Source organism: Microbacterium sp. C448 (assembly GCF_000582705.2).
Classification (GTDB): Bacteria; Actinomycetota; Actinomycetes; order Actinomycetales; family Microbacteriaceae; genus Microbacterium; species Microbacterium lacus_A.
Genome location: NZ_HG779661.1, coordinates 1 through 46,917 on the forward strand (window position 1 = coordinate 1; position 46,917 = coordinate 46,917).

The 46,917-nt window shown below is 67.8% G+C and carries 45 protein-coding genes and 2 tRNA genes; 25 read left to right on the forward strand and 22 right to left on the reverse strand.

Going from position 1 to position 46,917, the window contains the following annotated elements; translation table 11 throughout:
• Positions 1–28: 28 nt before the first annotated feature.
• Together MIC448_RS07010 and recR are read left to right on the forward strand one after the other, a co-directional pair.
• Positions 29–2,242: a DNA polymerase III subunit gamma and tau gene (locus MIC448_RS07010; protein ID WP_036297769.1), complete on the forward strand. Its 2,214-nt coding sequence runs from the start codon at positions 29–31 to the stop codon at positions 2,240–2,242.
• Positions 2,242–2,835, forward strand: coding sequence for a recombination mediator RecR (gene recR / locus MIC448_RS07015; protein ID WP_036297771.1), 594 nt, complete (start codon positions 2,242–2,244; stop codon positions 2,833–2,835). The genes MIC448_RS07010 and recR overlap by 1 nt, the downstream gene beginning before the upstream one ends.
• Before the next feature lie 40 nt (positions 2,836–2,875).
• Here the strand turns inward: recR and MIC448_RS07020 are convergent, their stop codons facing one another.
• Positions 2,876–3,367, reverse strand: coding sequence for a hypothetical protein (locus MIC448_RS07020; RefSeq protein WP_036297773.1), 492 nt, complete (start codon positions 3,365–3,367; stop codon positions 2,876–2,878).
• Positions 3,368–3,460: 93 nt separating this feature from the next.
• Between MIC448_RS07020 and MIC448_RS07025 the strand changes: the two genes are divergently transcribed.
• The 5 genes from MIC448_RS07025 to galE all read left to right on the forward strand — a co-directional run bounded on the left by MIC448_RS07025 (position 3,461) and on the right by galE (position 9,253).
• On the forward strand, positions 3,461–4,747 hold the full coding sequence (locus MIC448_RS07025) for an aspartate kinase (protein ID WP_036297775.1): 1,287 nt from the start codon (positions 3,461–3,463) through the stop codon (positions 4,745–4,747).
• A 158-nt stretch (positions 4,748–4,905) separates the two neighbouring features.
• The gene (locus MIC448_RS07030; protein ID WP_036297777.1) at positions 4,906–5,976 is read left to right on the forward strand and encodes an aspartate-semialdehyde dehydrogenase; all 1,071 of its coding nucleotides are present in this window, start codon (positions 4,906–4,908) and stop codon (positions 5,974–5,976) included.
• Positions 5,977–6,066: 90 nt separating this feature from the next.
• Positions 6,067–7,545, forward strand: coding sequence for a malate:quinone oxidoreductase (locus MIC448_RS07035; RefSeq protein ID WP_036297779.1), 1,479 nt, complete (start codon positions 6,067–6,069; stop codon positions 7,543–7,545).
• A 25-nt stretch (positions 7,546–7,570) separates the two neighbouring features.
• The gene (locus tag MIC448_RS07040) at positions 7,571–8,197 is read left to right on the forward strand and encodes a thymidine kinase (protein ID WP_036297780.1); all 627 of its coding nucleotides are present in this window, start codon (positions 7,571–7,573) and stop codon (positions 8,195–8,197) included.
• Between the two features lie 39 nt (positions 8,198–8,236).
• Entirely contained in the window at positions 8,237–9,253 is a 1,017-nt protein-coding gene (gene galE / locus MIC448_RS07045) for a UDP-glucose 4-epimerase GalE (protein ID WP_036297782.1), read from the forward strand.
• Positions 9,254–9,257: 4 nt separating this feature from the next.
• Here galE and MIC448_RS07050 read toward each other — a convergent pair whose 3' ends face one another.
• The 5 genes from MIC448_RS07050 to MIC448_RS07070 form a co-directional block, all read right to left on the reverse strand.
• Positions 9,258–10,109 (reverse strand): DUF1295 domain-containing protein, encoded by an 852-nt coding sequence (locus MIC448_RS07050; RefSeq protein WP_036297784.1) that lies wholly within the window; start codon positions 10,107–10,109, stop codon positions 9,258–9,260.
• Positions 10,110–10,128: 19 nt separating this feature from the next.
• On the reverse strand, positions 10,129–10,905 hold the full coding sequence (locus tag MIC448_RS07055; protein WP_036297786.1) for an HAD-IIB family hydrolase: 777 nt from the start codon (positions 10,903–10,905) through the stop codon (positions 10,129–10,131).
• A 70-nt stretch (positions 10,906–10,975) separates the two neighbouring features.
• A tRNA-Pro gene (locus MIC448_RS07060) sits at positions 10,976–11,049 on the reverse strand.
• Positions 11,050–11,097: 48 nt separating this feature from the next.
• Positions 11,098–12,033 carry a metallophosphoesterase gene (locus MIC448_RS07065; RefSeq protein WP_036297788.1) on the reverse strand — a complete coding sequence of 312 codons (936 nt, stop codon included), beginning with the start codon at positions 12,031–12,033 and terminating at the stop codon, positions 11,098–11,100.
• Positions 12,030–14,606: a transglycosylase domain-containing protein gene (locus tag MIC448_RS07070; protein WP_036297790.1), complete on the reverse strand. Its 2,577-nt coding sequence runs from the start codon at positions 14,604–14,606 to the stop codon at positions 12,030–12,032. Before MIC448_RS07070 ends, MIC448_RS07065 begins: the two co-directional genes overlap by 4 nt.
• A 99-nt stretch (positions 14,607–14,705) precedes the next feature.
• On the opposite strand from MIC448_RS07070, the gene MIC448_RS07075 reads away from it, so the two are divergent.
• On the forward strand, positions 14,706–14,927 hold the full coding sequence (locus MIC448_RS07075) for a hypothetical protein (protein WP_036297850.1): 222 nt from the start codon (positions 14,706–14,708) through the stop codon (positions 14,925–14,927).
• Positions 14,928–14,931: 4 nt separating this feature from the next.
• Positions 14,932–15,399 carry a RidA family protein gene (locus MIC448_RS07080; protein ID WP_036297792.1) on the forward strand — a complete coding sequence of 156 codons (468 nt, stop codon included), beginning with the start codon at positions 14,932–14,934 and terminating at the stop codon, positions 15,397–15,399.
• Positions 15,400–15,419: 20 nt separating this feature from the next.
• On the opposite strand, the gene MIC448_RS07085 is transcribed toward MIC448_RS07080, so the two are convergent.
• The 5 genes from MIC448_RS07085 to MIC448_RS07105 form a co-directional block, all read right to left on the reverse strand.
• Entirely contained in the window at positions 15,420–16,154 is a 735-nt protein-coding gene (locus MIC448_RS07085; protein ID WP_036297794.1) for an amino acid ABC transporter ATP-binding protein, read from the reverse strand.
• A complete protein-coding gene (locus tag MIC448_RS07090) occupies positions 16,151–16,996 on the reverse strand; it encodes an amino acid ABC transporter permease (RefSeq protein WP_036297796.1) in 846 nt (281 codons plus the stop codon). Before MIC448_RS07090 ends, MIC448_RS07085 begins: the two co-directional genes overlap by 4 nt.
• A 43-nt stretch (positions 16,997–17,039) precedes the next feature.
• The gene (locus MIC448_RS07095) at positions 17,040–17,882 is read right to left on the reverse strand and encodes an ABC transporter substrate-binding protein (protein WP_036297798.1); all 843 of its coding nucleotides are present in this window, start codon (positions 17,880–17,882) and stop codon (positions 17,040–17,042) included.
• 128 nt (positions 17,883–18,010) lie between these two features.
• A tRNA-Lys gene (locus tag MIC448_RS07100) sits at positions 18,011–18,083 on the reverse strand.
• 142 nt (positions 18,084–18,225) lie between these two features.
• On the reverse strand, positions 18,226–18,885 hold the full coding sequence (locus MIC448_RS07105; protein WP_036297800.1) for a fasciclin domain-containing protein: 660 nt from the start codon (positions 18,883–18,885) through the stop codon (positions 18,226–18,228).
• A 190-nt stretch (positions 18,886–19,075) separates the two neighbouring features.
• On the opposite strand from MIC448_RS07105, the gene sigK reads away from it, so the two are divergent.
• The 4 genes from sigK (at position 19,076) to MIC448_RS07125 (ending at position 22,222) form a co-directional block, all read left to right on the forward strand.
• Positions 19,076–19,678 (forward strand): ECF RNA polymerase sigma factor SigK, encoded by a 603-nt coding sequence (sigK, locus tag MIC448_RS07110; protein WP_036297801.1) that lies wholly within the window; start codon positions 19,076–19,078, stop codon positions 19,676–19,678.
• Positions 19,675–20,445 (forward strand): anti-sigma factor domain-containing protein, encoded by a 771-nt coding sequence (locus MIC448_RS07115; protein WP_036297803.1) that lies wholly within the window; start codon positions 19,675–19,677, stop codon positions 20,443–20,445. The genes sigK and MIC448_RS07115 overlap by 4 nt, the downstream gene beginning before the upstream one ends.
• An 84-nt stretch (positions 20,446–20,529) precedes the next feature.
• Positions 20,530–21,171: a hypothetical protein gene (locus MIC448_RS07120; protein ID WP_036297805.1), complete on the forward strand. Its 642-nt coding sequence runs from the start codon at positions 20,530–20,532 to the stop codon at positions 21,169–21,171.
• A gap of 166 nt (positions 21,172–21,337) precedes the next feature.
• Positions 21,338–22,222 carry an aminotransferase class IV gene (locus MIC448_RS07125; protein WP_036297807.1) on the forward strand — a complete coding sequence of 295 codons (885 nt, stop codon included), beginning with the start codon at positions 21,338–21,340 and terminating at the stop codon, positions 22,220–22,222.
• A gap of 59 nt (positions 22,223–22,281) precedes the next feature.
• Here the strand turns inward: MIC448_RS07125 and pstB are convergent, their stop codons facing one another.
• The 4 genes from pstB to pstS all read right to left on the reverse strand — a co-directional run bounded on the left by pstB (position 22,282) and on the right by pstS (position 26,314).
• A complete protein-coding gene (pstB, locus tag MIC448_RS07130; protein WP_036297809.1) occupies positions 22,282–23,061 on the reverse strand; it encodes a phosphate ABC transporter ATP-binding protein PstB in 780 nt (259 codons plus the stop codon).
• A 38-nt stretch (positions 23,062–23,099) separates the two neighbouring features.
• Positions 23,100–24,194 carry a phosphate ABC transporter permease PstA gene (gene pstA / locus MIC448_RS07135; RefSeq protein ID WP_036297811.1) on the reverse strand — a complete coding sequence of 365 codons (1,095 nt, stop codon included), beginning with the start codon at positions 24,192–24,194 and terminating at the stop codon, positions 23,100–23,102.
• A 1-nt stretch (position 24,195) separates the two neighbouring features.
• Positions 24,196–25,137, reverse strand: a complete 942-nt coding sequence (gene pstC, locus MIC448_RS07140; RefSeq protein WP_036297813.1) for a phosphate ABC transporter permease subunit PstC — start codon at positions 25,135–25,137, stop codon at positions 24,196–24,198.
• A gap of 76 nt (positions 25,138–25,213) precedes the next feature.
• Entirely contained in the window at positions 25,214–26,314 is a 1,101-nt protein-coding gene (pstS, locus tag MIC448_RS07145; protein WP_036297815.1) for a phosphate ABC transporter substrate-binding protein PstS, read from the reverse strand.
• A 159-nt stretch (positions 26,315–26,473) separates the two neighbouring features.
• Here pstS and MIC448_RS07150 point away from each other — a divergent pair, with 159 nt between their 5' ends.
• From MIC448_RS07150 to MIC448_RS07160, 3 genes are read left to right on the forward strand one after another with little or no spacing between them, the layout of a single operon-like run.
• A complete protein-coding gene (locus MIC448_RS07150) occupies positions 26,474–27,115 on the forward strand; it encodes a hypothetical protein (protein ID WP_232711543.1) in 642 nt (213 codons plus the stop codon).
• A gap of 1 nt (position 27,116) precedes the next feature.
• Complete coding sequence (locus tag MIC448_RS07155) at positions 27,117–31,076, forward strand: Pls/PosA family non-ribosomal peptide synthetase (protein ID WP_036297817.1); 3,960 nt, start codon at positions 27,117–27,119, stop codon at positions 31,074–31,076.
• Between the two features lie 10 nt (positions 31,077–31,086).
• A complete protein-coding gene (locus MIC448_RS07160; RefSeq protein WP_036297819.1) occupies positions 31,087–32,403 on the forward strand; it encodes a M1 family metallopeptidase in 1,317 nt (438 codons plus the stop codon).
• On the opposite strand, the gene MIC448_RS07165 is transcribed toward MIC448_RS07160, so the two are convergent.
• From MIC448_RS07165 to MIC448_RS07180, 4 genes are read right to left on the reverse strand one after another with little or no spacing between them, the layout of a single operon-like run.
• Complete coding sequence (locus tag MIC448_RS07165; protein WP_051513297.1) at positions 32,395–32,991, reverse strand: hypothetical protein; 597 nt, start codon at positions 32,989–32,991, stop codon at positions 32,395–32,397. The two genes, MIC448_RS07160 and MIC448_RS07165, sit on opposite strands and share 9 nt — an antisense overlap.
• Entirely contained in the window at positions 32,988–33,926 is a 939-nt protein-coding gene (locus MIC448_RS07170; protein ID WP_036297821.1) for an NUDIX domain-containing protein, read from the reverse strand. The genes MIC448_RS07165 and MIC448_RS07170 overlap by 4 nt, the downstream gene beginning before the upstream one ends.
• Entirely contained in the window at positions 33,923–36,097 is a 2,175-nt protein-coding gene (locus tag MIC448_RS07175) for an RNA degradosome polyphosphate kinase (RefSeq protein ID WP_036297823.1), read from the reverse strand. The genes MIC448_RS07170 and MIC448_RS07175 overlap by 4 nt, the downstream gene beginning before the upstream one ends.
• A gap of 55 nt (positions 36,098–36,152) precedes the next feature.
• Positions 36,153–36,848: a winged helix-turn-helix domain-containing protein gene (locus MIC448_RS07180; protein ID WP_036297825.1), complete on the reverse strand. Its 696-nt coding sequence runs from the start codon at positions 36,846–36,848 to the stop codon at positions 36,153–36,155.
• A gap of 126 nt (positions 36,849–36,974) precedes the next feature.
• Here MIC448_RS07180 and MIC448_RS07185 point away from each other — a divergent pair, with 126 nt between their 5' ends.
• The 4 genes from MIC448_RS07185 to MIC448_RS07200 all read left to right on the forward strand — a co-directional run bounded on the left by MIC448_RS07185 (position 36,975) and on the right by MIC448_RS07200 (position 40,324).
• Positions 36,975–37,265 carry a hypothetical protein gene (locus MIC448_RS07185; protein ID WP_036297857.1) on the forward strand — a complete coding sequence of 97 codons (291 nt, stop codon included), beginning with the start codon at positions 36,975–36,977 and terminating at the stop codon, positions 37,263–37,265.
• 175 nt (positions 37,266–37,440) lie between these two features.
• Positions 37,441–38,043: an FABP family protein gene (locus tag MIC448_RS07190; RefSeq protein WP_036297829.1), complete on the forward strand. Its 603-nt coding sequence runs from the start codon at positions 37,441–37,443 to the stop codon at positions 38,041–38,043.
• Positions 38,043–39,176: a folate-binding protein YgfZ gene (locus MIC448_RS07195; protein WP_036297831.1), complete on the forward strand. Its 1,134-nt coding sequence runs from the start codon at positions 38,043–38,045 to the stop codon at positions 39,174–39,176. The genes MIC448_RS07190 and MIC448_RS07195 overlap by 1 nt, the downstream gene beginning before the upstream one ends.
• Complete coding sequence (locus tag MIC448_RS07200) at positions 39,173–40,324, forward strand: aromatic acid exporter family protein (protein ID WP_243419919.1); 1,152 nt, start codon at positions 39,173–39,175, stop codon at positions 40,322–40,324. Before MIC448_RS07195 ends, MIC448_RS07200 begins: the two co-directional genes overlap by 4 nt.
• Positions 40,325–40,361: 37 nt before the next feature.
• Here MIC448_RS07200 and MIC448_RS07205 read toward each other — a convergent pair whose 3' ends face one another.
• Positions 40,362–41,216 (reverse strand): class I SAM-dependent methyltransferase, encoded by an 855-nt coding sequence (locus MIC448_RS07205; RefSeq protein ID WP_036297833.1) that lies wholly within the window; start codon positions 41,214–41,216, stop codon positions 40,362–40,364.
• 91 nt (positions 41,217–41,307) lie between these two features.
• On the opposite strand from MIC448_RS07205, the gene MIC448_RS07210 reads away from it, so the two are divergent.
• Positions 41,308–42,057: a phosphoglyceromutase gene (locus MIC448_RS07210; protein ID WP_036297836.1), complete on the forward strand. Its 750-nt coding sequence runs from the start codon at positions 41,308–41,310 to the stop codon at positions 42,055–42,057.
• A 65-nt stretch (positions 42,058–42,122) separates the two neighbouring features.
• On the opposite strand, the gene phoU is transcribed toward MIC448_RS07210, so the two are convergent.
• Positions 42,123–42,788, reverse strand: coding sequence for a phosphate signaling complex protein PhoU (gene phoU / locus MIC448_RS07215; protein WP_036297838.1), 666 nt, complete (start codon positions 42,786–42,788; stop codon positions 42,123–42,125).
• A 168-nt stretch (positions 42,789–42,956) separates the two neighbouring features.
• Here phoU and MIC448_RS07220 point away from each other — a divergent pair, with 168 nt between their 5' ends.
• Positions 42,957–44,231 carry a cell wall metabolism sensor histidine kinase WalK gene (locus MIC448_RS07220; RefSeq protein WP_036297840.1) on the forward strand — a complete coding sequence of 425 codons (1,275 nt, stop codon included), beginning with the start codon at positions 42,957–42,959 and terminating at the stop codon, positions 44,229–44,231.
• Positions 44,228–44,914, forward strand: coding sequence for a response regulator transcription factor (locus MIC448_RS07225; protein ID WP_036297842.1), 687 nt, complete (start codon positions 44,228–44,230; stop codon positions 44,912–44,914). The genes MIC448_RS07220 and MIC448_RS07225 overlap by 4 nt, the downstream gene beginning before the upstream one ends.
• Positions 44,915–44,951: 37 nt before the next feature.
• Here the strand turns inward: MIC448_RS07225 and MIC448_RS07230 are convergent, their stop codons facing one another.
• On the reverse strand, positions 44,952–45,422 hold the full coding sequence (locus tag MIC448_RS07230) for a hypothetical protein (RefSeq protein WP_036297844.1): 471 nt from the start codon (positions 45,420–45,422) through the stop codon (positions 44,952–44,954).
• Positions 45,423–45,559: 137 nt separating this feature from the next.
• On the opposite strand from MIC448_RS07230, the gene MIC448_RS07235 reads away from it, so the two are divergent.
• Positions 45,560–46,042, forward strand: a complete 483-nt coding sequence (locus MIC448_RS07235) for a CarD family transcriptional regulator (RefSeq protein ID WP_036297846.1) — start codon at positions 45,560–45,562, stop codon at positions 46,040–46,042.
• 9 nt (positions 46,043–46,051) lie between these two features.
• Positions 46,052–46,917: 2-C-methyl-D-erythritol 4-phosphate cytidylyltransferase (gene ispD / locus MIC448_RS07240; RefSeq protein ID WP_036297848.1), on the forward strand; the 866-nt coding region annotated here is incomplete at its 3' end.

Consider the following 46,917-nt stretch of genomic DNA (forward strand, 5'->3'; position numbering starts at 1 on the left):
TGTCACACCCACGCCGTAGGCTGGGGGCGTGACCGCCGCCCTGTACCGCCGCTATCGACCCGAGACGTTCGGGCAGATGATCGGTCAGGCGCAGGTCACCGATCCGCTCATGACGGCGCTGCGCAACGACCGGGTCGGCCACGCGTACCTGTTCTCGGGTCCCCGCGGCTGCGGCAAGACGACATCGGCCCGCGTTCTCGCGCGCTGCCTCAACTGCGCCGAGGGGCCGACCGATACGCCGTGCGGCGTCTGCCCGAGCTGCGTCGAACTCTCCCGTGCCGGCGGTGGTTCCCTCGATGTCGTCGAGATCGACGCGGCATCCCACAATGGTGTCGACGATGCGCGCGACCTGCGCGAGCGGGCGATCTTCGCGCCGGCCCGCGACCGCTTCAAGATCTTCATCCTCGACGAGGCGCACATGGTCACGCAGCAGGGCTTCAACGCGCTGCTGAAGCTGGTCGAAGAGCCGCCCGACCACGTCAAGTTCATCTTCGCCACGACCGAGCCCGACAAGGTGCTCGGGACCATCCGCTCGCGCACCCATCACTATCCGTTCCGGCTCGTGCCGCCCGGGCCGATGCTCGAGTACGTCCAAGAACTTTCGGCGCAAGAGGGTGTGCAGGTCGAGCCGGGTGTGCTTCCCCTCGTCGTCCGGGCCGGCGGCGGGTCGCCGCGTGACACCCTGTCGCTGCTCGATCAGCTGATCGCGGGTTCGGACATCTCGACAGAGTCCGGCTCCGCAACCGTCCGGTACGAACGCGCCGTTTCGTTGCTCGGCTACACCCATGCAGAGCTGTTGGACGAAGTCGTCGAGGCCCTCGCCGACCCCGATCCCGCGGCGGCATTCGGCGCCGTCGACCGCGTCGTGCAGACCGGACAGGATCCGCGGCGCTTCGTCGATGATCTGCTCGAGCGTCTGCGCGACCTGATCGTGGTCGAGGCGACGGGTCCCGCGGCCTCAGCCGTGCTGCGCGGTGTCCCGGTGGACGAACTCGAACGGATGGGTCGACAGGCCCGCATCTTCGGCGGCGAACGTCTGTCCCGCGTTGCCGACCTGGTGAGCCGCACGCTCGACGACATGACCGGTGCGACATCGCCCCGTCTGCAGCTCGAACTCATGATCGCGCGCGTGCTCGCATCCGAGGCCACACCTGCGGCCGGCGCGTCGCCTGCGGCCGGTGCGCCGCCTGTCACCAGCGCGCCGCCGGTAGCAGCGCCCGCAAAAGCGCCGGCAGCTGAAGCCCCGGTCAGACCGGCTGCGTCGACCCCCGGAGCGATAACGCCGGCTGCGCCTGCTCCGTCGGTGGCGCCTGCGACGGCACCCGCTGCTGCAGCACAGGCAGATCCTGCGCCGGCTGCAGATCCTGCGCCGACAGAACCAGAACCGCCCGTCGACGAACCGGCGCGGCCTCGCCCGACCGGCCCCGTGACGGTGGCGATGCTCCGCGACGCGTGGCCTGAGGTCCTGTCGACACTCGAGGACATCAGTCGAACCTCGTGGCTCGTGGCGAGCAACGCCCGCGTGTACGCGTACGAGGGTGACGTGCTCACGGTGACCTTCCAGAGCCAGAGCGATGTGCAGAAGTTCCGTCAACGCGGTGTCGCCGCCAACGCCAGCGAAGACCTGCGGACCGCGATCGACCGTGTCTTGGGCGTGCGGGTCAAGTTCCTCGCCCGGCTCGACGGTCCCGATCCTGCCCCGCCCGCGGACGAACCGCCGCCGCCGGATGACGGTCCCCCCGATGACGCGCCGCCGCACGACCAGCCGCCGTCAGGATGGGTCACCCGCGCCCCTGGGTCGGGCGCCGCACGTCCCGAAGCGGCAGCTTCGACGCCCGTTTCGACGTCTCGCTTGGCTCCGGCACCGGTGACGGAGTGGGCGGTCGCGGCGATCCCGCGAACAGCGGATGAGCCGCCCGTCGCGCTCGGCACGCTGCGCGCCCCCGCGCAGCTCGCCGTCGATGACGAGCCCGATGAGGTGGCTGCGTCTCCGGCGCTCGCTCGCCCGACCGTGCCCGAGCGCGAGGGCCAGGTGCTGAGCGTCGACGAGCCGCCGGTTCCCGACGAGCCCGATGTCGATGTGCTCGGCCCGGGCTCGATGACGACCGCGCCCGCCCCCGCACGCACTCCTGCACCCGCAAAGCGGGTCACCGACCGTTACGGTGAGGCGGTCGTCCGCCAGGTGCTCGGCGCCACCTTCGTGCGCGAGGAACGCTTCGAACAGCCCACGAGGTTCAGCTGATGTACGACGGAATCGTTCAAGATCTGATCGACGAGTTCGGTCGGCTGCCGGGCATCGGGCCGAAGTCGGCTCAGCGCATCGCCTTCCACATCCTGCAGACCCCGTCGTTCGATGTGAAGCGGCTCGCGACGCTGTTGGCCGATGTGCGCGAGCGGGTTCGTTTCTGCGAGGTCTGCGGCAACGTGTCCGAGCAGGACCGCTGCAGCATCTGTCGTGATCCGCGGCGCAACCCCCAGGTCATCTGTGTCGTCGAAGACGCGAAGGATGTCGCGGCCATCGAGCGCACGCGCGAGTTCCGCGGGCTGTACCACGTCCTCGGTGGGGCGATCAGCCCGATCGATGGTGTGGGTCCCGACGATCTGCGAGTCACCGAGCTGATGACCCGCCTCGCCGACGGCACCGTGCAGGAAGTCATCCTCGCGACGAACCCGAACCTGGAGGGTGAAGCGACGGCGACCTACCTGAGTCGACTCCTGCTGACCCTCCAGCTGCGCGTCTCGCGCCTCGCGTCCGGCCTGCCGGTGGGTGGGGACCTCGAGTACGCCGACGAGGTCACCCTCGGTCGTGCGTTCGAGGGTCGCAGGACGCTCTAGGGCGAGACAGCTCGCGGCGCGATGCTCCGGCCACTCCGGCTCAGCGGAGCACTTCGACGAGCACGATCCACGAGATCATGAGCGCGACCGGTATCGCGACGATGGCCCCGACAGCGACCACGACCAGGCCGGCGGGCTCTCCCGCGATCAGCATCGCCGAACCCGCGGCGTAGATCGCCGCGGGCAGGAAGTTGACCGCGGCTCGCGGCCCCTTGTAGCGGTTCTCTGGGTTGGTGTTCTGGGCGATCGCCCGCGCCGCATGTGCGTTGAACACCATCGTGATCAGCGCCGATGCGAGAACGGCGGCGCCGTAGGCGACGAAGGTAATCCCGGGGAACAGGGCGAGCGCGGAAGCCGTGATCGCGAGGACGAGCGTTGCGATTCCCGCGCCCAGGCGCGCGGTCAGCGAGCGTGACTTCACGATCTCGGCGATGTTGACGCTCGCCGCGACGATGACGAGGCCCGCCAAGGCGGCTGTCGCGCCGAGGATGCCGAGGTTGAACTCGTTCCAGCCGAGGTCATCGAGAGTCATGCCCGCACCCTAGCGCCTACATGGGCGTGACGGCATATGGGGGTTCCGTAGAATGGGCTCGGCGTTTCCGCCGCTCACCCCTGGAGAAACATCGTGGCGCTGATCGTGCAGAAGTACGGCGGCTCGTCGGTCGCAGATGCCGAGAGCATCAAGCGTGTTGCCAAACGCATCGTCGATGCGCGGCGCGCGGGCGACGACGTGGTCGTCGCCGTGAGTGCCATGGGCGACACCACGGACGAACTGCTCGACCTCGCATCGCAGGTGGCGCCGATCCCCGCGCCGCGCGAGCTCGACATGCTGCTCTCGAGCGGTGAGCGTATTTCGATGGCCCTGCTCGCCATGGCGATCCATTCGATGGGATTCGAGGCGCGCTCGTTCACGGGCAGCCAAGCGGGGATGATCACGGATGCCACGCACGGCGCGGCCCGCATCGTCGACGTGACCCCGGTGCGTCTGCGCGAAGCCCTCGACGAGGGTGCGATCGTCATCGTCGCCGGCTTCCAGGGCTTCAACCGCGACACCCGCGACATTACGACCCTCGGTCGCGGGGGATCCGACACCACCGCCGTCGCCCTCGCTGCGGCGCTGAAGGCCGACGTGTGCGAGATCTACAGCGACGTCGACGGCATCTTCACCGCGGACCCCCGCATCGTTCCCCGCGCCCGCAAGCTCAACACCGTCACGACGGAAGAGATGCTGGAGCTCGCGGCAAACGGCGCGAAGGTGCTCTACATCCGTGCCGTCGAGTACGCCCGCCGGCACGGCGTACTCATCCACGCACGTTCCACGTTCTCATCGTCCGAGGGCACCTACGTGCTCGACGAGAAGCGCCACGCGGCGCTGCAGCAGCAAGGAGATGGCATGGAAGAACCCATCGTCGCGGGTGTCGCGACCGACCTCGGCCAGGCCAAGATCACGGTCATCGGCGTTCCCGATGTGCCCGGCAAGGCCGCGGAGATCTTCAAGATCGTCGCCAAGTCCGGTGCGAACGTCGACATGATTGTGCAGAACGTTTCGGCCGCCGCGACCGGTCGCGCTGATATCTCGTTCACGCTGCCCAAAGCGGATGCGCCGCTGGCCCTCAAGGCCCTCTCGGGCGAGCAGGGCTCGGTCGGTTTCGAGAGCCTCGTGCACGACGACCAGATCGGCAAGCTCTCGGTCGTCGGTGCCGGCATGCGCACGCACTCGGGTGTTTCGGCGACGCTGTTCGAGGCGCTCAGTGTGCTCGGGGTGAACATCGAGATGATCTCGACGTCCGAGATCCGCATCTCGGTCGTGGTCCGGGCGGACGACCTCGCCGAGGCGGCGCGTGTCGTGCACAGCGCGTACGGGCTCGACGGCGAGACCGACGCGACGGTCCACGCCGGCTCCGGCCGCTGACCCTCACCCTCACCCCCGGCATCCGTCCGAGCTTCGCTCGAACGCAGGAGATCGGCCGAAAACAGGAGGTTTTCGGCAGAATCATCCTGTTTTCGCGTGATCTCCTGTATTCGTGCGGCCGTAGAATCGTCGAACCCGCCAAACCAGAAGGCTTCACCATGACCCGCATCTCAGATTCCGGACTATCCGTTGCCGTTGTCGGCGCCACGGGCCAGGTGGGCACGGTGATGCTCGAGATCCTCATCGAGCGTTCGTTCCCGATTCGCGAGCTGCGCCTGTTCGCCACCGCACGCTCGGCGGGCACGTCGCTCGAGTTCGGGGGACACAGCGTCGTCGTCGAGGATGTCGCGACCGCTGACCCCGCGGGCATCGACATCGCGCTGTTCTCGGCCGGTGCGACCGGCAGCCGCGCGCACGCACCCCGCTTCGCCGAGGCTGGCGCCGTCGTGATCGACAACTCCAGCGCCTGGCGTATGGACCCCGAGGTGCCGCTCGTCGTGAGCGAGGTCAACCCGCACGCGATCGCCGAGGCGCACAAGGGCATCATCGCGAACCCCAACTGCACCACGATGGCCGCCATGCCCGTGCTGAAGGCGCTGGACGCCGTCGCTGGACTAGAGCGCCTGATCGTCAGCACCTACCAGGCCGTCAGTGGCTCCGGTATTGCGGGCGCGGAGGAGCTGCTCGGACAGGTCGAGGGTGTCCTCGCCCAGGGCGACACCCTGCGACTTGTGCGCGACGGATCCGCCGTGGACTTCCCGCAGCCGGAGAAGTACATCGCCCCCATCGCGTTCGACGTCATCCCCTTCGCGGGCAACCTGGTCGACGATGGCGATAACGAGACCGACGAAGAGAAGAAGCTCCGCAACGAGAGCCGCAAGATCCTCGAACTGCCCGGGCTGCGCGTCTCGGGAACCTGCGTGCGAGTTCCCGTCTTCACGGGTCACTCGCTGAGCATCAATGTCGAGTTCGCGAACGAGATCACCCCCGCGCGCGCCCGCGAGGTGCTCTCGGGTGCCCCGGGCGTTCAGCTCGAAGAGGTTCCGACGCCCCTCCAGGCCGCGGGCAAGGACCCCAGCTTCGTTGGACGCATCCGTGCCGATCAGTCGGCTCCCGAGGGCCGCGGGCTCGCATTGTTCATCAGCAACGACAACCTGCGCAAGGGCGCCGCGCTGAACGCCGTGCAGATCGCCGAGCTCGTCGCCGCCGGACTGAGCGTCGACGCCTGAGTTTGTTCGGCGCGTAAAAACCGCCGACTTTTCGCTGTCGGCGGTGCACTGGCGTCCTCGTGCCCCGAACCGCAGAACTAGACTTGTCCAGTGAGCGAAACCGTCGACGTCGTGCTCATCGGTGGCGGGATCATGAGCGCCACCCTGGGTACCCTCCTGCATCAACTCGAACCCGACTGGAAGATCGTCCTCGTCGAACGACTTTCGGATGTCGCGCTCGAGAGTTCGAATGCCTGGAACAACGCGGGCACGGGCCATGCGGCCCTCTGCGAGCTCAACTACATGCCGCAGGCACCCGACGGATCCGTAGACCCGGCCAAGGCCGTCTCGATCAACGAGCAGTTTCAGCAGAGCCGTCAATTCTGGGCAAACCTCGTCAAGCGTGGCGTGCTGAGCGAGCCGAAGACGTTCATCAACGCCACACCGCACATGACGTTCGTGCGTGGCGAGAAGGACGTCGAGTACCTGCGTCGCCGGTACGAGGCTCTGAAGACGCAGCCCCTGTTCGCGGGCATCGAGTACAGCGAAGACTCCCGCGTGATCAACAAGTGGGCGCCGCTGTTGATGCAGAAGCGGTTGAAGAGCGATGAGCCGTTCGCGGCGACGCGCGTTCCCGCGGGCACGGACGTCGACTTCGGTGCGCTCACCCACCAGCTGATCGATCACCTGCGGGACGACGGCGTGGAGGTCATGACCGACCGCGAAGTCCGCAATCTGAAGCGGCAGAAGGACGGAACGTGGCTCGTCAAGACCCGTAACCGGCTGGGGCGAACGCCCGGCGAGATCAACGCCAAGTTCGTCTTCGTGGGTGCGGGCGGGTGGGCGCTCAAGCTTCTGCAGCGTTCGGGCATCCCCGAGATCTCGGGCTACGGTGTCTTCCCGATCGGTGGGCAGTGGCTCAAGACCTCCAACCCCGAGCTGATCGCGCAGCACCGCGCCAAGGTGTACTCGCAGGCGTCCGTCGGCGCACCGCCGATGTCGGTTCCGCACCTCGACACGCGCGTCGTGGACGGTGAAGCATCCCTGATGTTCGGCCCGTTCGCGACATTCAGCCCGAAGTTCCTCAAGAACGGATCCGTGTTCGATCTGGTGACGCAGATCCGGCCGGGCAACCTGCTGCCGATGCTGAAGGTCGCCGTCGACAACCCGGGCCTGCTCAAGTACCTGATCGCCGAGCTGCTGAAGAACCACGGCAAGAAGATGGATTCGTTGCGCGAGTTCGTGCCGACGGCGAAGGACGTGGACTGGCAGTTGCTGAACGCCGGCCAGCGCGCTCAGGTCATGAAGAAGGACCCGAAGAAGATCGGCGTACTGCAGTTCGGTACCGAGGTCGTCGCGGCGAAGGATGGCTCGATCGCCGGTCTACTCGGCGCATCGCCCGGCGCCTCCACGGCCGTATCGATCATGCTCGGGCTGTTGCAGACCTGCTTTCCCGACCGAGTCGACGCGTGGACGCCTGAGCTGCGCGAACTGATCCCCAGTTATGGCGAGACGCTCAACACGCAGCCCGACGTCGCTCGGGTCACGATCGAAGAGACCGCGGCGGCACTCGCCATCACGGCCGTCTGACCCGGTTCCTCCGTAGACTCTGCGCGTGGCAAAACTGTACTTCCGCTACGGCGCGATGAACTCTGGAAAGTCGACCGCGCTGCTGCAAGCCGCGTACAACTACGAGGAGCGCGGCCAGAGAGCGCTGCTCGCCAAGCCCGCGATCGACACGAAAGCGGACGACCAGATCGCGTCCCGACTCGGCGTTTCGCGAACCGTCGACTTCCTCATCGAGCCCGAAGCCGATGCTGGCGCGCTGTTTCGCGAGCAGCGGGATCGATCGCGCGCCGCGACGGGGGTGGATATCTCGTGCCTCCTCGTCGACGAGGCCCAGTTCCTGACGCCTCGCCAGGTCGACGACCTGTTCCGCATCGCGATCCACGACAACATCCCCGTTCTCGCCTACGGCATCCGTTCCGACTTCCTGACGGCCGCTTTTCCGGGCTCGAGGCGACTGCTCGAGACCGCACACACCCTCGAAGAGTTGAAGACGATCTGCCGGTGCGGTCGCAAGGCGGTTTTCAACGGGCGCGTCATCGACGGGCGGTTCGTGTTCGACGGCGACCAAGTCGCGATCGATGAGACAGGCGAACGCACGGAGCATGTCGTGACGTATGAGTCGCTCTGCGGTGCCTGCTACCTGGAAGAGTCGGGCGACCGCCTCAGCCGATAGCGGGAACGCACGAGGCGCCGCCCGGTTTAGGCTGAGATCATGCGCGTTCTTCTTGCCGGCGGTGCCGGTTACATCGGTGCTCACACGGCTGTCGCCCTGCTCGACGGCGGCCACGAGGTCGTGTTGCTGGACGATCTTTCGGGTACCCACGCCGAGGCGGCCGTACGGATCGAGAAGATCACCGGCCGGCCCGCGCCGCTCGTGATCGGCGACGCGGCGGACGACGCGGTGGTCGAGCGCACCTTCGACGAGTTCGGCCCCTTCGACGCGATCCTGCAGTTCGCGGCGCACAAGGCGGTCGGTGAGTCGACGCAGAAGCCGCTGCAGTACTACGCCAACAACTTGGGCACGACGTTCGCGCTCCTGCGGGTGGGACTTGCCCGAGGCATCCGCTCCTTCGTCTTCTCGAGCACCGGTACTGTCTACTCGGACCCGGAGGACCTGCCGTTCCGCGAGACGTCGCGGACGAGCATCGACCTGTCGAACCCGTACTCGAAGTCGAAGCGGATGAACGAGGTCGTGCTCGAGGATGTGGCCCGGGTCAACCCCGAACTCGACGTCACGGTGCTGCGATACTTCAACCCGGTCGGTGCGCACGAGAGCGGGCTCATCGGGGAGGACCCGGCGGGCATCCCGAACAACCTCATGCCGTACGTCTCGCGCGTCGCGATCGGCTCGCTCGAACGCATCGGTGTGTTCGGCGACGACTACGACACACCGGACGGCACCGGCTTGCGCGACTACATCCACGTCGTTGACCTCGCCGAGGGGCACGTCGCGGCGCTGAATGCGGCACAGCCCGGGTACGCGGTGTACAACCTCGGGACGGGTGAGCCCGTGAGCGTGCTCGGACTCATCGCGGCGTTCGAGAAGGCTGTCGGGCACGAGCTACCCAAGCAGATCCTCGACCGGCGCCCCGGTGATGTCGCGGCGACCTATTGCGACCCCGCCAAGGCCGCCCAGGAACTCGGCTGGACCACCCGGTTGACGATCGACGATGCCTGCCGTGACTACTGGCGCTGGCAGCAGCAGAACCCGCAGGGATACGCCGCCTAGAGACCTACGCGGGGTGCGGCGACTTCTTCGGGGCGCGCCTGCGCGGGGGGAGAGGCACGAGCATCGACGTCGCCTTCTGGTACCCGGCGTACGCCGGATACTTACCGGAGGTGATTGCCTCGGTGAAGATCGTCGAACCGATGAACAACACCGTCAAGAGGACGGCCCCGATGATCGACCAGTTTATTGCGCCGCCCCAGAAGCCGAGTCCTGCTGCTACGGCCGCGGTCGCGCCGATCGCGTAGAACGCCCACCACTGGGCCTGCTCGAAGAAGAAATTCGGGTGCCGGCTGAAGCGGAACAGCCCCGCGGTGACAAATCCGTCGCCGAGCTGTCCGCCCGCTCGCGCCTTGGCTCGATGGAAGTTCCACTGCTGCTGGTCAGCCACCGTCTCACCGAGCAGCAGGACGAGGAACAGGATGGCGAAGACCGCGTCCCACACTCCGAGAGGTGTGTCGTACTGCCAGGCGATCTGGGCGGGCAGCGTGATCAGCACGAGGAGGGCATTCTGGTACAGCACGATGAAGAACAGGTTGAAGAGCTGGAACTGCCACGGCTTCATGCGTCCGCGCAGGATCGCCCAGCGGTAGTCCTCCATGCCGGAGTAGCCGCCCTTGCGGGCGAAGTTGAAGGTCAGCCGGGCGCCCCAGGCCGTGACGAGCACAGCCATCATGACGAGGCGGGCAGCATCCTTGCCCTCGGCCAATGCGGCACCCGCAAAGATCCAGACGTACGCGATCGGCACGATCGACCAGATTCTGTCGACCCAGGAGGTGTCTTTCGTGATCAGCGACAGGATCCAACAGGCGGCGCTGACGGCGGCGGCGACAATGACGACGAGAGTGAGCGGTTCCACGGCGTCAGCATAGCTCTGGCTACCGGATCGGCAGTGCCGGTACGAGCGCGTCGAGGTACTCGACGGTCTCTTCCCACCCGTCCACCGCGTGGCAGGGAACGCCCATCGCCAGGACGGGGTAGTCATTCCCATCCGGATCGAGTCGATCGCCGATGAAGAGCATCTGATCAAGGGGAATGCCGGTGTGCTCGGCGAGTCGTGTCATCCCGTAGGCCTTGTCGATGCCGCGGTGGGTGATGTCGACCGACGTCGAACCCCCCGATCGCACCTCGAGGTCGGGGATCCGCGCCGCGACGGCGTCACGCAGTGCGGACTTCCGAGAACCCGTCGGATCCCAGGCGATCTTCGCCTCGAGCGGCGCGCGCTGGCCGAGGGCGGAGAAGGTGATCTGTGAACCGCGATCCTCGAGGATGTCTCCCCACGGCTCGGATTCCCAGAGCCCGAGTCGCCGGGCCTCGCTCTCGACCGCCGAGAGCGCGCGAGCCTTCTCGTCTTCCGTGAGGGAGTGCGCGTAGATGGTGTCGATCTGCCCGCTCGCGTCGAACCGGTAGTACTGCGTGCCGCACGTGGGCATGAGGTGCACATGCGCGAGCGCCTCGGGTGAAGCATCCGGAAGCCGTTCAACCACCTGACTGCGGAACTGGCCGAGCTGACCTCCGGAGATTATCGCGACTTCCACACGCTCGGCGAGCGCGAGCAGATGTGCGCCGATCGCGTCCGGAATGGGGCTCTTCGAGGGAGCGAGCGTGTCGTCGAGGTCGAAAGCGACGAGTCGGATCTTCGCTGCGTCGGTCATCGTGCTCCAGATCGTTGTGGCCCGTGAAACAGGAAGAGGAGGGCCGCCATTGGCGACCCTCCTTGATCTGTCGGGGTGACAGGATTTGAACCTGCGGCCTCGTCGTCCCGAACGACGCGCGCTACCAAGCTGCGCCACACCCCGTGGCAACCCTCCGAGTCTACCCGAACTCCCCGGCCCGCCCGAACCGCGTCACGCGCGAGCGATCAACGTGACGAGGGTGGCTTCGGGTCGGCACGCGAAGCGGACCGGAGCATAGATCGAATGGCCGAGTCCAGCGCTCACGTTCAGCGGCACCTTGCTACCCCCTCGTGCCCACGTGGAAAGGCCGCGCGCCTGCTTCAGCGGGATGTCGCAGTTGGCGACGAGCGCCCCGAAGCCGGGGAGGCGGACTTGGCCGCCGTGGGTGTGGCCCGCGAAGATCGCCTCGGCTCCAGCATCCGTGAAGGCATCCAGGACCCGTCGGTACGGCGCGTGCGCCACGCCGATCGTGAGGACGCCCGACGTGCTCCCGTCTTCACGCAAGTTCTCGACCATGGCGGGCACGAGGTCGAGGCGGTCGTCATCGTGGTGCGCGTCGCCCACGCCGAATCCGTTGATCCGGACCCCCGCTGCATCGACCGACCCGGACCTGTTGTTGAGGTTGGTCCAGCCCAGGTTCTCCGTGAAGTACGCCTCCATGGCGGCGATATCGAGCCGTGGCGGATTCCGCTTGCGGCGCGAAGGGCCGAGGAAGTAGCGCAGGGGATTGCGGGGTGTGGGGCCGAAATTATCGTTCGAGCCGTGCACAAAAAAGCCGGGTGTACCGCGGAAACCGGCGAATGCGGCGCGCACGCCGCGCAGCCCGTCGACGTGGCCCATGTTGTCGCCGGTATTGATGATCATGTCGGGGCGCAGGGATGCGAGTGAGGCTATCCATGCCTGCTTGCGCCGTTGCCACGGCGCCATGTGGATATCCGAGATGTGCAGTACCCGGACGGGTGTCGAGCCCGGAGGGAGGACGGCCATATCGACCCGTCGGAGTGTGAACCTATACCGCTCGATGCCGATGCCCCACACCGCGGCGGCGATACCGAGCGCGCCCACGGCCGCCAGGGCGCGCAGGCTCTGACGGGAACGCGAGGTCACGAGCAGGTGTCGCGCTCGTAGGTGATCGCCAGCTGCGCGTTGCGGTTCACGATCGAGCCGGGGCCCGGGTTGACCGAGGTGACGACGCCCGGTCCGGTGGCCCCTTCTTTCACGACACACGTCTCCGCGGGGTTGCGTCCGAATGTGCCTCGGATGCTGTCGACCGCCTGCTGACGGTTCATCCCCACGACGTCCGGCACAGCAACGCCTTCCCCGTTGCTCGGCGAGATCGTCACGGTCGTCCCGCCGCTCACACGACCGGCTCCGGGATCCTGGCGCTCCACGATTCCGGCCGCCTGCGTGCTATCAACCGCGTCGCCGACATTCACGCTGAACCCTGCGGCCTCAAGCGTTGCCACGGCCTGATCGACCTGCTGGCCGACGACGTTCGGCAGGTCGATTTGCACCTGACGTGTCAGATCCGAGTCGGGTGTCGCGAAGCGGTCACCGCCGTACTTGGCGTTTGCGGCGCCCTGCATGTCGGGCCAGATGGAGTGACGCAGGCGCCACAGGGAGTAGCCGTTCGCAGAGTTGCGGTCGAGGCGTACGTTGCCCTTGACGTTTCCGACCCACACGACCGTCGTGACCTTGGTGCTGCTGCCGTCCATCCAAGTGTGCTGCTGCTCGTGGATGCCGGTCTTGCCGAAGACAGGAACGCCGTCGCCGATGCGCGAGGACGCCGCAGAACCGCCGTTGATCACGCCGGCCAGCGCGAAAGCTGCCGTTGAGGCGACGGACGGATCGAGGACCTGGTTGCACGTGGTGTCCGGCAGGGGGAGTGCCTCCCCGTCCGAATTGAAGACGGCGTCGATCGCCTTGGGAGGGCAGTAGACGCCGTTGCTGGCGATCGTGGCGTACGCCGCCGCCATGTCGATCGGGGCGACGTTCTGCGGTCCGAGCATGTTGTACGGGGTGTTGGGCGAGTTCTGCGGGTTGTCCACATTGCCGACGAAGAGCTGGAACCCGTCAGCGGTCTCGACTCCGAGTCGGTCCGCGATCTTGTTGGTGTCGCAGACGCTCACCTTTTCGCCCATCGCCATGAAGCCCGTGTTGAGCGAGTCGGCGGTGAACCTCATGGGCGTTCCGCTGTAGCCGCCCACACCCTCGAAGTTCTTGATCTCGCCGGAAGTGACGCGCTGGCTGCCGCCCTCGCAGTCGGTCAGAACAGTGAAGTTGCGCTGGCGTCCGTTGATGACCTCGTTGACAGAGTGTCCGTGCTCCAGCCAGTTCAATAGGGTGAACAGCTTGTAGGTCGAGCCAGGGGAGAAGCCCGTCGAGCCACCGTTCACGTACCGCGTGTTGTAGTTGATCGACGTGAAGGACGGGTCGGCTGCCGCCTGATCGGCATCCTGCGTGTACTTGCGGTTCTGCACCATGGAGAGCACGCGCCCTGTGCCCACTTCCAACTGCACCCCTGTTGAGCCGAGATCGAGGTTGGGGTGGGTTGCCGGTACGATCGAGATCGCCTCCTCGGCGGCCAACTGCAGATCGAGGTCGAGAGTCGTATAGATCTTCAGGCCGCCGCGGCGGAGCGCTGCGCTTCGATCTTCCGGCGTTTCTCCGAAGGCGACATCGTTGAGCACGATGGTCCGGACATAGTCGCAGAAGTACGCGGACCCGCCCGCCTGCTGGCAGCCTTGCTCGGTCGGATTGATGTTTGGAGTGATGACCTCGGCCTTGGCCGCGTCGTGCTGCTCCTGGGTGATCTTGCCCTCGGAAAGCATCTGACGCAGAACGTAGTTGCGTCGGTCTGTCGTCAGCGCGTATCCGTCCGCCGCCCCGTTGATCTCGCGCTCGGGCTTGTCGATGCGGTACGTGTTCGGGTTCTGTACCATGCCCGCCAGGGTTGCAGCTTGCGACAGTGTCAGGTCAGAGGCGCTGACGCCGAAGTAATACTGCGCCGCAGCACCGACACCGATGTTGAGCCCGCCGAAGTTCGCGATGTTCAGGTATCCGAGGAGGACATCGTTCTTTGAATAACGCTGCTCGAGGGCGATCGCGTAGCGCATCTCCTGAAGCTTGCGCTGGTATCCCTCGACGCCGGTCGCTGTCGTGGCGTCCGTCCAGCAGGCGGCGAGCTCCTCCTGTGAGGGTGCTTCCTTCTCGCACCGCTGCACCAGGACGTTCTTGACGTACTGCTGGCTGATCGAGGATCCACCCTGCGTTTGGCCGCCCTGCACATTGCTGAGGAGCGCGCGGGTGGTGCCGATGAGGTCGACCCCGCCGTGTTCGTAGTAGCGGGGGTCTTCGCTCGACAGAATCGCGTCGTACATGACGGGCGCGATCTGCTCATAGGTGACGGGGACGCGGTTCTGGTCGTAGAAGCGGGCGAGCAGGACATCGCTGCCGTCGCTCTGCTTGGCGTAGATCTCGCTCTGCTGCATCAGATCGTCGATCTCGAGGTAGCTCGGCATGTTGTCGAACATCGTGATCGCGCTCGACGCCGCGGCGCCCGATACGGCGATGGCCGGCGTGACGGTGGCGGTCACCAAGAGACCAGCGACTGCGCTCAGGCCTACGAGTCCGGCGAGTCCGCCGAGCACGCCCGTAGCCGTCCGATTCTTATCAGGCATAGGGTTGATCGTAAGGGAGTTAGCTGAGCGATGACCGAAACGGTCGCGCGTGCCTCCCGTTCGGAAACGATCCGACCCCACCGCGATCTCGGGAGTGCGATGACCACCTGGGAGTACCTGACTACTCCGCTGCTGATTCACAACACGGCAGCGATTCTGAACAACTGGGGCAAGCAGGGCTGGGAACTGGTGCAGGTCGTCGCCGGGCCCGAGGGCGGCCTCGTGGCGTACCTCAAGCGTCCCGTTGGGGGATCGGATGCCTCGGGCAACGCCGGTCTGGCCGCCGCGGCCGAAGCCTCCCGCCAGTTCGAAGGACAGTGACTCCGTGAGCGTTTCCGCGAAACTCGCCGAACTCGGCATCGAGCTTCCCGATGTTGTCCCGCCCCTGGCGTCCTACGTGCCCGCCAAGGTGCACGGAGACCTGGTCTTCACCGCCGGTCAGTTGCCACTCCTCGCAGGAAAGCTTCCCGCTGCCGGGAAGGTCGGGGAGGGTCCGGGGCGGGTCTCGGCCGCGGACGCCCAGGCGTATGCGCGCCAGTGCGCCCTCAACGCGATTGCGGCGGCTGCTGCGGTAGCGGGTGGCGTCGACAAGCTCGTCGGTGTCGTCAAGGTGACCGGGTTCGTGGCATCCGTGCCCGACTTCCTCGGTCAGCCGGGCGTCCTCAATGGCGCAAGCGAGGTCCTCGGTGAGATCTTCGGTGAGGCTGGCCGCCACGCCCGGTCCGCCGTGGGTGTTCCGGTGCTGCCGCTCGACAGCCCGGTCGAGGTCGAGGTTGTTTTCTCGCTCGTCTGAGCAACCCGACCGCGGACGTCTCAGCCCGTGAAGCGGGAGAGGAACGCGCGTGTCCGCGCCTCGCGCGGTTTACCGAGGACCTCGGCGGGCGTGCCCTGCTCGAGCACGCGTCCTTCGTCGAGGAACAGCACCCGGTGCGCAACGTCGCGGGCGAACGCCATCTCGTGGGTTGCCATGAGGATCGTCGTGCCCTCTTCGGCCAGCGCCCGCACCAGCTCGAGGACTTCGCCCACAAGCTCGGGGTCGAGCGCGGACGTGATCTCATCCAGCAGCAGAACCTCGGGGTCGGTGGCGATCGCCCGGGCGATCGCGACCCGCTGCTGCTGACCGCCCGACAGGCGGTCGGGGTGCTCGGCGGCCTTGTCGGCGAGTCCGACGCGCTCGAGGATCGCGCGGCCCCGCGCCTCGGCATCCGGTCGCTTCTCGCGGCGCGCGACCCGCGATGCCAGGGTCACGTTGTCCAGCACCGAGAGGTGGGGGAAGAGATTGAAGCCCTGGAAAACGAACCCGAGACGTGAGCGCACGGCGTTCGCCTCCACTCGCGGGTCGGAAACGTCGTCGCCCGCCAGGAGGATCCGGCCGTCATCGATCGGTTCGAGCAGATCCAGACACCGCAGCAGGGTGGACTTGCCGGACCCGCTCGCCCCGATCACCGCGACCACCTCGTGTCTCGCCAGCTCGAGAGAGACCCCGCGCAGGACATCCCGGTCGCCGAACGTCTTCCAGAGATCGATCGCCGACAGAAGCGCGGTCACAGCAGCGCCCCTGTCTGTTCGCGAGCGCGGAGCCGCGCTGCGTACCAGTCGGTGAGCCGGATGGTGGGAATGGCGAGCAGGATGAACAGGATGCCCGCCACGATGTACGGCGTGAAGTTGTAGGTCTGGGACGACTCGATTTTCGCGGCGAGCACGGCATCGGTCGCGCCGAGGATCGAGATGAGTCCGACATCCTTCTGCATCGCGACGAAGTCGTTCATGAGCGGTGGGGTGATGCGGCGAAACGCCTGGGGAAGCACGACGCGGCGAAGCGTCTGCGGGTAGCTCAGGCCCAGCGCTCGCGCCGCCAGGCGCTGTGAGGGGTGGACCGACTCGATTCCCGAGCGGATCACCTCGGACACGTAGGCGGAATATGTCAGCGTCACCGCGATCGTCCCGAGATACAGGGCGTCGATCCGCACGTTGGTGATCGTCGGCAGGCCGAACCCGACGAGGTAGAGCACGATGATGAACGGCAACCCCCGGAAGATATCGGTGTACGCCGCGGCGATAGCGCGTAGCGGAAGGAACACCGGGCCCTGCAAAGTTCGTAGCAGAGCGACGGTGAGCGCGACGACCGAGACCGTGATCAGGGACAGGCCCAGCACCCGCAGGTTCAGCAGGAAGCCGTCCCACACAGCCGGGAGTGCGTCCCACGCGATAGCGGGGTTGAAGAAGGCCTGCTGCACTCCGGCCCACCCGGGGGTGTTGATCATCGTCGCCCAGACGATGATCGCGAAGGCGACCGACGAGGCGATGGCGACCAGCACCGAACGTCGCGACTGGCGTGCGCGGTATGCGCGGCGCTCGAGTTCGAGCTCGCTGGGGGAGTGGACGCTCACGGCTCGACGGTACCGGAGGTGGGACGGCGGGTGCCGCGCAGAATCACTGCAAGAGCGTGACGCCCTGGCCCGCACCGAGCCACTCGTCGGTGATCTCGGCGAGCGTGCCGTCCTCGCGCAGCTTGTCGAGAGCGGCAGAGACGCGCTCCGTCAGCGCCGAGTCCTTGGGCAGGACGACGCCCCACTCGTCGGGGATGCCACCAGCGGGGAGCTCGCCGACGATGAAGGAGTCCTCGATGTACATCGCGGTGGCGAGGTAAGCGGTGGGGAGATCGATCACGAACGCGTCGATCTGGCCCGCGTTCAGCGCGGCCACGACATCCTCGTTCGATCCGAAGAGCTGCGGCGCGGTCGTGGGTTGCACGACCTCTTCGAGGGTCAGCGCGCTGGTCGACCCGGCCATCGCTCCGATGACGAGGTCCTTGAGCCCGTCGATCGAGTCGACGCCGTCGGCCGCGCCGCCCTCGACGGCGACGATCGCCTGGCTGGCGGAGTAGTAGGGCGACGAGAAGTCGACGGCCTGCTTGCGCTCGTCGGTGATGGTGTACTGCTGGATGTTGAAGTCGAAGTTCTTCGGACCCGGTGCGATGGCGGCCTCGAAGCTCGTGCGCACCCACTCGACGTCCTCCGGCGCAAATCCGAGTTCGTCGGCGATCGCGTAAGCGACGGCGGACTCGAAGCCCTCGCCCGACGACGGGTCATCGTCGATGACGTAGGGGTAGTACGCGATGTCACCGGTCGCGATGGTCAACGTGCCCGGGGTGACGTAGCCGGCATCCGGATCGGCGGATGCGTCGGCGTCGCCGGAGCCGCTCGCACAGCCCGTGAGGGCAATCGCGGCAGCCGTGATTCCGGCGGCAAGGGTGAGCATGCGGGAGCGGGACATGGGATGCCTCCAAGGCGAGGGGATGTGCCCGGATGCTGTGGGCAGGTGCGCTTCTATTCTCGTCGTCGCCCGCCCGGCCGGGCGCACGGAGCGACGAATTGTTACACCGAGTCCGAAAATTGATGCGGTGGGCCCCGTGGGGCTCGAACCCACGACCCGCGGATTAAAAGTCCGATGCTCTACCGACTGAGCTAGAGGCCCGTGCCACCAGCCTAGTGAACGCCGCGGGGTGGCAGCGCGCACGGAAGCGGCCGCCGGAACCCCCTCGCAGGTAGGTTCCGACGGCCGCGGTCGTGCGTGTGTCGCGTGCGCCCCCCGGATCACGCGACACACGATGGTCCGCTTACATCGGGGGCATCAGGACCGTGTCGATGAGGTAGACCGTGGCGTTGGCGGTCTGGACGCCACCACAGATCACGGCGGACTCGCCGTTGACCATGATGCTGTCTCCGCTACCGGTCACCTCGACGTCCGCACCCTGAACGGTGGTGTGCGTGCCTTCGATGTCGTCGGGGGCGATCTGACCGGGGACGACGTGGTACGTCAGGATCGACGTGAGCGTCGCGGTGTCGGTCTTGAGCGCCTCGATCGTGGCGGGGTCGATCTTCGCGAACGCGTCATCGACGGGCGCGAAGACGGTGAACTCGCCGCCGTTGAGCGTGTCCACGAGGTCGACCTCGGGGTTCAGCTGGCCGCTGACCGCTGCGGTGAGCGTGGTCAGGATCGGGTTGTTGGATGCCGCGACCGCGACGGGGTCGGCAGACATGCCCTCGACGGATCCCGCACCATCCGGAACAGCCTCGGCGTAGGCGGCGCAGCCGGAGCCGACGAGCATTGCGGCCGGGTCCATTTCCATCTCTTCGGACATCGAGGGAGTGCTCGAGGGCTCTTCCATCGTGTCGTCGGTGGCGGTTTCGGCGCCCATCGAACAAGCGCTGAGCGCAAACGTCGCCGCCAGGGCGAGCGACAGGCCGGCGGTCAGGCGCATCTTGGTACGTGACATGAGTTCCTCCTCTGTGTGGGGCGGGTGGGCCCCGTGGACACATACCCCGGTGCGGGGTCGGTGCACCGCTTGCTGCGGTGTGTTCACAGGGCCATTCGGGGCTGCCCCGGGATCGGATTGGACATCGGACAGAAAGTTTTCCGATATCCATACCCCGCGCCGGATTCCGGGGTGCGGCGATAGGTGAGGCATGCTGGGACATGTGGTTATCGATGGCGTAGACGTGCCCGAGGAGGGCGGCGAAGGCGTCGACCATATCGGCGAGTTGTTGTCGCGCGTCTCGCAGGGAGACGAAGCCGCGTTCGCGCGCCTCTACGACCTGTTATCGCCGCGCGTGTTCGGCCTCATCCTTCGCGTTCTCGTCGATCGCTCACAGAGCGAAGAAGTTCTGCAGGAGGTTTTCCTCGAGCTCTGGCAATCCGCCGCCAAGTTCGCTCCGAACAAGGGGCAGGGAAGATCATGGGTGCTGACCATCGCGCACCGCCGTGCCGTCGATCGTGTGCGATCGGCGCAGGCGAGTGCGGACCGGGACGTGCGCGTGGGCTTCCGAGACATGGAAGTCGCTCATGACGGGGTTGCGGAACAAGTGGAACTTCGGATCGAAGGGCAGCGGGTCGCTCAGGCTCTCGAGACGCTTCCCGATGCGCAACGGGAGGCAATCACCCTCGCGTACTACGGGGGTTACAGTCAGAGCGAAATTGCGGCTCTCGTCGGGGCGCCGCTGGGAACGATCAAGACACGGATGCGGGACGGACTGACCCGTCTCAGAGGAGAATTGGGGGTGACGACATGAACGAGCAGGAATTCGCAGAGCTGGCCGCGGGCCACGCGCTCAGCGCACTGGGCCCCGAAGACGCGGCCGCGTTCGACGCTGCCCTCGCAGAGCACCCCGAATGGGCGCATCACGCGACCACAGATGCCGCGACGGTCGCTGCTCTCTCCGACTCCGTCGCCGAGGTTCCGCCTCCGGGTGCCGTGCGTTCCGAGCTGTTGGCGCGGATCGCCTCCGTCCAGCAAGACCACCCCGCTCAGGCGGCGGCTCCGGCCTCGAGCCTCGAGGCCGCTCCCGTCGTTCCCGTCGCCGAGTCGCGAAGCCGGGCGTGGGGCCCGCGGGCCTGGTTTGCACTAGCTGCATCCCTGGTCCTGCTGGTCGGCGTCGGCGGGGGAGCGGTCGTCATCGCTCAACAGCTCAACCGACCCGTGGCCGTCGTTGCGCTCGAGCGCATCGAGGCAGCGCCCGATGCACAGGAAGCGTCGACGACGCTCTCGGACGGAGGCGAGGCGACCGTTCACTGGTCGGAGTCCGTCGGCGAGGTCGTCTTCGTGTCCGACGGCCTGCCCACACTGAGTGCTGACCAGAGTTACGAACTCTGGTTCGTGCGGGATTCGGGTGCAATCGCCGCCGGTGTTTTCGAGGCGAGCGGCGACGGCGATGCGACGGCCCTGCTGTCGGGCACGATGTCGCCGGGCGATGTCATCGCGGTCACCGTGGAGCCCGCGGGGGGATCCCCGACGGGAGAACCGTCGAGCGAGCCGATCCTCGCCATCCCCACCGCCTGACGCGCCGTCCGGCCAGGATCCGGTTGCGCGGCGGGCGAACGCTGCGGCGGCTCTCGCTCGATACGTCGCGGGTAGCCTGGATGGATGAGTGACGCCACCGGCCCCGGATTCCACAAGCCGGTACGACGTCCCGCCGACGTCTTCGACCGCCTGTTCGGCACCGAAGATCCCGCCGAGGTTTCGCGCGTCGCCCATTCGACGGCCGCGGCGCTCCTCTCACGTGTTCGCGAGGAGCCGGATGCCTCGGTGGTCGACCGCCTCGTGCAGTTCACCGACCTGCACGGTATCCATGACATCGCCGAGCTGTGGTCGCGATCGCCCGCGCGGACGCTCCCGGGAACGCTGTGGCGTCTGTATCTGCTGCAGCTCATGATCCATGACGACCCCCGTACCGCTGCCCTCCTCTTCGAGCGCGGGCGAGTGGAGCTTTCGACGGCGGACATCGTCGTCGCGGGTGCTCCGGCGCCCGCCGGGCCGGAAGAGCTCGTCGAGCTGTCGGACACGATCTTGCGCGGAGTTTTCGAGGGTGACTTCGGCGTTGCGCTGGAGCGCGCGGCTGCCTTCTGCCGGATCGAAGCGGATGGCGCGACCCGGCTCGCGGACGACTACGAACTCACCGAGCCGGAGCGTGCAACGGACCTCACAGCGCGGGCACTCAGGCTGTCGGCATTCGCCGCGGATCTGACCGCCGCAGCCTCGCTGTGGCGCCGCGACACGCTGAACTGAGCGCCGCCGGCCCCCGGGCAGAGAAGTGCCGGGCCGCAGAACGCCTCTCGGCGCGGAGCCGCTCGAAGCGGCAGATTATGGAGCCCGGGGTTACTGCGGCCCGGCTGTTCCAGTGTAACGCAGCCCTCGCGACCGCTATTCCGACGGGGCGCCGTAGGCTCGGAGAATGGCAACGCGCTTCGCGCTCATCATCGAGCCCACGGCATCCGACGACTCCCGTTCCGACTTCTCCGCGACCTTCAAACAAGTGGACGCCTCCGCTCCCGCGCTCAGCGTCGGTGAGCTGAGTACCCAGCGCGGCGACGGCATCTTCGAATCGATCGGTGTCGTCGACAGCCACCCGCAAGAGGTCGCGGCGCATCTGGAGCGGTTCGTGCGTTCGGCGGAGATCTGCGATCTGCCGGTGCCCAACGTGGCGCAGTGGCGTCAGGCCATCGATGCCGCCGCGGCGTTGTGCGGCCCGGGCGAGTGGGTCGTGAAGACCATCCTGAGCCGCGGGGTCGAGCATGGCCCGACGCCCACCGCCTGGGTCACCGCCGCCGATGCGGCCGACTTCTCGCGGCCCCGGCGCGAGGGGATCGCCGTCGTCACGCTCGATCGCGGGTTCGATCTCAACGCGCCCGCCCGTGCTCCGTGGCTGCTTCTGGGTGCGAAGACGCTGTCGTATGCGGTGAACATGGCATCGCTCCGCGAGGCGCACAAGCGCGGTGCCGACGACGCGATCTTCGTCTCGTCGGACGGCTTCGTTCTCGAGGCACCCACGGCATCCGTCATCCTGCGTATCGGTGACGTCTTCGTCACCCCGGAGCCGACCGGCGGAATCCTGCACGGCACGACCCAGTTGAGCGCATTCGCGTGGTTCGAGGGGCAGGGTTACACGACCGCTTATCGCGATGTGCGCGTGAGTGAGCTGGCCACCGCGGATGCCGCGTGGCTCGTGTCGAGCGTGCGGCTCGCAGCTCCCGTTCGGCGGATCGACGAGGTGGAGGTGTCGCTCGACCACGAGCTGACCGACGCCCTCAACGCCTATCTGCTCTCGCCCCGCGACTGATCAGCCAACGAGGAAGGCCCGCGACGAGTGTCGCGGGCCTTCCTCGTTGGCGTTCGGATTTACCCGAAGCGACCCGAGACGTAGTCCTCGGTCGCCTGAACGGTCGGCGTGGTGAAGATCGTGCGGGTGTCGTCGTACTCGATGAGCTTGCCGGGCTTGCCGGTGCCCGCGATGTTGAAGAACGCGGTGCGGTCGGAGACGCGCGAGGCCTGCTGCATGTTGTGCGTGACGATCACGATCGTGTACTCGGACTTGAGCTCGGCGATCAGCTCTTCGATCGCGTACGTCGAGATCGGGTCGAGGGCCGAGCACGGCTCGTCCATCAGCAGCACGTCGGGCGAGACGGCGATCGCGCGGGCGATGCAGAGGCGCTGCTGCTGTCCACCCGACAGACCCGAACCGGGGCGGTCGAGGCGGTCCTTGACCTCGTTCCACAGGTTCGCCCCGCGGAGGGACTTCTCGACCAGGGCGTCGGCGTCACTCTTGTTGATGCGCTTGTTGTTCAGCTTGACGCCGGCCAGCACGTTTTCACGGATCGACATCGTCGGGAACGGGTTCGGGCGCTGGAACACCATGCCGACCTGGCGACGTACCAGCACCGGGTCGACGCCCGGGGCGTACAGGTCGGACCCGTCGAGCAGCACCTGGCCCTTAACGTAGGCCCCCGGGATGACCTCGTGCATACGGTTGAGGGTCCGCAGGAAGGTCGACTTGCCGCAACCGGACGGGCCGATGAAGGCCGTCACGCTGCGGGGTTCGATCTCGAGCCCGACGCCCTCGACGGCGAGGAAGTCGTCGTAGAAGACGTTCAGGTCGTGGACTTCGATGCTCTTGGACACGTTTTCCTCTGGATGTTCTCGGGTGGGAGCGGGGAGGGCTAGCGGCTGGTCTTCGGGGCGAAGACGCGCGCGATGACGCGTGCGATCAGGTTCAATGCCATCACGATGACGATCAGCACGAGCGCCGCGGCCCAGGCGCGGTCGATGTACGCGGACGCGGGGATGCCCTGGTTCATGTACTGCGAGTAGGCGAAGACGGGGAGCGTCATCATGCGCCCCTCGAACAGGTTGTAGTTCATCGACGTGGTCACGCCGGCCGTGATGAGCAGGGGGGCGGTCTCGCCGATGACGCGGGCGATCGAGAGCATGATGCCCGTCGTGATGCCCGCGATCGACGTCGGCAGGACGACCTTGACGATCGTGAGCCACTTCGGCACGCCGAGTGCGTAGGCGGCCTCGCGCAGCTCGTTCGGCACCAGACGCAGCATCTCTTCGCTCGAGCGGACGACGACGGGAATCATCAGGACCGACAGGGCGACGGCACCCATGATGCCGAGGCGGATGCCCGGTCCGAAGAACAGCGCGAACACCGCGAACGCGAACAGGCCCGCGACGATGGACGGGATGCCCGTCATGACGTCGACGAGGAACGTGATGCCCTGCGCGAGCTTCCCACGGCCGTACTCGACCAAGTAGATCGCCGTGAAGAGGCCGATCGGGATCGAGATGACGGCCGCGGCGAGGGTGATGAGGAGGGTGCCGATGATGGCGTGCAGTGCGCCACCACCCTCACCGACGACGTTGCGCATCGATGACGAGAAGAAGTCCGCGGAGATGCCGGCGATACCGTTCGTGAGGACGGTGAACCCGAGCGAGATGAGGGGCACCATCGCGAGCGCGAAGGCGGCCGTCACGATCCCCGTGACGAGGCGATCGACCGCCTTGCGGCGCCCCTCGACCATTGTCGACACGATGGTGATCAGAGCGAGGTACAGCAGGACGGTGATGACGGCGAATCCGGCGACGTTGAACCCCGCACCGCTGGCGATGCCGAGGACGGCGAAGAGGATCGCGCTGACCACCGCGCTGAGACCGAGGATGCCCCAGGGGGAACCCTTCGGGAGGCGACCGTTCGTGAGGCCGCTGGGAGACGCGGGGGATGTGGAAGACGAGGGAGCAGTCGTGAGGGTCATGTCAGTTGGCTCCCGAGAATTCCTTGCGGCGGTTGACGAAGTATCGCGCGAGGGCGTTCACCGCAAAGGTGAGGATGAAGAGGATGAGGCCCGTCGCGATCAGAACGTTGATGTTCGTGCCATAGGCCTCGGGGAAGGTGAGGGCGATGTTCGCGGGGATCGTGCTGGGGTTCTCGGGGGTGAAGAGTCGGAACGTCACGACGCCCGTGGCCGAGAGGACGAGTGCGACCGCCATGGTCTCACCGAGGGCGCGGCCGAGGCCGAGCATCGAAGCCGAGACGATGCCGCTGCGGCCGAAGGGGAAGACGGCCATGCGGACCATCTCCCACCGCGTCGCACCGAGGGCAAGGGCGGCCTCTTCGTGGAGGACGGGGGTCTGCAGGAAGATCTCGCGGCAGATGGCGGTGATGATCGGGACGACCATGACGGCGAGCACCATGGCGGCCGTGAAGATCGTGCGGCCGGTGCTCGACACCGGGCCCGCGAACAGGGGGAACCAGCTGGCGTTCTCGACGAACCAGCTGTAGATGGGCTGGACGGCGGGGGCTAGAACGAGGATGCCCCAGAGGCCGAAGACGACCGAGGGGACGGCCGCGAGCAGGTCGACGACATAGCCGAGGCCCTGGGCCAGTCGGCGCGGTGCGTAGTGCGAGATGAACAGGGCGACGCCGACCGAGAGGGGGACGGCCATCAGGAGGGCGAGGAACGAGGCCCAGACCGTGCCGAATGCGAGCGGCCAGACGTAGTCCCAGAAGTTCGTGGTCAGGACGGATGCGTCTTCGCTGGTCGCGGTCAGACCCGGGAGCGACTGAATCACCAGGAAGATCGTGACGGCGGCGAGGGTGACGAGGATCATCGATCCCGCGAAGAGGGCGGTCCCCGAGAACCAGCGGTCGCCCGGGCGCTGCTTCGCCTTGATGGCGGGGGGCGCGGTGGTGGTCATCTCATCCTGTTCTCGGGTTGTACGAGGCGTAAGGGGTGTGCCCGGCCCGCGATTGCTCGCGGGCCGGGCACGGGTATTACTCGACGACGATCAGGTCCAGCGCGGCCTGCATGTTCTCGCGCTGCATGTCCGAGATCGGGGCGCTGCCGGCTGCGGCAGCCGACTCGTCCTGGCCCTCGGGGCTGATGACGTACTCGAGGAAGCCCTTGACGAGCGGTGCGGTTGCCGCGTCGACGTACTCCTCGCACGCGATCATGTAGCTGACCAGAACGATCGGGTACGCGGCCTCGTCGGGCGTGCGGTCGAGCTCGATCGCGAGGTCACCCGCGGTGCGTCCCTCGGCGACGGGCGACGCGTCCACGATCGCCGCGGCGGCCTCGGGCGAGAACTCGACGAACTCGTCACCGATCTGCACCGCGACGGTGCCGAAGCCCTCGGCGCGCGACGCGTCGGCGTACGTGACGGCGCCCTGGCCGGCCTCGACGGCCGAGACGACACCAGAGGTGCCCTGGGCAGCCTCACCGGTGGAGAAGGGCCACACGCCATCGGGCTCTTCGGTCCACACGTCGGGTGCGGCCTGGAACAGGTAGTCGGTGAAGTTCTCGGTCGTGCCCGAGTCGTCGGCGCGGTGCACCGGCGTCACGGCCAGATCGGGAAGGTCGACGCCCTCGTTGAGCGCGGCGATCGCCGGGTCGTTCCAGTTGGTGATCGTGCCGGCGAACAGGCCCGCGATGGTCGCGGCGTCCATGTTCAGGCTGTCGATGCCCTCGAGGTTGAAGATGACGGCGATGGGCGAGATGTAGGACGGGATCTCGATGATGCCGGTGCCTTCGACGCAACCGTCGAAGGGGCCCTCGGCGATCTCTTCGGCCGAGAAGGCGCGGTCAGAGCCGGCGAACCCGACGGCACCGGCCTGGAAGGACTCGCGACCGGCGCCGGAGCCGGACGGGTCGTAAGTGACGGTGACGCCCTCGTTGACGGTCTGGAACCCGGCGGCCCAGGCCTGGACGCCGACTTCTTGCGAGGACGCGCCGGAGCCGACGAGCTCGCCGCTGAGGGTGCTTTCGGCGGGGGCTTCGCTGGTGCTGCCGCCGGCCTCGTTCGAGGCGCAGCCGGCAAGGGCAAGGGCGGCGACGGCGCCGAGGGCCGCGATCCGCGAGATTCGGGTGATCTTCACTGTGTTTCCGTTCGATCCGTTGACAGGGCGTGTCCCGGTGCAGGGCACACAGCGACGGTAGGAGCGACGCCTTAAGAGAGTGGGCCAGAGTGGTGAACGGGAGGTGAACGGGATCGGGCGCGGCGGGACCGTTCACCAGGGCGGAATATGCTGTGCGCCATGCCCCAGACCAGCAAAAAAGAGCAGGCCGCGCGAGCCGCGATCGACGACGCGGCGAAGGCCGCTAAGCAGGCGCGCAAGGCCGCGAAGGACTTCCCGTCGAAGGCCGCCAAGAAGGTGCGTGAGCTCGCGGCCGAGGCGGAAGCGCGATCGGATGTCTCGAAGAAGACCCTCCGCAAGAAGCCCGCCAAGGTCGCGGCCAAGGCGAAGGACGCCGCGGCCCAGGTTCGCAAGGCCACGGCGGTCGCGCTGGCCAAGGTCGAGCGCAAGGCGGCCCTGAAGGCCGAAGCCGAGCGTGCCGCGGCTGACGCCGCGCGCGCCGAGGCCGAGGCGAAGCAACAAGCTGCGTCCGCCAAGGCCTTGAAGAAAGCGGCGGCGAAGGCTGACAAGGCGGCCCGTCGCGCGGCCGCCGATGCGGACAAGGCCGTGGCAGCGCTCGAGCCGCAGGATGTTCCGGCCGACGAGCCTCAGGACAGCGACCCGGCCGCGGCGCCCGTCGAGGCATCCGATGCGTCCGCCGTCGACGACCCCGACCTGGCCCGCCTGTCCGTCGCGCTCCTGCGTGTCCGCGTTCGCGAAGCCGGACACACGGGCTACTCGCGCCTCACCAAGGCGCAGCTGATCGACCTACTCTCGAGCTGACGTGACCGACCCCGCCGCCCCGGTGTCCGCGCCCGAATCGCGCCAGCCGGAGCTCGACCGGCGTGCCCACGCACCCGCAGAGCGCACGCTTCTCGACATCCTGCGCGCGACCACCGCGCGGTACCCCGAGGCGTCGGCGATCGACGATGGTTCGGGTGCGCTGAGCTACCGGGAGCTGATGGCACGCGTGGGCCGCACCGCGGCGCGGCTGCATGAGGCCGGAGTGCGCCGCGGTGACCGCGTCGGCGTGCGGATGCCGTCGGGCACCAAAGAGCTGTACATCTCGATCCTCGGCGTGATCGCTGCCGGGGCGTCGTACGTGCCGGTCGACGCGGACGACCCCGAAGAGCGTGCGGTACTCGTCTTCGGTGAGGCGGCCGTGCGCGGGGTGGTCGAAGGGACGGGCGAGTTTCGGCCGACGATCGCGGACGCGGCGCCCGAGCCATCCGCCCTCTTCGCGGGTGATGTCCCGCACCCCAGCACGCACGCCGTCGTGGCGGTGCCGCCGCCGACCGAGGACGACGACGCGTGGGTGATCTTCACCTCGGGTTCGACGGGCACGCCGAAGGGCGTCGCGGTCAGCCACCGCTCGGCCGCCGCGTTCGTCGATGCCGAGGCCGCACTGTTCCTTCAGGACGACCCGCTCGGTCCGGGCGATCGTGTTCTCGCAGGCCTGTCGGTCGCGTTCGATGCCTCGTGCGAAGAGATGTGGCTTGCCTGGCGGCATGGAGCGTGCCTGGTGCCCGCGCCGCGCGCGCTCGTGCGGTCGGGCGAAGACCTCGCCCCGTGGCTCGTGCGGCAGCAGATCACGGTGGTCTCGACCGTTCCCACGCTGGCCGCGCTCTGGCCCGCCGAGTCGATCGAGAACGTCCGTCTGCTGATCTTCGGTGGCGAGGCCTGCCCGCCCGAACTCGCGGCCCGCCTCACAGAAGAGGGGCGCGAGGTCTGGAACACGTACGGTCCGACCGAGGCGACGGTCGTCGCCTGCGCCGCCCTCATGGATGGCGCGCCGCCGGTGCGGATCGGGCTGCCCCTCGACGGCTGGGCGCTCGCGGTCGTGAACGCCGAGGGAGCGGCCGTCGACGAGGGCGAGGTCGGCGAACTGATCATCGGGGGAGTGGGCCTGGCGCGCTATCTCGATCCCGCGAAGGACGCGGAGAAATACGCCCCGATGCCCTCGCTCGGCTGGGACCGCGCCTACCGCTCGGGTGACCTCGTGCGATACGACCCCGCCGGGCTCGTCTTCCAGGGGCGCGCCGACGACCAGGTCAAGATCGGCGGCCGCCGCATCGAACTGGGTGAGGTCGAGGCCGCGTTGCAAGCCTTGCCCCATGTTGGGGGCGCCGCGGTGGCGGTGCGGCGGACGGATGCGGGAGTCGACATCCTGGTCGGCTACCTCGTCGTCGATGAGGGGTTCGACCGTCAGGCCGCGCGCGCCGAGCTCGCTGCGACCCTGCCCGCCCCGATGGTGCCGCTTCTCGCGGTCGTGGACGACCTGCCCGTTCGTACCTCGGGCAAGGTCGACAAGGCCGCGCTGCCGTGGCCGCTGGTCGGTATGCCGACGGAGGAATCAACGCTGACCGGTGTCGAAGCATGGCTGGCCGAACAGTGGCGGGCGGTGCTCGGGGTGTCGGTTCCCGATGCAGACGCCGACTTCTTCGACCTGGGCGGTGGCTCGCTCGCCGCGGCTCAGCTCGTCTCGAAGATCCGGGTACGCTCGCCCGAGTTCGCCGTCGCCGACATCTATGACCTGCCGCGCCTCGGCGCCATGGCGAAGGCTCTCGGACCGCTCGGCGAAGAAGCGGTGGGAACGTACCGCGAGCCCGCTCCGACACCCCGCTCGACGCAGATCCTGCAGACGATCATGGGTGTTCCCCTCTTCATCCTCAGTGGCGTTCGCTGGCTGATCTACCTCGTGACCGCGGGCGCTCTCTTGCGCCTCGTTCCGGGTTTCGAGGCGCTCCCGACCGTGGACTGGTGGGTGCTCGTTCCGGCGCTGCTGGTCTTCGCCACACCGTTCGGACGGATGGCCATCTCGGCGGCCGCCGCTCGCGTCCTGCTCGCCGGGGTGCGGCCGGGTGACCACCCCCGCGGCGGACATGTGCACATCCGGCTCTGGCTGGCGGAGCAGATCGCCGACCAGGTGGATGCCGTGGGTCTCGCCGGGGCCCCGTGGATCAGCTACTACGCTCGAGCGCTCGGCGCGAAGATCGGCCGCGACGTCGACATGCACACGCTGCCACCGGTCACGGGAATGCTGCAGATCGGCGACGGCGCGAGCATCGAACCCGAGGTGGATCTGACGGGCTACTGGATCGACGGCGATGTCGTGCGGATCGGCGAGGTACGCATCGGGGCCGAGGCGACGATCGGCGCGCGCAGCACACTCGCTCCCGGCACGCGCATCGGTCGTCGGGCCGAGATCGCGCCAGGGTCGGCGGTGTTCGGCCGCGTGCGGGCCGATCAGCGCTGGGCCGGTTCGCCCGCCGAGCGGGTCGGCGGTGCCGCCGAGGACTGGCCGCGCGAGCGCCCGCCCGCGCCCACGCGCTGGCTGTGGGCGTATGCGGCCTCGTCGGCCCTGCTGGCGCTGCTGCCCCTGCTGGCATTCGCGCTCGGTGCGCTCGTTCTGGCGGCGGGCATGCGCGGGGCCGACTCGCTCGGGATGGCGGCACTCGCCGCATTCGCTTGGCTCGTTCCCGCGGTGCTGGTCACCGGCCTGGTGTTCGCGGCATCCGTCGTCATCCTCGTGCGGCTCCTTCAGCGGGGCCTCCTCGAGGGCACGTTCCCCGTGCGGAGTGCGATGGGATGGCGAGCCTGGACGATCGAGCGTCTGCTCGACTCCTCGCGCACGATCCTGTTCCCGCTGTACTCGAGCCTGTTCACACCGGTCTGGCTGCGGATGCTGGGGGCACACGTCGGTCGCGATGTTGAAGCATCCACGGTTCTGCTCATCCCCGCGATGACGACGATCGAAGACGGAGCTTTTCTCGCCGACGACACGATGGTCGCGTCATACGAGCTGCGCGGTGGGTGGATCCGTATCGGGCCGGTCAAGATCGGCAAACGCGCATTCCTCGGCAACTCGGGCATGGCGGCCCCGGGACACCGTGTGCCGAAGGGTGGGTTGGTCGCCGTGCTGTCGGCGGCGCCTCTCAAGGCCAAACCCGGGACTTCGTGGCTCGGCTCGCCCGCCGTGCGCCTGCGCCGCGTATCCAGTGACGCCGACGAGAGTCGCACCTATCAGCCGCGCACGGGGCTGCGGGTCGCCCGCGCGCTGTGGGAGTTGTGCCGCATCGTGCCCGTCATCGTGACCTGCGCGATCGGCCTCGGTGTGCTGTTCGTCCTCGCCCTGCTGGTGCAGACGTGTGGGGCGATCGTCGCCGTGCTGCTGTCGGGTGTCGTTCTGCTCGTTGCGGGGGCGGCAGCCGCGGGTGTTTCGACGCTCGCGAAGTGGGCGCTCGTGGGCGTCATCCACGCGGGCGAGAAACCCCTGTGGTCGAGTTTCGTGTGGCGCACCGAGGTGTCCGACACCTTCGTCGAGATGGTCGCAGCGCCGTGGTTCGCCCGCGCCGCGACGGGTACTCCCGCGCTCGCCGTGTGGTTGCGTTCGCTCGGCGTGAAGATCGGCCGCGGCGTCTGGTGCGAAAGCTACTGGTTGCCCGAGCCCGACCTCGTCACACTGGGCGATGCATCCACGGTCAACCGGGGTTGCGTTGTGCAGACGCACCTATTCCATGATCGGATCATGAGCATGGATGTCGTCACGATCGAACCCGGCGGAACGCTCGGCCCGCACAGCGTGATCCTGCCCGCCGCCTCGATCGGCGCGCACGCGACTGTCGGGCCGGCTTCGCTCGTGATGCGCGGCGAGACGGTTCCGATCGGCAGCCGCTGGAGTGGCAACCCGATCGGTCCCTGGCGAGCGGTCAAGGTTCGCTCGTACCAGACGAGCTCGCACTGATGAGCGCCCGATGACCGGCGCCCAATTGCCGGCGCCCGACGCCTATGCGCCGCAGAGCGGGGACCTGTCGTACGACGTGGAGTCGTACGACATCGCGATCACGTACAAGCCGTCCACCAACCGACTCGTGGGGCGGGTTGTCCTGAATGCGGTGGCCCGGCGTCCCATCCGCTCGTTCACGGTCGACCTCGTGGGGCTGCAGGCCTCGAAGGTGCGCGTCGACGGCGACCGCCGGACGGCATACCGCCAGGGCCCGCGGATGATCCGCGTCACCCCCAGCACTCCGATCGCGCTCGACGAGCGGTTCTCGGTCGAGTTCGCCTACGCCGGGGCGCCGACGCCGCGCCGGTCGCGGTGGGGCACGATCGGATGGGAAGAGCTGGAGGATGGCGCCCTCGTCGCGGCGCAGCCGACGGGCGCGCCGACGTGGTTTCCCTGCAACGACAGGCCCGACGACAAGGCGACCTATCGAATCGCTGTCACCACGGATGCCGCTTACAGCGTGGTCGCGACGGGCGAGCGGGTCTCGTTCGGGCGTGCGGGTGGCGCCGCGACCTGGGTGTTCGAGCAGCCCGCGCCGACCCCGACCTACCTGGTCGCGGTGCAGATCGGCCACTATGTCGAGACGATCGTCGACCTCGATGGCGTGCCGGGAGCCGTGCATCATCCGCGGGCGCTTTCCGTTCCCGTGCGTACGGCATTCGCGGATCTGCCCGAGATGATGCGGGTCTTCCAGCGCGCGTTCGGTCCCTATCCCTTCGCACGCTACGACGTCGTCGTGACCGCCGATGCGCTTGAGATCCCGCTCGAGGCGCAGGGAATGGCGACGTTCGGCTCGAACCACCTCGAGGGCTCGGAAGAGCGCCTGATCGCGCACGAACTCGCCCATCAGTGGTTCGGCAACAGTGTCGGGCTGGCGCACTGGCGAGACATCTGGTTGAACGAAGGGTTCGCCTGCTACGCCGAGTGGATCTGGTCCGAGGCATCCGGTGGCCCGTCCGTCGCGGCGTGCGCCGCATTCCACCACGCGATGCTGCAGGCATCGCCGCAGGACCTGCTGCTGTCCGACCCCGGCCCCGACCTCATGTTCGACGACCGCGTCTACAAGCGTGGCGCGCTGACGCTCCACGCCCTTCGCCTGCTGGTGGGGGACGTGACGTTCTTCGAGATCCTGCGCCGATGGTGTGCCGACCATCGCCACGGACTCGCCACGACGGAGGATTTCGTGGTGTGCGCGGAGGCGGTCGCGGATGCACCACTCGCGGACCTCTTCATGAGTTGGCTGTCGCAGACACGGCTGCCGTCCCTCCGTCCGGTCTCAGACTGAGGCGACCGCGAGCGAGATCACGATGCCCCGCGGTCCGCGCACCCGCAGCAGACGGGGACGGATGCCGAGGGCACCGCGTGCCGTTGTGACACCGCGTGCTGCGCTGTCGCCAGCGATGCTTCCGTGGACTCCGTGGAGTGACCGCTCGATCCGCACGCGCCCCGGTTCCACCGACAGTCCGCGGCCGTCGGCCTTCAGCACCGCCTCGACGCGCGTCCAGCGGCGGAGCGAGGTGCGCTTCCCCGCGGTGATCAGCCCTCGCAGCCCATCCTCGCTCGTCCCGGTCCCGCGTTCGGCGTCGATTCCGAGCGCGAGGACTCGGCAGGCGTCCGCGACGGCGACCACCGCCACGTCGGCCGTGTACGACACGCTCGCCTGGATCGGTGCCCCGCTGACGACCGGACGTCCGTGATCCGAGGCACCGCAGCGCTCGCATCGGCGGCCCACGATGACCGGACTGCCCGTCGACGCGGTCGCGATGCGCGCGACCAGGGCGTCTGCAACATCTCGGCGGGTCCCCCCGGGCGGGACCGTCTGCCAGGCCACCCGCACCCCCGCGAGCAGCGTGCTTCCGGGCCGCGCGCTCACTCCTTGGGGGTGTGCGTTTCGATCGCGACGATGCCCGATCCGGGATTCGTCGCCGAGAGATGGACGACCGAGAATGCCGCGAAATCCAGCGTCGAGGCGCTGCCGAGGTACGACCCGCGGAGCGTGCCCGTCGCGAGGGCGATCTCGCTCATGATCTCGGGCAGCACCGGACCGTGGCTGCAGAGGACGGCCGGCTTTCCGGAGCGCACGCGCTTTCCCACGACGGCGCGGATGTCTGCACGCCCCTGCTCCCACGCGTCCTGGCTGATCAGTTCCGTGCGCCGCACGGGCTTACCGAGAGCGGCGGCGAGGGAGGTGACGGTCGTCACGCAGCGCACGGCGTCCGACGAGATCACCCGGCGGGCTCCGAACGCGAGGAGCGGTCCAACGATCGCGTGGGCCTGGCGGGTGCCGCGCGCGGTCAGGGGGCGCAGCGCATCCGGTCCGCTCCACGAGTCTCGGCTGACCGCCTTGCCGTGTCGCAGCACGATCAGGGGGAACGTCCGGAGCACGCCGTCGTCGACGAACTTCAAGAACGCGTCCAGGATCTCCAGATCCACCGGGTAGCTGAGGTAGGTGCGCGCGCGCTTCGGGGTCACCCATTCGAGGGCGGCCACTTCTTTGTTCGGCACGAATCGCGAAGCGCGGATCGCGTCATCCGTGGCCTGTGCGGACCAGTAGTGCACGATCTTCTGCCGTTTGTTCGGCATCCGATAGCGCGAAACGCCCACCGGGATGCCGAGTGCAACTCGAATGCCGGTCTCTTCGAACACCTCGCGCACGGCCGTCTCGGCGAGCATCTCGCCGGGATCGACCTTGCCCTTGGGGAGGGTCACATCGGCGTATGCCGTGCGGTGGATCACGAGGATGTGCAGCTTGCCCTCGACCAGCCGCCAGATCACCGCGCCCGCCGCGTAAACGGCGGTGTCCGTCATCGGACCGCCCGCGCGCGTCGGCGGCGCTGGACGTCGTGCATCGTCTTGTCCTGGATGTCGACGAGCGGACGCCCGTCGGCGTCCAGGCTGTGACGGGTCCACGCTCCCTCGGGGCCGAGCCACCACGAACTCGTGCCGTCGCTCATCGCCAGGTCGAACAGATCGTCGAGTTCCTTGAGGTGTGCGGGGGCGACGACGCGCACGAGGGCCTCGACGCGGCGGTCGAGGTTGCGGTGCATCATGTCGGCGCTGCCGATGTACACCTGGTGGTCTCCACCCGCCTCGAACGCGAAGATCCGCGAGTGCTCGAGGTAGCGGCCCAGGATGCTCCGCACCGTGATGTTGTCGCTGACTCCCTCGATGCCGGGCTTGAGCGAACAGATGCCGCGCACCCAGATCTCGATCTGGACGCCGGCCTGGCTCGCGCGGTACAGCGCGTCGATGATCTGCTCGTCGACCATCGAGTTGACCTTGAAGCGGATCTTCGCGGGCTTGCCGGCGAGCGCGTTGCGGCGCTCCTTGTCGATCAGGCGCAGCAGACCCTTGCGCAGGTGCAGCGGCGCGACGAGCAGGCGCTTGAACTTCTTCTCGATCGCGTAGCCGGAGAGCTCATTGAACAGGCGCGTCAGGTCGCGACCGACCTGATCGTCGGCGGTGAAGAGCCCGAAGTCTTCGTAGATGCGGCTCGTCTTCGGGTTGTAGTTGCCGGTGCCGACGTGGCTGTAGCTACGCAGCACGCCGCCCTCTTCGCGGATGACGAGCGCGAGCTTGCAGTGCGTCTTCAGCCCGACCAGGCCGTAGACGACGTGTACGCCCGCCTTTTCGAGCTTGCGGGCCCAGACGATGTTCGCGGCCTCATCGAAGCGCGCCTTGATCTCGACCAGCGCGAGCACCTGTTTGCCGGCCTCGGCGGCGTCGATCAGGGCCTCGACGATGGGGCTGTCACCCGAGGTGCGATAGAGAGTCTGCTTGATCGCGAGCACGTGCGGGTCTTTCGCCGCCTGCTCGAGGAACGCCTGCACGCTCGTCGCGAACGATTCGTACGGGTGGTGCACCAGCACGTCGCCCTGGCGGATCGCCGAGAAGATATCGGCCCGCTCGTTGTTGTCGCCAGGCTGGAAAGGCAGCGCCGTCGTGGGGACGTGGGGCGGGTAGTGCAGGTCGGGCCGCGCGATGCGCGACAGGTCGAACAGGCCGCGCAGGTCCAAGGGGCCGTGCAGACGGAACACCTGCTGCTCGGTGATGTCGAGTTCGCGGATCAGCAGACCGAGCGTCACCTCATCCATATCGTCGGTGATCTCGAGACGGATCGGCGGGCCGAACCGGCGTCGCAGCAGCTCCGCCTCGAGCGCCTGGATGAGGTTCTCGCTCTCGTCCTCTTCGATCGTCATGTCTTCGTTGCGGGTGAGGCGGAAGGCGTGGTGGTCGAGGACCTCCATACCCGGGAAGAGGTCGATGAGGTTGTTCGAGATCAGGTCTTCGAGGGGCAGGTAGCGTCCGCGTCCCGGGCCCGCTGCTCCCGGGACCTCGACGAACCGCGGCAGCATCGGCGGGACCTTCAGGCGTGCGAACTCCTGACGGCCGGTGCGGGCGTTGCGGATGCGCACGGCCAGGTTGAGCGAGAGGCCCGAGATATAGGGGAACGGATGCGCGGGGTCGACGGCGAGGGGCATGAGTACCGGGAAGACCTGCGTCTGGAAGTACTCGTACAGCGTGACGCGGTCGTCGTCACCGAGGGAGTCCCACGACACGACCTCGATGCCCGCTGCGGCGAGGTCGGGCTGCACGACGGAGCGCCATGCCTCGGCGTGGCGCAGCTGCAGACGGTAGGCCTCGGCCGAGATGTCCGCCAGGACTTCGGTGGGCGACCGGCCGACGTTCGTCGGGACCGCGAGTCCCGTGAGGATGCGGCGCTTGAGTCCCGCGACGCGCACCATGAAGAACTCATCGAGGTTGCTGGCGAAGATCGCCAGGAAGTTCGCGCGCTCGAGCACGGGCACCAGCGGGTCTTCGGCGAGTTCGAGAACGCGCTGGTTGAAGGCCAGCCAACTCAGTTCGCGGTCGAGGTATCTGTTCTCGGGAAGTTGCGAGTCGAACGCCTCGACGGCCTCATCAAAATCGTCGTCGTCGGCATCGCCCAGACCAGCATCCAGGATCGAGGATTCAAGCATGCTCCATCATTGCAGGGCGCAGGTGTCCAGCGGGTAAACCGGACGGCCCCGGGAGTCAGCCTTTGCGGCCGCTGCCGGTGGGAAGCTGATCGTCCTCGTACACGTTGAAGCGGTATCCCACGTTGCGGACGGTGCCGATGAGTTGTTCGAGATCGCCGAGCTTGGCGCGCAGGCGTCGCACGTGCACGTCGACGGTCCGAGTGCCTCCGAAGTAGTCGTAGCCCCACACCTCGCTCAGCAACTGCTCGCGTGTGAAGACGCGGGAGGGATGGGTGGCGAAGAAGTGCAGGAGTTGGAACTCCTTGTAGGTCAGATCGAGCGGCTTCCCGTGGACCTTCGCCGAGTACGAGGACTCATCGATCGTGATGCCGGATGTCTGGATGCGTGTCGAGACCTGTTCCTGCGTCATGCGACCCATCGCCAGGCGGACGCGGGCGTCGACCTCTGCGGGCCCGGCGCTGACGAGGATCACATCATCCACACCCCAGTCGGTGCTGACCGCGGTCAGCCCACCCTCCGTGACGACGAGCATGAGAGGCGCGTCGAGACCGGTCGTGTTGAGGATCTTGCAGAGGGACTTCGCGCCGACGAGGTCGGTTCTGGCATCGACGAAGATGACGTCAGCGCTCGGTGCGTTGACGAGCTGTGCGGGCTCGGCCGGGATCTGCCGAACACGATGGCTCAAGAGTTCGAGGGACGGCAGAACAGGACCGCTGCCGTGTGCGGAACTCAGGACGAGCAGTTGGGCCACGCGTTTCCTCTCGGCGACGCCCCCAGGGCCGTCGTGGCCCCCCATCTTACGCCGCCCGCGGGAATGGGACCGCGCGCCGGTCGTTTCGAGCTCGCGCGGGCCGCCTCGGTGAGGGAAGATGAAGGCATGTCCGCACCCGAACTCGCTCCCCGCTCGAGCGTCGGCGGTATCGCTGCGATCTGGATCGCGGCGCTTCTCGGCGGTGTCGCGGTGGCGATCTTCGTGCCCGCGGCATATCAGGCGCAATGGTTCGTCCTCGCGCTGGCGGCGAGCCTGCTCCTCTCTTTCGGCGTGCAGCTCGCGTATGGGCGCTCGACCGGCTTCATCCGGCGCGTCGCGGCGAGTGTGCTCGGGGCTCTCGTCGCACTCGGAGTCGTCTCCGTCGCCGTCGGCGTCGCCACGATCATTCCCGGCTGACGGGTCTTCCGGGCTGATCCCGGTGCGCCCCGGCGGGCTAGAGTATGAGCATGGACCTCCTCGCTCTTGAGATCTTCTTCGTGGGTCTCCTCGCTCTGGCATCCCTGGCGATCGCGTTCGTTTCGGGCGTGGTGATCGTCAACCTCTATCGCGGCCAGCGCTGAGCGGCCCGACCGTGATCGATCTGCCGACAGACCTACCCGCCGACCTCGTACCGCTCTCGTGGTTGGTCGGGGTGTGGGAGGGAACCGGTGTGATCGACTATGAGGCGGCAGGTCATCGCTACGCGGGTGAGTTCGCCCATCGTGTGAGTTTCAGCCACGACGGCGGCGATTACCTCAATTACTCCGCAACCGCGTGGATGTCCTCGGACGAGGGGACCGGGGTGCAACTGGTCGCCGAAACGGGGTACTGGCGTCTCGCCCGCCCCCTCGGTGACGCCGATGCCGGTCCCGGTCTGCTTCCTGCTCTCTCGCCTGCGCCGCCGCGAACCGTCGACGACGTCGAGGCGTTGCGCGTCGCCGAGGGCGGCTTCGAGATCGAGGCCGCGATCGTCCACTCGGACGGTATCTCCGAGCTGTACCTGGGACATGTGACAGGACCTCGGATCGATCTTGCGACGGATGCCGTGGTGCGCCCCTTGGGTGCGAAGCACTACGCCGCCGCGACGCGGTTGTACGGACTCGTGGACGGCCACCTGCTCTGGGCGTGGGACATCGCCGCGCTCGGCACCGAACTACGCAGCCATGCGTCCGCACGTCTCGCGAAGGCCGACTGATGACCTCTGCGTTCGCCGCGCTCCCGGGCGCCGTCACCGACGAGTCGGCCGCCACCGAATCAGGCGGAGCGCCACTGCACTTCGGCACCTTCCTGCGTGAGCAGCGACTGCTCGCCGAGGGACGCGCGATCGTCCACCTCGGCGACCGTGTCGTCCTGTCGGTGACGGGGGCCGACCGGCTGACCTGGCTCGACTCGATCACCTCGCAGCACCTGGCGCGCCTCGAGCCAGGCCGCGCGACTGAGCTGCTCATCCTTGATCCGCACGGGCACGTGGAGCATGCGGCATCCGTCCTGGACGACGGCGTGACCACGTGGCTCATGGCCGATACTGCCAGCGCCGAAGCGCTCGCAACCTGGCTGAAGAGAATGGTGTTCCGCGCGCAGGTCGTCGTGACCCGCGAAGCCGATCTGACCGTGCTCGGCTCGTTCGGTGGTGGTACGGCCGAGGCCCTGATCACGCCCCGCGTGCACGCGCCCGCGGGTGTGTCGCTCGTGTGGATCGACCCGTGGTCGCACGTCGCCGTAGGAGGACACCAGTACGCCGCGGGCCCGCATCCCGGTGCCGACTGGAACTGGCGCCAAACAATCGTGACGACGGATGCTGCCGCTGACATCGCCGCCGCGATCCGCCGCTCCGCGGACGTCGATGCCGCCGGGTTGATCGCCGCCGAAGCGCTCCGCATCGCGGCGTGGCGACCCCGCCGCGCGAACGAGGTCGATGAGCGGACGCTGCCGCACGAACTCGACTGGTTGCGCTCGGCCGTGCATCTCGACAAGGGCTGTTATCGAGGGCAGGAAACCGTCGCGAAGGTTCACAACCTCGGCCATCCGCCGCGCCGTCTGGTGTTCTTGCACCTCGACGGCAGCGATGCGGTCCTGCCCGAGCCGGGTGCGCCCGTTTCGCTGGCCGGCACGGAGGTCGGCCGCGTCACATCGGCGGCCCTCCATCACGAGCTCGGCCCGATCGCGCTCGCCGTTGTCAAGCGCACCCTGCCGATCGACGCGACTCTGACGGTCGCGGCGGGCGACGAGACCGTCATTGCGGCGCAGGAGGTCATCGTCCCGCCGGGAGCGGGAGCCGAGGCATCCGTCCCGCGCCTGCCGCGGCTTTCGGCGCGCGCCCGCGCGTGACCGACGGCCCCGGTCGTTCCGGTTCGGGCGTTCCAGAGCCCGAGCCGCTCCCGCCCATCACGACCGCCATACCCGTGCGGTTGCGTGATCGCTTCGACCCGCGACCGGGCGCACGCCGTGTCCAGAACGCGGCGTTGCCGATCATCCAGATCGTCGTCGCGGCGACGGCCGCGTACGCGTTCGCTTATTTCGTCGTCGGGCATCAGACCCCGCTGCTCGCCGGGACGGTGACCGTCGCGAGCCTGGGACTCGTGCGCGATGCCCGCCCTCGTCGCGTTCTCGAGACGGTCATCGGGATGATCCTCGGCATTCTGATCGCCGAGGTCCTGCTGCTTGTCGCGGGACGGGGATGGTGGCAGGTGGGACTCGCCCTGGCACTTACCCTCGTGGTCGCACGATTCCTCTCGCCCCAGGCGAGTTTCGCGATCGCCGCCGCGATCCAGTCCCTCATCGTGCTGATCATCCCCGCCTCGACGAGCGTGCCGTTCTCGCGCATGCTCGACGGCGTCGTCGGGGGAGTGGCGGCCCTGTTGGCGACGGCGTTGATCCCGCGCAGCCCGCGTGGGGAAGCGCGCCGGGATACTGCGACGCTTTTCCGCGCGTTCGACGGCGCCGTGATGAGCCTTGCGGTCGCGCTGCGCCAGGGCGACCGGGCCCGTGCCGAACGCGGGCTGCAGAAGGCGCGCGCGCTCGATCCTCTCGTTCGGGCGTGGCGCGAGACCCTCGATTCATCCGTGGCCATCGCACGCATCTCGCCGTGGCTGTGGACCAGCCGGGAAGAGTTGGCGCGCGCCGAGCGCGTGCTGGCCGCCATGGACCTTGCGACCCGCAACCTGCGTGTCGTCGCGCGACGGACGGCATACCTCGTGGACGACGGCATCCCGCGTCCCGTCGCCGCAGATCTTGTGCTCTCCCTCGGCCGCGGGGCGTCGCTCGTCGAGCAATCGCTGGCAGACATCTCACTCGAGCCCGTTGCGCAAGAGGCCCTCACCGGCATCGCGCACCATCTCGATCCCACCGAAGTGGTGCCGGGCGCAGGCTTCGGCGATCAGAACCTCATCGCGGCGCTGCGTCCGTTCGTCGTCGATCTTCTGATCGGCGCGGGTATGCCCGCCGATCAGGCACGAGCCGCGATCCCGCGTCTCTGACCTCGCAGGTCAGACCTCGCAGATCTGACCTCGCCGATCAGCCGGGGGCGACGGCCGACCACGGCAGGGTCAGTTCCCCCAGCCGCCAACGGGTGCGTCCGCCGAGCACCGGCACACCCGTTGCACGCAGCGCTTCGACGACGGCGATCCAGCGTTGCTGCGCGCTGAAGACGCCCAGGGGAGCGGCACGAGTCCACGCCGTGTCGAGCGCAGACAGCACGGCGTGTACGCGCTCGCCGGGGACATTGCGGTGGATGAGCGCCTTCGGGAGCCGCTCGGCGACGATCGAGGGCAGATCGAGGTCGGTGAGCCGCAGCGCGATGGTCAAGCGCACCGGCTCGCCGCCTGGATCGACATCGACCCAGGAACAGACACGACCGACCTCATCGCAGGTGCCTTCGATGAGCGCACCCGTGGGTTGGAGCCGAGCGGATGTCAGGGCCCAGGCATCCGGGACCTGCCCTTCTTCGTACTGGCGCAGCACGTTCATCGCGCGAACGAGGGCGGGTCTGCGTCCGCCGGGGAGGGGGAGTTCGAAGCCGCCGGGCTCGAACCGGACCCTTGCGTCAGGGGCGAACGGTGTCGTACCCGTACGGACCGCGGCGAGCTGTTCACGCGCACGCGCCACGCGCTCGGGATCGATCTCGACGCCGATGACCTCGACATCGGGGCGGACGCGCGCCAGACGCGTCCAGAGTTCCAGCGCCGTGACGGCGCTCGCGCCGAATCCCAGATCCACGACGAGCGGATCATCGGTCCGGCGGAGCGCCGGCAGACCGGCAAGATATCGGTCGTTGCGTCGCAGCCTGTTCGTGCCCGTCGTCCCGCGTGTCGCCTGCCCGACGGGGCGACCCGCGGAAGGACGGCGTGCGGGCGGGTGCTGCGCGGTCATCCCTCCATGATGTCGGGAATGCCTCCACGAAGTCGGGAAGGCCTCCACGAAGCAGGGAGTGAGCGTCACCTGGCGTCGATATCATGGGCGCATGACCGAGCCTTATACGTTGATCCTGCTCCGCCACGGCCAGAGCGAGTGGAACGAGCTGAACCTCTTCACCGGTTGGGTCGATGTGCGCCTGACAGAACTCGGCAAGGCCGAGGCCAAGCGCGGCGGCGAGCTCCTCGCCGAAGCGGGACTGCTGCCCGACGTGCTGCACACCTCGGTGCTCAGCCGTGCGATTCAGACCGCCAACATCGCGCTCGATGCGGCCGATCGGCTGTGGATCCCCGTGACCCGCACCTGGCGCCTCAACGAGCGCCACTACGGCGCGCTGCAGGGTAAGGACAAGGCGCAGACCCTCGCCGAATTCGGCCCGGAGCAGTTCATGCTGTGGCGTCGCTCATTCGATGTGCCGCCGCCCGAGATCGCCGACGACGACGAGTTCAGCCAGGTGTCAGACCCGCGCTACATCGGCATCGACGGTGAGATCCCGCGCACCGAATCGCTCAAGCTCGTGATCGACCGCATGCTCCCGTATTGGGAGAGCGGCATCGTCCCCGACCTGCGTGCAGGCAAGACCGTGCTCGTCACGGCACACGGTAACTCGCTGCGCGGGCTCGTGAAGCACCTCGAGGGCATCAGCGACGACGACATCTCGGAGCTCAACATCCCGACCGGCATTCCGCTCGTCTACCGCCTCGGCGAAGACCTGCTGCCCCTCGGACCGGGCGAGTACCTCGACCCCGACGCCGCCGCGGCCGGAGCCGCTGCCGTCGCCGCGCAGGGCAAGAAGTAACCGAACCCGCGAAACGAAGAAGGGACCGGATGCCGAGGCATCCGGTCCCTTCTTCGGTGTCGAAGCTAGGCGACGGTGACGCCCGTAGCGTCCGACCAGTCGCCCGTTGCGAGATAGACGACCTTCTTCGCAACCGACTCGGCGTGGTCGCCGAAACGCTCGTGGTAGCGGCTCGCGAGGGTCGCATCGACCGTCGCCATGGCCTCGCCCTGCCAGTTCTCGCCGAGCACCTTCTCGAAGACCGAGACGTGCAGGTCGTCGAGCTGGTCATCGAGGTTACGGATCTCTTCAGCGACCGCGATGTCCTGCGTGCGCAGGAGGTCGGTGAGCTTCCGAGCCATCTGCACGTCGATCTGTCCCATGCTCGTGAAGGTGCTCTTCAGGCCTTTGGGGATCGCGCGCTCGGGGAAGCGGTAGCGGGTCAGCTGAGCGATGTGCTCGGCGATGTCGCCCATGCGCTCGAGCGACGCAGACATCCGCAGCGCGCTCACGACGATGCGCAGGTCGCGAGCGACCGGCTGCTGGCGGGCGAGGATCTCGATGGCGAGCTCGTCGAGAGCCACGGCCTTGTCGTCGATGATGCTGTCGGCGTCGATGACCTCTTCGGCGAGCGAAACGTCGCTCGAGCCGAACGCCTGCGTGGCCTTCTCGATCGCGATGGCGACGAGCTCGGAGATCTCGACGAGGCGTCCCTGGACGTCCTCGAGGGACTGATGGAAGACTTCGCGCACGGTGCTGGTCCCTTTCCCGGTCGGTCGGACACGGCGCCCGCGACCTCCGCGATCATCTCCGCCGAAGGTTAACGGATGGTGCCGCTCGGGTGAATAGTACCCGGGCCGACACCGTGCCTCTGCGGCTCCGGTCGGCCGTTCGCGGCGCGTGACCCTACGCTGGGTCTCATGGACCCGGTGCAGATCGCGCTCCTCGCGTTACTGGCGGGAGCGGTGATAGGTCTCGGAGTATCGACTCTCGTCTTCGCAGCGTTGCGGGCGGCGGAGCGTGCCGAGGCCGAGGCGGCCGTGAGCGTACCCTCCGGTGTGTTGCAGGTGCTCGACGCCATGGAAGGTGCCGCATCCGTCGTGGATGCCTCGCTGACCGTCGTTGCGGCATCACCCGCGGCGCCGGGGTTCGGCATGTCGGCGGGTGAGGTGATCAGTGTCGAAGACCTGCGCGTTCTCGTCCGTGCGACGCGGACATCCGGTGGGGCGGAGAGCGCGCGCTTCCGCATGCGACGAGCCGCGGGCGGTACCGCGTTGCTCGCGACCGAGGGGCGGCTGGTGTCGGCGAGGGCGGCGTCGCTCGACGGTACCCACGTCCTGCTCGTCGTCGATGACGTCACCGAGCAGGAACGCCTCGAGCAGATGCGGTACGACTTCGTCGCGAACACGAGCCACGAGCTCAAGACGCCCGTGGGTGCCGTGAGCCTCCTCGCCGAGGCGATCGAATCCGCCGCCGACGACCCGCCGCAGGTACGCGCGTTCGCGGTGCGACTGCAGGCCGAAGCGGCCCGCTTGTCTCGCCTGACGAGTCGCATCATGGATCTGTCCCGACTGCAAGCCGCGGACGAGCTGCCGGAACCGCGCGACGTTTCGATCGACGAGGTTGTCGCGGCATCCGTCGAGTCGAACGCCGTGCAGGCGGATTCGGTCGGTGTAGAACTGCTGCGCGGCGGCGACCGGGGCGCGATCGTCCGGGGTGACCCGACGATGTTGATCGAGGCTGTCAGCAACCTGATCGCCAACGCGGTCGCGTATTCCCCGAAGGGGGGACGCGTCGGCGTCGGCGTGCGCGTGGAAGACAAGGTCGTCGAGATCGCCGTCACCGATCAGGGAATCGGGATCGTCGAGGCCGATCAGCAGCGCATCTTCGAGCGCTTCTACCGTGCCGACGGAGCGCGCTCTCGTCGCACGGGCGGCACGGGCCTGGGTCTCGCCATCGTCAAGCACGCCGTGCAGCGACATGGCGGGGAAGTCCGCGTGTGGTCGCAGCCGGGACGCGGCTCGACGTTCACCATCCGTCTGCCGCGCGCGTCGGCTCCCGAAGAGAACGAGAAGCCTCGCCGTCGCCGCAAAGCGGGCGAGTCGAGCAATCGTCGCAAGGCGAACGACACCACGAAGAAACGCCGAAGCGCCGTGAGCGCCGAACGCGCCCCTGAGGGAGAGAAGAAGACATGACCCGGGTCCTCATCGTCGAAGACGAACCCGATCTGGCCGAACCATTGGCCTACCTGCTGCGCCGCGAGGGGTATGAAGTCGAGATCGCGGAAGACGGCCCCGCGGCCGTTGCCGCATTCGAAGAGCGCGGATGCGACATCGTCCTGCTCGATCTCATGCTGCCCGGAATGTCGGGGACCGAGGTGTGCCGACGCATCCGTCAGACATCGGCGGTACCGATCGTCATGGTCACGGCGAAGGACTCGGAAGTGGACATCGTCGTGGGACTGGAGCTCGGGGCAGACGATTACGTCACGAAGCCGTACTCCGCGCGCGAGCTGCTCGCCCGGATGCGAGCGGTTCTTCGTCGCACCGCCGAGCCCGACGTGGATCTCGACGAGCATGTCCTCACCGGTGGTCGTGTGACCCTCGACATCGACCGCCACAGCGTCGCGGTGGATGGCTCGGAGATCAGCATGCCGCTGAAAGAATTCGAGCTTCTCGAAGTGCTCATGCGTAACGCCGGCCGCGTACTGACCCGCGGTCAGCTGATCGACCGTGTATGGGGGAGCGACTACTTCGGCGACACCAAGACGCTCGACGTGCACATCAAGCGCATCCGTTCACGCATCGAGAAGACGCCGAGTGAACCGACGATGCTCGTGACCGTGCGCGGTCTCGGCTACCGATTCGAGTCGGAGTAACGAGCGCTCAGGGAACGGGCGCTCAGGGAAAGGGCGCTCAGGGAACGAAGGGTGTGAGGTAGTCGGTCTCGCCCGTGAGGATCGGTACCTCGACGAGGGATCCCTCGGCGTCGCCGGCCTGGAAGTAGACGGGCATGGTCGCGCCCGGCATCGTGTCGATGTCGGGGAACGGCAGCGGGTCGTTCGCGCCGTCCATGCCGAGGCTGATCGCCTCGCTCGCGTCTAGTCGCACCGTGAGTTCCGTCTTGGCGGAGCCCTCGCCGTACTCGACCCGAAGCGTCACGGGGTCGGTGCTCTCGTTCACGAAGGCGGCGAGGAAGTTCCCGTCGATTCCGTCATCCGAGACGATGAGCGCGTTGCGCACGGCGACATCGCCGGTGTGTGCGCTGACGCCGTCTGCCGGCGCATAGGGGATGAGCGTCGCCTGCGGCGAGATCAGCGTGCAGCCGGAAGTTCCCACCAGAACGGCGGCCACCAGGGCCAGAGACGCGAGCCGACGGGATTTCACGGGTCCTCCAGGGAGATCGCAGACGTTGCAATCTCATTCTAGGGGGGTGCGCTTGACCGCGGCTGCCCGCCGTGCACGGCGAACCTTAGCGTATGGCGCCTGTGGTATTCTGTAGGTTGCCGAAAGGACATAACTGCATGCTTTTTGAGGTTGGCGAAACGGTCGTTTACCCGCACCACGGGGCCGCGACGATCATCGAAGTCAAAGACCGGGTCATCAAGGGCGAGACCAAGAAATACCTGAAGCTCAACGTCACTCAGGGTGATCTCGTCATCGAGGTACCCGCAGAGAATGTCGACTTGGTCGGCGTCCGCGACGTCATCGGCAAAGAGGGTCTCGATCGGGTATTCGAGGTGCTGCGCGCACCGTTCACGGAAGAGCCCACGAACTGGTCCCGCCGGTACAAGGCGAACCTCGAGAAGCTCGCTTCCGGCGATGTCATCAAGGTCAGCGAGGTTGTTCGCGATCTGTGGCGTCGTGACCAGGACCGCGGTCTCTCCGCGGGTGAGAAGCGGATGCTCGCCAAGGCGCGGCAGATCCTCATCTCCGAGCTCGCGTTGGCCGAGAAGACCGATGAAGAGCGTGCGGGCGTCGTGCTCGACGAGGTCCTCGCAAGCTAGGCTCCCGGCGTGAGCATCACGCCCTCCCCTCGCATCGGAATCATCGTCGTCGCGGGTGGTTCGGGCACGCGCCTTGGCGCGGGAACACCGAAAGCCTTCGTCGGCATCGATGGACACTCGATGCTTCGGCATGCTCTGCGGGGTGTGCTCGCCGCGGGACCCGCGCAGGTCGTGATCGTCGCGCCCGCCGGACGTGAGGGTGATGCCCTCACCGAGGCTCTGGCCGCCTCGGAAGAGGCTCCCGCACTCGAGAGCGGTCGTCGACGTGATCTAATCTCCGTCGTCACCGGGGGCGAAACCCGGCAGCGCTCGGTCGCCGCGGGTCTGGCTGCACTCTGGGCCGACGTCGAGGTCGTGCTGGTGCATGACGCTGCACGGGCACTCACCCCGCCCGCCGTATTCGAGCGAGTCGTCGAGGCGGTCGACCGTACCGGGTCGGGCATCGTTCCGACCCTTCCGGTGATCGACACCATCAAGCGGGTCGGGGGAGAGGTCGTGCTGGAGGCCGTCGACCGTGCTGATCTCGCGGCCGCGCAGACCCCGCAAGGCTTCCCGCGCGGCATACTCGTTGCGTCGTATGCGAGCGCCGAGCAGGACTACACGGACGACACGGCGCTCGTGGCCGCGGCGGGGCATCCGATCGTCACCGTGCCGGGTGATGCCCTCTCGTTCAAGATCACGACGCCGGCCGACATGGACCGCGCGCGCGGGCTCATCGTGCCCCTCGCGCCGGCTCACGCACGGTTCGAAACCGGCGGGCGTGGGCCGCGGGTGGGGGTCGGCACCGACGTTCACGCGTTCGCGGGAGTCGACGGCGCCGGGGAGCCTGCCGCCGAGCTGTGGCTCGCGGGGCTGCATTGGCCGGGCGAGCCGGG

What these genes read in the sequence shown, in the direction of transcription:
- MIC448_RS07150 (WP_232711543.1), top strand. Translation starts at nt 26,474, where the DNA reads ATGCCCCAGACCAGCAAAAAAGAGCAGGCCGCGCGAGCCGCGATCGAC.
- MIC448_RS07055 (WP_036297786.1), bottom strand. Translation starts at nt 10,905, where the DNA reads ATGACCGACGCAGCGAAGATCCGACTCGTCGCTTTCGACCTCGACGAC.
- MIC448_RS07235 (WP_036297846.1), top strand. Translation starts at nt 45,560, where the DNA reads ATGCTTTTTGAGGTTGGCGAAACGGTCGTTTACCCGCACCACGGGGCC.
- MIC448_RS07030 (WP_036297777.1), top strand. Translation starts at nt 4,906, where the DNA reads ATGACCCGCATCTCAGATTCCGGACTATCCGTTGCCGTTGTCGGCGCC.
- MIC448_RS07205 (WP_036297833.1), bottom strand. Translation starts at nt 41,216, where the DNA reads ATGACCGCGCAGCACCCGCCCGCACGCCGTCCTTCCGCGGGTCGCCCC.
- pstA (WP_036297811.1), bottom strand. Translation starts at nt 24,194, where the DNA reads ATGACCCTCACGACTGCTCCCTCGTCTTCCACATCCCCCGCGTCTCCC.
- MIC448_RS07220 (WP_036297840.1), top strand. Translation starts at nt 42,957, where the DNA reads ATGGACCCGGTGCAGATCGCGCTCCTCGCGTTACTGGCGGGAGCGGTG.
- galE (WP_036297782.1), top strand. Translation starts at nt 8,237, where the DNA reads ATGCGCGTTCTTCTTGCCGGCGGTGCCGGTTACATCGGTGCTCACACG.
- MIC448_RS07170 (WP_036297821.1), bottom strand. Translation starts at nt 33,926, where the DNA reads ATGACGGACACCGCCGTTTACGCGGCGGGCGCGGTGATCTGGCGGCTG.
- MIC448_RS07175 (WP_036297823.1), bottom strand. Translation starts at nt 36,097, where the DNA reads ATGCTTGAATCCTCGATCCTGGATGCTGGTCTGGGCGATGCCGACGAC.
- MIC448_RS07105 (WP_036297800.1), bottom strand. Translation starts at nt 18,885, where the DNA reads ATGTCACGTACCAAGATGCGCCTGACCGCCGGCCTGTCGCTCGCCCTG.
- MIC448_RS07185 (WP_036297857.1), top strand. Translation starts at nt 36,975, where the DNA reads ATGTCCGCACCCGAACTCGCTCCCCGCTCGAGCGTCGGCGGTATCGCT.
- sigK (WP_036297801.1), top strand. Translation starts at nt 19,076, where the DNA reads ATGCTGGGACATGTGGTTATCGATGGCGTAGACGTGCCCGAGGAGGGC.
- MIC448_RS07115 (WP_036297803.1), top strand. Translation starts at nt 19,675, where the DNA reads ATGAACGAGCAGGAATTCGCAGAGCTGGCCGCGGGCCACGCGCTCAGC.
- MIC448_RS07125 (WP_036297807.1), top strand. Translation starts at nt 21,338, where the DNA reads ATGGCAACGCGCTTCGCGCTCATCATCGAGCCCACGGCATCCGACGAC.
- recR (WP_036297771.1), top strand. Translation starts at nt 2,242, where the DNA reads ATGTACGACGGAATCGTTCAAGATCTGATCGACGAGTTCGGTCGGCTG.
- MIC448_RS07225 (WP_036297842.1), top strand. Translation starts at nt 44,228, where the DNA reads ATGACCCGGGTCCTCATCGTCGAAGACGAACCCGATCTGGCCGAACCA.
- MIC448_RS07020 (WP_036297773.1), bottom strand. Translation starts at nt 3,367, where the DNA reads ATGACTCTCGATGACCTCGGCTGGAACGAGTTCAACCTCGGCATCCTC.
- pstC (WP_036297813.1), bottom strand. Translation starts at nt 25,137, where the DNA reads ATGACCACCACCGCGCCCCCCGCCATCAAGGCGAAGCAGCGCCCGGGC.
- MIC448_RS07195 (WP_036297831.1), top strand. Translation starts at nt 38,043, where the DNA reads ATGACCTCTGCGTTCGCCGCGCTCCCGGGCGCCGTCACCGACGAGTCG.
- MIC448_RS07070 (WP_036297790.1), bottom strand. Translation starts at nt 14,606, where the DNA reads ATGCCTGATAAGAATCGGACGGCTACGGGCGTGCTCGGCGGACTCGCC.
- MIC448_RS07120 (WP_036297805.1), top strand. Translation starts at nt 20,530, where the DNA reads ATGAGTGACGCCACCGGCCCCGGATTCCACAAGCCGGTACGACGTCCC.
- MIC448_RS07210 (WP_036297836.1), top strand. Translation starts at nt 41,308, where the DNA reads ATGACCGAGCCTTATACGTTGATCCTGCTCCGCCACGGCCAGAGCGAG.
- MIC448_RS07095 (WP_036297798.1), bottom strand. Translation starts at nt 17,882, where the DNA reads ATGTCCCGCTCCCGCATGCTCACCCTTGCCGCCGGAATCACGGCTGCC.
- MIC448_RS07075 (WP_036297850.1), top strand. Translation starts at nt 14,706, where the DNA reads ATGACCACCTGGGAGTACCTGACTACTCCGCTGCTGATTCACAACACG.
- MIC448_RS07160 (WP_036297819.1), top strand. Translation starts at nt 31,087, where the DNA reads ATGACCGGCGCCCAATTGCCGGCGCCCGACGCCTATGCGCCGCAGAGC.